The following is a 48,710-nucleotide window of genomic DNA, read 5'->3' on the forward strand; positions in this document are numbered from 1 at the left end:
GTGCGGCTCGTGCGGTAACTGACCGACGACGCCCCGGGCGAGGTCCGTGAGGGGAACCCTGAGGGACTCTGATTCCCTCAGGGTTCCCCTCACGGACGGCAAATCCGCCCGCGGCAAGAGCTGCGGCGGCCAAGGCCACGCGACTCCGCCACGCATGGCGCTGCCGCCCCAGGTGCCCGGCTTTGGAAGCCAAGTTCGAGAGAGGGCCCCTCGCAGCACGGCCTCGTGAGTGGCAGTGCCGGTTCTAACCGGCATAAACACCCACGAGAACGCTAGTCCAGCGGACGCGCGCCGAGGTGGTCCGAGAGCAGCTTGCGCGCGATCTGCTCCGGGTCCTCCTCCGCGGGCGGCGGCGGAGGCGGCGGGACCGGGCTGGAGTCCTCGGAGTAGATGTCGTCGTCCTCGTCCGAGGGTTCGGGCGGGAGCGGGATGTCCGGCTCGCTCGTCGTGACGCGAGGGCGGCTCGGCGCTTCCGCTGCGGGCTTCGGCGGTGCCGGAGGCGCGGCAGCGGGCGCCGGAGCCTGCGCCGATGCGGACGGACGTGTGAACGACCGTTCCGGAGCCGGTGCCGCCGCTTGCTGCCGGGGAGCCTGCCGCGCCGGAGCGGCGGCCGGGGCCGCGCCGTGCACGCAGCGGACCTGCCAGTCGCCGCCGAGCACCTCGCTCAGCCCGGCCGCGATCTTGCTCGCGTTGCCCTGGTCGCTCAGCCGCCGGGCGAGCGGTTCGGACTTGTGCGTCAGCGTGACCGCGGAACCGTCGACCTCGGCGACCGCGGCCTGCGTGAGCATGGCTTCGAGCGCGCGACCGCCGGTGAACTTCCGCAGCGACGCCAGCAGTTGCGGCCACTTCTCGCGCACCTTGGCCGCGTCGATCCCGCCCGCCGCCGGGGCTTCCTCAGAGGCAGCCGGAGCGGGAGCTTCGGGAGCAGGCGCGGCAGCCGCCGGAGCAGGCGTTTCAACGGGAGCGGCCGGACGGCTGACCTCCGGCCGAGCCGGACGCGCGGGTTCCTCCGCGGCCGGACGAGCCGGAGCCTCCACAGCCGGAGGCGCGGCGGGAGCTTCCTGAGCCGGACGCTGCGAAGGCCGCTGGAACCGCGCCGGAGCCTCCGCCGGAGCAGCGGAAGCGGCCGGGGCGGACGCGGGACCGGCATTAGGCGCGGGAGCAGGAGCAGGACCAGGGGCGACAGCGGGACCAGCCGGAGCGGGCGCACCAGCCGGACGTCGCTCGAGCCGTTCGATCCGCGCCAGCAAGGCTTTCTCCGCCTCGGTGACCGACGGCAGCAGCATCCGCGCGCAAAGCAGCTCGAGCACGAGCCGCGGCGAGGTCGCGCCGCGCATCTCGAGAAGTCCACTGTGGACAATGTCGGCGTAGCGGGACAACGTGGCCGGGCCGAGCTTCTCGGCCTGCTCGGTCATCCGCTTCAGCTCGTCGTCCGGCGCGGCGACCAGGCCGCGTTCGGCCGCTTCCGGGACCGCGCGCATCAGCAGCAGGTCGCGCAGCCGGTCGAGGAGGTCGGTGGCGAAGCGGCGCGGGTCGTGTCCGGCGTCGGCGAGTTTCTCGACGGTGCCGAACACTTCGGACGGGTTGTCGTTCGCGAGCCCGTCGACCACCGCGTCGATCAGCGCGGTGTCCGTGACGCCCAGCAGCGACACCGCTCGCGGGTACGTGACGCCTTCCGGACCGGCTCCGGCAAGCAGCTGGTCCAGCACCGACTGGGTGTCGCGAGCAGAACCGCCGCCAGCGCGGATCACCAGCGGGTACACCGCCGGTTCGACCGTCGCGCCCTCGGCCGCGACGTTGCGCTCCAGCAGTTCCCGCATCGAGCTCGGCGGAATCAGCCGGAACGGATAGTGGTGCGTCCGCGAGCGGATGGTGGTGAGCACCTTGTCCGGCTCGGTGGTCGCGAAGATGAAGATGAGGTGCTCTGGCGGTTCCTCGACGATCTTCAGCAGGGCGTTGAAGCCCTGCGTCGTGACCATGTGCGCCTCGTCGATGATGAACACGCGGTAGCGCGATTCGGCGGGCGCGTAGAACGCCTTGTCCCGCAGTTCGCGGGCGTCGTCCACCCCGCCGTGGCTGGCCGCGTCGAGTTCGGTGACGTCGACGCTGCCGGGGCCTTCCGGCGCGAGCGCGCGGCACGAGTTGCACTCGCCGCACGGATCCGGGGTCGGGCCTTGGACGCAGTTGAGCGAGCGGGCCATGATCCGCGCGCTCGACGTCTTGCCGCAGCCGCGCGGCCCGGAGAACAGGTACGCGTGGTTGATGCGCCCGGCGGCCAGCGCCGTGCGCAGCGGTTCGGTCACATGCTCCTGGCCGACGACCTCGGCGAAGGTCGCCGGACGGTACTTCCGGTACAGCGCGAGAGCCACGTGCCCGAGACTACAGTGAGCACGGTGAGCCCCTCCCGTTCCGGTCGCGGCCGTGCGCCGAGCGGCCCGCGACCGGGCACTTACCCGGTGCGGTTCGGGACCGCCGAGCTGCTGCGCGACGCCGATCGGCCCAACGCGTGGATGCTTTCGGTGGACGGGGTGGCGCAGTCCTACGTCGATCTGGACGACCCGACGAATCTGGAGTTCGACTACGTGCGCCGGCTCGGCGATCTGGTCGACTTTCTTCCTCCTGGTCCGCTCGACGCGCTGCACGTCGGCGGCGCGGGCTGTTCCCTGCCGCGCTACGTCGCCGCGACGCGACCGGGCTCGCGGCAACTGGTGTTCGACGCCGACGAGCCGCTGATCGACTTGGTCCGCGAACAACTCGAGCTGCGCAGCGTCCCGAAGCTGCGGGTGCGGATCGAGGACGGCCGCGCGGGCGTGCGCAGCAGGCACGACTCGACGGCGGACTTGATCGTGATTGATGCCTTCGAACGCGCGACGCTGGCTGGCGGTTTAGCGACCGTCGAATTCGTGACGGACGTCGCCCGCGTGCTGCGGCCGGGCGCCACGATGCTGGCGAACATTTCCGACGGGCCTGGGTTGCGGTTCGCGCGCCGGTTCATCGCGACGCTGGCGGAGGTGTTTCCGCACGTCGTCCTGCTCGCCGAACCGAGCGTGCTGCGCGGGCGGCGTTTCGGCAATCTCGTGCTGGCGGCTTCGCGGCTTGAACTGCCGACGGCGGAGCTCACCCGGCGCGCGGCGTCCTCGCCGTATCCGGCGCGAGTGGTGCACGGCGATGAGCTGCGTCAGCTTCGGGGGAAGGCCGCATCGGTGTCCGACGCGGAAGAGTTGCCCTCGCCGACGCCACCAGACGATGTCCTCGGCCTGTTCTGAACCCGAGTTCAGGGCATAAAAAAAGCGGGTTCCCCCCGTACCCGCCAGAGCCCGCTTATCCTTGCTGCCTTCCGGCCCTGGGGAAGTTCACAGGGTGGACGCCACGGGGGGTCCCCGCAGACGACTATAGCGGACTCGGTTGCGGCGCCTCCGACCCCCGCGCCACCCCGGCCCCGACGAGGTCGAGCACCTCGCGCACCGACGCCGGGTCGCGGGCGTCGAACGGATGCACCGGGACGCCGTCGCGCACGGTCAGCGCCCAGCGCACGTCGTGCAGCGGCCGGGTGAGCAGGCCGTCGAAGCAGTTCACCCCGACCACGAACGGCAGCCGCAGCCCTTCGACCGCGTCGAGCACCGGGTAGGCGTCGGCGATCCGGCGCGGATCGACCACCACGAGCACGGCGTCCGCGCCCCGCACGAGGTCCGGCCAGCGGAACCAGAACCGGGCCTGCCCTGGCGCGCCGAACAGGTACCGCCGCCGCTCGCCCTCGCCGAGCCTGCCGAAGTCGAGCGCCGCGGTGGTCTCGCCGGCGTCGGTGCGCACCGGCGCGATCTCCGAAACGGCGTGCACCGCCGTCGTTTTCCCGGCTCCGGCCGGGCCAAGCACGAGGATCTTCACGGGTCAGGCGAACGCGGTGTTCTTCAACTCCTCGACCAGCGCGGGGGTAAGGACTTCGGACGCGCGGTTGGCGAACATCGCCATCTCGTAGGCGATCGTGCCGAGGCTGGCCTGCTTGTTGGCCAGCACGCCGAGCGAGCAGCCGATGCTGATGGTGCAGACCACCAGGTAGCCGCGTTCCAGTTCGACCACGACCTTGTCCGGATCGCCGAGGGGATGGCTTTCGGACACGCTCTGGGCCAGCGCGAGCATCGCCGAGCAGGTCGCCGCGAGCCGGTCGGCGTCCGCGCGGTCGAGGTCCTGCGACGCGGCGATCAGCAGCCCGTCCGCGGACACGGCGAGCGCTGCGATCGCGCCCGCGGTGTGCAGCGCGAAGCGGTTGACCAGCCAGTTGAAGTTCTGCGCGGCGGCGGGAACGGTCATGATCCTCCTTGATCGGCCTGCTGAGCGGTGACTTGCTGTGCTTTGGCGACGCCGTCGGAAAACGAGTCGAAGGTGGCCCGCTCGGCGGCGGGATCGCGCAATTCGCGGCGCGGCAACGGGGTGCGGACGATCTGCGGCAGTTTGAGACCGGGGGCCAGCTGGGCACCGGGGACGCGGCGGTAGACGCCGTCGCGGGATTCCGGTGCCACCACGGTGAACTGGTGCGTCGGGGACGGGTCCGTGACGTCCTTCGCTTCCGAAGTATCCTTTTCGGACTCTTCAGTTTCTTCGGGCTCTTCGGGCTCTTCGGGGAGTTCCAGCGTTCCGGCGCGCGAGGCGAATTCCGGCTCCGCCTCCGGCCATTCCGGTGTCCCGGCCTGCTCCGGCTCTTCAGGTTCGGGTTCCGGCGGGTCGATGAACCACCGGAACCCGGCCGGAGTCGGCGCGGACAGCGCGGCGATCGCGGGCGCGGGCAGCAGCACCGGCCGCGGGTCGGGGACCTGCCCCGGCTCGAAAAGCCCTGGCCCGCGACGGAAATCGACGTCGCGGGTGAACAGCGCCTGCGGCACCGAGACCCGGGCCGTCACGCCACCGTCCGGAGTGGACTCCAGTTCGACGCGCAGCGAATGCCGCTGGGCGAGCCGCCCGACCACGGCCAGGCCGAGCTGCTGTCCGGACGCCGCGTCGACCGGTTCGGCGAGCCGCCGGTTCTCCTGCGCCAGCCGTTCCGCGGACAGCCCGACGCCGTGATCGGCGATGCGCACCAGCAGATCGCCGGACGGCTGGAACTCGGTCGAGATCTCGACCGCGGATTCCGGCGGCGAGAACGCGGCGGCGTTTTCCAGCAACTCGGCGAACAGCAGCACCAGGTCGATCCCCAGCGACGGCGCGAGCAGCGCCTCCGCCAGTTCGTCGAGCCGGATCCGGGACTCGTCGTCGATTTCCGCGGCGGCCGAACGCAGCGCGGTGGCCAGTTCGATCGGACCGCCGACCCGGGTTTCGTCGCGATTGCCGGTCACCACAAGCAGATCGTCGGCAGTGCGGCGCAGCCGGAGCGCGGCGTGTTCCACGCGATGCAGCCCGGCGAGCAACACCGGATCGTCGGCGCTGCGCGTCAATTCCTCGACCACCGTGCGCTGGCCCGCGACCAGGTTCTGCGTGCGCTTGGCCGCTCCGACGAGCAGCTGGACCCCGGCGCGGCGCGCGTTCGCCTGCTCGGTGACCGCGTCCGCCGCGGAACCGCGGAGCCGGTTGAACGCGGCGGCCAGCTCGGCCAATTCGCCGCCGGTGCCGGCTTCGAGAGCGGGCAGCAACGGTTGCGGCGGACCCGATCCCGGCTCGGCGACCTGAACCAATTCAGCGGCGGCGAGATCGGCAGTCGAGCGGGCTTGGCCGCTCAGCCGGCGCAGCGGCCTGGCGACGGATCGCGCGGCCAGCACGGACAATGCGGCAACGAGTCCGAAAAGGACAATCGCGGCGCCGCCGACGAGGAACGCCGTCCGGGTCGCGCTGGACGACTCCGCGGCGGCCGCGTCGGCGATCGCCCCGGAAAGCCGGGCCTCCACCGCGCCGCGCTGATCGGCGAGTTGAGTACCGGCAGTGACCACATCGGACACAAACTGCCGGTCTTGCCTCGGCGCGGCGGCCAGCCGGTCGAACTGTTGAGCCGTCGCCCCGGTCTCGACCGCGGCGAGCCGCGCCGCGTCCTGGCTCCCGGCCAGCCGGGCGAACTGTTCTCCGTAGACGGCAGCGCGCTGACCTGCGCGATCAGCTCCAGCGGACGCGATCAGCGCGGTCGCCCGGGCCGCTCGCTGCTCGTCCGCGCGCAGGAGTGCGTCGAGGACGTTGAGCCGCCGGGCACCGGCGCCGTCCGAAGTGGCCAGTCCCAGCGCGTCGATCACGCCGACGGACATGGAATCGTAGCCAGACGCCGCATCAGCTACGGAAACCTGACGGTTGAGCACGTTCTGCCGCAGTTTCGACAGTGCTCCGCCCGGGCTGACCAGGCTTTCCGCGACGCCGTGCGCAGCGCTGTCCACCGCCTGCCGCTGCCGGACGAGCGCCGTATCGGTGGCCGACGGGTCAGCGACAAAAGCGGCCGTGAGCAGGCTTTCCCGCTGCAACTGTCCGATCAGGCCGCCCGCCCGCTGCGCCCGGGCCGCGGTGTCCGAAGTGGTCGCGGCCGTCGACGCGGCGGTGACCTGGGCAAAGACGAGCGGAACCGCCGCCGCTACGACCAGGACCAGCGGCGCTACGACCACCACGGTCACTCGCGCTTGCACAGTGCGGAGTCCGAGGCGGTCGAGGAGCCGCGCAGCGGATTCGTGCGACCGGGCCGAGCCGTCGCGCATCCACGTCACCTTCCGTTCCCGAGGAGTCCCGACGAGACCGAGGCGTGGAGTGCACCGAACGGGGACACCCGCAGGAAGCTACTACTCTCAGTAGTACTCGTCGCGGTACGCACATGGTCGGACACCCCACGTCTGCGCAGAGCTTAGCGAGATCCGCAAGATCTAGACAATGCCCTCTTGTACCGTGTCGCGCCCTGACACGCTGGGGTTTTCCCGGCGAGCGGCACGCACGGGAGCATGCGCGAGAGGAGAATGGCCAAGATGCGCACCGCACCTGTCGCCGCCGACGTCGCCGCAGCCCACCTCCGCCTCCGACCACACGTCCGGTGGACGCCGCTGTTACGCACCGAAATCGACGGTCGTCCGCTCGTCCTCAAGCTCGAGCACCTGCAGCGGTCCGGTTCGTTCAAGCTGCGCGGCGCGGTGAACGCCCTGCTCAGCGGTCCTAAGCCGAAGCGAGTGGTCACGGCGTCGGGCGGCAACCACGGCCTCGGAGTCGCCACCGCCGCGCAGGCGCTGGGCATTCCCGCCGTCGTCTACGTGCCGGAGTCCGTGCCCGACGCGAAGGCCGCCGGCATCGAAGCGGCGGGCGCGAAGCTCATCCGGCATGGCACGGCCTACGCCGAAGCCGCGGCAGCCGCGCTGGCGGTCGCCGAGGAACCCGGCACCCGCTACCTGCACGCGTACGACGACGCCGACGTGATCGCTGGCCAAGGAACCGCGACCGCGGAGATCGTGGCCGACGCTCCGGACGTCGACGCCATCGCCGTCGCAGTGGGCGGCGGCGGGTTGGCGTCCGGCGCGACGCTGGCGTCCGGCGGCCGTCAGGTGTTCGCGGTGGAGCCGGAGCGCTGCCAGGCACTGCACGCCGCCCTCGCCGCGGGCGAGCCGGTGGACGTCACCATCGACTCAGTCGCCGCCTCCGCGCTCGGCGCGACTCGCGTCGGCGAGTTGGCGTTCGGCATCCTCGACTCGCCGTCCGTCACGTCCGTACTGGTGTCCGACGCCGAGATCCTCGCCGCGCGCGACCTGCTGTGGCGCGACTTCCGGCTCGTCGTCGAACCCGCCGCCGCGGCTCCGCTGGCCGCCTGGCTCGCCGGGCGCATCCCGGCCGAGCTGCCGTGTTTTGTCTTGTGCGGAGCCAATATCTCGGTCAGCTTTGAGTGAGGTCGTACACCTTCGCGCCGCCGACCGAGGTGGCGTGGAAATGCTGCTCGACCCAGGTCGTGATCTTCCCCGAGGTGCCGCGGCTGCCGCCAGGGCCGCCGCGGCCGCCCCGCGCGGAGACGACGAAGTAGTGGATGTCGCCGCTCGCCACGTACTGCTGGAATTGCGCGAGCGTCGGCGCGGGGTCGCTGCCGCTGAAGCCGCCGACCGCGAGCACCGGTTTGCCGCTGTTCAACGCCAGCCCGGCGGCCTGCATCGCACCGGTTTCCGCGGCGGCCCACTTCGTCGTCGTGGTCTCCAGCAGCCGATTCAGCTCCACATTGGACTGTTGCGGTCCGCCGAAACCGGTGCGGCCCTTGTGCTGGCTTTGCGGCCCGGACGCCGGACTTCCGCCGGTGTGCGCCGTCGACGCGGTGGCCACGGTGAAAGACGCCATCCCCAGCAACGCAGCCACGATCGCCAGCCCTGCGACGACTCGCCGAGCAGTCCCGATCAGCAACGCGACCATGCCTAGGACGCCGAGCACCAGCACGGTGTACCGCACCCACGGCTGCCAGTTCGGCGTCCGGTGCAGCAGCACAAAACTCCACGCGACTGTCGCTGCCAGCATCACCGCAAGCACCACCCGCGGTGCCAGGTAAGCGCGACCGCGCCACAGTTCAGTCGTGGAAATCGCTACGGTGGCGGCGATTCCCGGCGCGAGCGCAACCGTGTAATACGGGTGGATGATCCCGCTCATGTAGCTGAACACGAGCGTGCTGATCACCGTCCAGGCACCCCACAGCAGCAACGCCGCCCGCGTGCGATCAGTGCGTGGCGCTCGCCGGGTGAACCACAACCCGGCCACCAGACCGATCAACGCCGCGGGCAACAGCCAGGACGCCTCGCCGCCGAATTGCTGAGTGAACAAGCGAGTCAAGCCCGCTTGGCCGACAAAGCCATGCTCAGCGCCGGGAAACTCCGGCAATTTCGGTTTCGCGTCCCCGCCGTGCGACTGCCCGAAAATCCGGCCGAGTCCGTTGTACCCGAAGGCCAGTTCCAGCACGCTGTTGTTCGTCGAGCCGCTGATGTACGGCCGATCGGCCACCGGCCACAACGCCACCGCGAGCACCCACCAGCCCGCGGAAACCACCACCGCACCGGCAGCGGCGAGCAGTTGCCACACTCGCCGTCCCATCGACGTCGGCGCAGCCACCGCGTACGCGAGCACGAAGGCGGGCAACACCAGGAACGCCTGAAGCATCTTGTCGAGGAATCCGAAACCGATCGCAACGCCCGCCAGCAGCAACCACTTCGTGCTCGCCTTTTCCAGCGCCCGCACCAGGAAATAGCCACCAGCGACGAGGAGCAGCACGAGGAACGCGTCCGGATTGTTGAACCGGAACATCAAGGCGGCCACCGGAGTGAGCGCGAGCAACGACCCCGCCAGCAGCCCCGCCACGGGACCGGAAAGCCGCCGCACCGCCAGATACAGCAGGCCCACCGAGCCCACGCCCGCCAGCGCGTCCGGCACCAGCATGCTCCAGCTGGAGAATCCGAAGATCCGCCCGGACAATCCCATCATCCACAGGGAGAGCGGCGGTTTGTCGACGGTGACCACGTTGCCCGGATCAAGCGAGCCGAAGAACCACGCTTTCCAGTCCCACGTGCCCGCTTGCACCGCCATCGCGTAGAAGTCGTTGCCCCAGCCGGAAATCGCGACATTGGTGAGATACAGCGCGGCAGTGCCGAGCAGCAACACCGCGACCGCGGGGCGAACCTAGCGTGGCGTGCCCACCATGGCGGGCGCGTCGACAGTCGTCATGCCCGCGATTCTCACGGTCCGGGCTGTGCGCGGGCTGTGAATCGCTCACGAGGCAGTGTTGCCACCGTCACGCAATTGCGGGAAAGAAGCGACGAATTCGGTCCGTCCCGGTCCGCTGGTGACCATCACCCGCCCGGAATGCGCGGCCACGACCGCGGCGACAATCGCCAGGCCCAGCCCAGTACTCCCGGCAGCGCGCGAACGGGAATTGTCGCCGCGGGCGAACCGCTCGAATACCTCGGGCAGGATGTCCGGCGGAATTCCCGGCCCATCGTCCACAACGGACAAAGTGGCCCATCCGTCTCGTGTGGACAGTGCGGTCGTCACCGTGGTGCCCGCGGGCGTGTGCGTACGGGCATTGCCGAGGAGGTTCAGCACCACCTGGTGCAGTTGCCCGGAATCGCCCAGCACCGCGATGGGTTCGCCGGGGAGTTCCAGCAGCCACTTGTGTTCCGGTCCGGCGACGTGCGAATCGGCGACCGCGTCCGCGACCAGGCGGGACAAATCGACCGGCTGGTGCACCACCGGACGTCCGGAGTCGAGCCGGGCGAGCAGCAGCAGATCTTCCACGAGCGTCGTCATCCGCGCCGATTCGGATTCCACCCGGCTCATCGCGAACGCGATGTCCGGCGGCACCTGTTCGCCGCTGCGCCGGGTCAATTCCGCGTACCCGCGAATCGCGGCGAGCGGCGTGCGCAATTCGTGGCTCGCGTCCGCGACGAACTGCCGCACCCGGCTTTCGCTGGCTTGGCGGGCGGCGAGCGCCTCGGCGATATGGCCCAGCATCCGGTTGATCGCCGAACCGACCTTGCCGACCTCGGTTCGCGGGTCAGTGTCCACTTCGGGCACTCGCTCGGACAGCGCGACCTCGCCGCGGTCCAGCGGCAGTTCGGAAACCCGGGAAGCGGTGGCGGCGAGCCGGTCCAGCGGAGCCATCGTGCGCCGGATCGTGACCGCGCCGGCGAACCCGGCGACGAGAATGCCGCCGAGCGCGACGCCGCCGAAGATGAACCCCAACCGCCACAACGTTTCCGTGACCCGAGTCATCGGCAACCCGATCACGGTGAACTCGCCGCGCGGCGAATACGTCGAGACCACGCGGTATTTCCCGAGATTCCCGGGAAGCTCGACTGTACGGCGCTGGCCGTTCGGCGCGAGCACGAGCAAAACCCGTTCCTGCTCCGTCGTCAGCTGAACGAGGCCGAGCGGGCCGATCACCTGCCCGTTCACGTTTCCGTCGTGCACGGTCAGGCTGAGCGTCCCCTCGGGCTGGCCGAGCACGCGCAGCGGATCCGGCGGCACCTTGCCGGTGCCGTTGATGGGCGGCCGCGGCACGCCGTGCCGGAACCCGCGATCGCTCGCCGCCGCCAGCTGTACGTCGAGCTGCCCGACGAGAAAACTGTTCAACGCGAGTTCGGTGACCACGCCGACCACGACGCAGACCAGCGCGAGCAGCGCCGCCAGCTGCATGATCAGCCGGCGGCGCAACGACCACGGACGGCGGCGCTCAGCCCGCGGCGGGTTTGAGGACATACCCGGCGCCGCGCATGGTGTGGATCATCGGTTCCCGATCGGCGTCGATTTTCTTGCGGAGGTAGGAAATGTACAGCTCGACGATATTGGCCTGGCCGCCGAAATCGTAGCTCCACACGCGGTCGAGGATCTGCGCCTTCGACAGCACCCGGCGCGGGTTGCGCATCAGGTAGCGCAGCAATTCGAACTCGGTCGCGGTGAGCGGCACCAGGTCGCCGCCGCGGTGCACCTCGCGGCTGTCCTCGTCCAGCGTCAAATCGCCGACCACGAGCTGCGACCCGGTCGACCCGGAAACGCCGCCCGCCCGGCGCAGCAGCGCGCGCAGCCGCAACGCCACCTCTTCGAGGCTGAACGGCTTGGTCACGTAGTCGTCGCCGCCCGCGGTGAGCCCGGCGATCCGATCCTCCACCGCGTCTTTCGCGGTAAGGAAAAGAACGGGCAGATAAGGCGTTTCGGCGCGCATCCGGCGCAGCACCTCGAGCCCGTCGAAATCGGGCAGCATCACGTCGAGCACCACGGCGTCCGGCCGGAAATCGCGGCCGACGCGCACCGCCTCGGCTCCGGTGCCCGCGCTGCGCACCTCCCAGCCCTCCATCCGCAGGGCCATCGACACGAGTTCGGCCAGCGTCGATTCGTCGTCGACGACCAGCACACGGACCGGGCTGCCGTCCGCGCGGCGCAGTTCGGCCTTGCCCCGGCCGGCAGATGCGGCGTTCACACTGCTCATGGTGCCATCTTCGGGGCCAGCCTTCAGGTCGAGCTGTGCCCCGGCTGTGCGTTTCCTGTGCGGTGTTCCCCCGCATGGGCGCACAGGTGTCCCCCACGTCCGGCACAGCTTCCGCACAGCGGCCGCCCCGACGCTCGGGAAGAACCAGCTCGAACGTTCCGGAGGAGACCATGACGACCGATCCAGCACAGGGCGCGACCTGGGGAGAGCAGCCTGCTCCCGCATCCGGCGGCAGCGGCCCGGGGAAAGCGTGGTCGGGCCGGAAGACCGCGATCGCCGCGGGCGTCGCGGTCGTGATCGCGGTGGGCGGCGGACTGGCGATCTGGGCGGGCACCAGCGGCACCAACGCGACCGCGCAGCAAGGTCAGGGTCCCGGCGGCTTCGGCGGCCCGGGAGGACCCGGCGGACAGGGCGGTTTCGCCGGTCGCGGAGGCATGGGCGGAATGGCCGCGCTGCGGGACGCGCTGCACGGCGACTTCGTGGTGGCCGATCCCGCTGGCGGGTACGTGACCGAACGCCTGCAGACCGGGACGATCACCGAACTCAGCGCCACCTCGGTGACCCTGACGAGCAAGGACGGCTACAAGCAGAGCTACACGCTCGATTCGTCGACCAGCAAAACCGGTTCGCCCAAGTCCGGCGACAACGTCACGGTGGTCGCGAAGGTCCAAGGCGCCACGGCCACCGCGACCTCGCTCGGCGAAGCCCAGCAGTTCGGCAACGGGCAGCCTCGCCGCCGCGGTTAGTCGCTCGAAGGGAACCTTGAGAGACTTCCTCGAGGTTCCCTTCCGAGCGAGGAGGCTGTCGTGAAGCGGTGGATCACGCTGGCGTGCGGTGTGGTGCTGGTGCTCGTCGGCGCGGTGTGGGTGCTGCAGGGCGTCGGCGTGCTGACCGGCAGCTTCATGACCGGCCAGAAGCTGTGGTTCCTGATCGGGCTGGTCGCGTTCCTGGTCGGCGTGGTCCTCGTCGCGGCCACCACGTTCCGGAAACGCACGCACTGACTCACCGGGTGAAGACCTCGAACACCGGGTAGCCCGGCGCGATCTCCCGCAGCTTCTCTTCCGGAGCCTTCGCGTTCACGCCGTCGAAGAACGCGCCGACCTCGAACGCCCAGCGCTTGAGGTACGAGCGCAGGATGACGGGCTTCTCCTCGTTCGCCAGCTCGCGGTAGGTGAAGGTCTCGGTGCGGCGCCCGACGGTCAGCTGGCCCTCGCCCGCGGCGCGGAGGTTCCGCACCCACTGCGTTTCGCCGCGCGCGGCCACCAGGTACTGCTTGCCCTCGAACGGCAGCAGGTTCACCGGCACCTCGCGCAGTTCGCCGGACTTGCGGCCGCGGACGCCCAGCACCCGGCTGCCCCACACGCTGAGGCCGAGTTTGGTGAGCCCGCGGACCATGCCGTTGAACGTCGCCATCGTCTTGCTCGGTTCGAGGTAGCGGGTGCTGGTCATGGGGTCCTCCTCGGTTTGCGAGAGCGGTGCTCTCTGTTGTGAACAGTGAACACCGTCGAACTGTCGCCTGTCAAGAGCAGTGCTCTCGATTTTGCACAGCGCTCTCAACCGAGGCACACTGATCGCATGACTGCCGCACCCCGGACCGCCCGCGAACGGGTCCGCGCCGAGCTGACCCGCGAGATCAAGGACGAGGCCCGCCGCCAGCTGGCCGAGGTCGGCGCGCTCGGGCTTTCCCTGCGCGCGGTCGCCCGTGAGCTCGGGATGGTCTCCTCAGCGCTGTACCGGTACTTCCCGAGCCGAGATCACCTGCTCACCGCACTGATCGTCGACGCGTACAACGCCGTCGGCGAGGCCGCCGAACAGGCCGATCCGCACACCGGCGACCCGCGCACGCGCTGGCGGGCCATCTGGCGCGCGACCCGCGATTGGGCCCGCGCGAACCCGCACGAGTACGCGCTCATCTACGGCTCGCCGATCCCCGGCTACCAAGCTCCGCAGGACACCGTCGGACCCGCCGGACGAGTGGCGTTCGCACTGGTCGCCGTGCTGCGCGACGCACATCCGCACGAGCCGGCGGTCACCGCGCCGATGTCGGAAGAGCTGCGCGCGCAGGCCGATCAGCTCACCCAAATCCTGGAGATCGACGCCCCCGCCGAGGTCGTCATGCGTGCCATCGGCGCCTGGACGCAGCTGTTCGGCGCGCTCAACTTCGAGCTGTTCGGCCAGTACGTCGGCAGTGTCGACCCCGCCGACGCGTACTTCGAGCACCTCATCGGGCAGATGGCGGACTTCGTCGGTCTGTAGTCCGGGGTAAGTTCGCCGTGGCGCTAGAGCGAAAGGCGGGTTCGACGTGACGGGATGGGCCGGACGGGTCGGCAGGATCCGGGTGATCGGCACCGGCGTGATGGGACGAGGCATCGTCCAGCTCGCCGCGACCGGCGGAGCCACCGTGGAACTCGCGGACGCGGCACCGGACGCGGTGAACGCGGCGATCGAGCACGTCAGCGCGATGGTCGACCGGCTGGTAGCCAAGGGCAAACTGGCCGAGGACGCCGGCCGCGCGGCGAAGGACCGCCTGGTCCCGGTCGACGGCCCGCTCGCGCCCGCCGAGGGTGTGGATTTGGTGATCGAAGCCGTCCGCGAAGACCTGGAAACGAAGCAAACCCTCTTCGCCGGTCTTGAGAAGGTCTGTGGCCCGGACACCATCTTCGCGACCAACACCAGCTCGCTGTCCGTCACCGAAATCGCCGCCGGGATCACTGACCCCGCGCGCATGATCGGTCTGCACTTCTTCAACCCGGTCCCGCTGATGCGCCTGGTCGAGGTCATCCCCGGTGCCCGCACCGCCGACTGGCTGCCCGGCGAAGCGCTCGAACTGGTCCGCGGCTGGGGCCACGAACCCGTACTGGCGAAGGACGCCCCCGGCTTCCTCGTCAACCACGCGGGCCGCGGCCTGAACACCGAAGCCCTGCAGATTCTTTCGGAATCCCTCGCTTCTCCCGCCGAGATCGACCGCATCGCGCGCGACGTCCTCGGCCTCAAGCTGGGCCCATTCGAACTGCTGGACCTGACTGGCCTGGACGTCTCGCACGCGGTACTGGAAAGCATCTGGAGCGGCTTCCACGCAGAACCCCGCCTGCGCCCGTCGTGGCTCACCCGCCCGCGCGTCGCCGCCGGGCTCTTCGGCCGCAAAACCGGCGAAGGCTTCTACCGCTATACCGACGGAAAACAAGAACTCCCCGCGGAAGCCACCGCCCCGCCCGCGCCGACCATGCCGGTCTACGCCGCCGACGAACGCCTGGGCCGCCTCCTGTCCGCAGCAGGCGTCGACGTCGTCCCAGACGCCTACCCCGACACGGTTCTCCTGGTGACCCTGCGCGGAGAGTCCACTGTGGAGGCTGCCCGGCAGTTGGAACTGCCCGCCGCACGCGTCTGCGGAATCGACGCCCTTGGCTACGAATCGCGCTTCACCATGTCTGTCCATCCTGGACTGGACCCCCACTACGGTCGCGCCGCCTGGGGAGCGCTGGCCGCGACCGGCACCCCGGTAACGGTGGTCCGCGACGCCGCCGCTCCCATCGCCCAACGCCTTCTGGCTTCGATCATCAACACGGCCTGCTACATCGCCGACCAGGGTCTGGCGGCCCCCGCGGATATCGACGCCGCCGTACGCCTAGGCCTGGGCTATCCCCGAGGCCCGCTGGAATGGGGCGATCTCGTCGGCCCGGAGAAGGTCCTCCGAATCCTGAATGGCTTGCTGCGCGCCACCGGCGATCCTCGTTACCGCCCGAGCGGTTGGCTGACCGAACGAGTGGCGCTGGGCCTGCCGCTCGCCTCCACCGGCACCCGTCCGGCTGATCTGGCCTGATTTTTGTCGGTGGTGCGCTGTAGCTTTTTTGGCATGAATGTTCTGGTGGAGGACGAGAGACATCAGGTAGTGCTGGCGGATTCGGAGGGGAGCGAGTTTTGCGTCGGGGCTGCTTCGGCTTAGCTCGCTCGCCTGCCGCGGATTAGCTTGCGATGCAGCGAGTTCCGCCGCGAAAGGGTTTTCACGCGCCAAAGTTCCCGCACAGAATCCCTTCACCGCCACGAAAACCGCGCCAGCCCTTCCGTCAGCCCGGCGAAAGCTGTCAATGCTTGTCGGATGCCCGTTTCGAGCTTGACGCTCACCGTGCCGCCGAGGTCGCTCTCCAACGCCTCGCAGCGATACAACGGAGTGTCAAGGAAAACAGGGGCGAGCGGGCCGGATCGCAGCAGTGTCGAGGCGCGTCATCGGCTGGCTCCCGCGTACTGGTCCAAGGCAGCGAGGACCGTGAGTGCGTCCCGAAGCGCCGCGACGTCGTGAGTCCGGATGAAATCGACGCGGTGGCTGGCGGCGTACAGCTCAGCGGCCAGGCTGGCCGGACCGATCTCCGCCAGCTCGCGTCCGGTGATCGCGCGCAGGAACGACTTCCGGGACGGCGAGACCATGATCGGGACACCGAACCGGGTCCTGATCGCGCGGAGCGCGCCCAGCACTGCCAGCGACGGTTCCGGCGTGGCGCCGAGAAAGTATCCGAGCCCGGGATCGATGATCAGCCGTTCGCGGTCGATGCCCGCCGCTTGGAGCGCGGCAAGCCGCTGGTCGAAGAACTGCTCCAGCGCCGTCAGCACCGTCTGCGGGTCGGTGCGCACTTTGGTCGCGGGTCCCCGCCGCTGCACCGAGTGCATCACGACGAGGCGGCATCCGGTATCAGCCAGCTCCGCATACCGCGCGGGGTCCGGAAATCCCTGGATGTCGTTGAGAAACGTGGCTCCACGAGCAGCGGCGAACCGGTGGGTCTGGGACTGGAACGAGTCGACCGACACGGGGATGCCGTCGGCGACCAAATGGTCCAGGACCAGGTCGAGGCGCCGCACTTCCTCGTCGGCGGTCACCGGCGCGGCACCCGGATGACTGGCCGCGGGGCCGAGTTCGACGACGTCCGCGCCCGCCGCCAGCAATCGGCGCGCATGCGCGAGCGCGTTCGCCGGCGTCAGGAATCTGCCGCCGTCAGAGAACGAGTCCGCGCTGACGTTGACAATTCCCACCAGCTGAGGCCGGTGCCAGGATTCTCTCGAAAAGGCCAGAGGTCGAACCATCGCCGCGTCTCCCGGATCTCGATCCCACAAGAGCCCAGGCGCACGGCACGACGTCACGTCGACGAGGCCGCTCCCCGATGGTGATCCATCTTCACACGCCAGTCACAGCCTAGCGACACAGTAACAAGAAATCCCGGTGCAGAGCTACCGTCGGCCGAGCGATGGCGCACCGACGGCAGCACCGAGAACGACTCACCACCGGTAGTCCGTGGTCACCCCATTCCGGAAAATCACATACCCGCCACGGAAATCGCTTCGGGCACCCCCGCTGATCGGATATTCATCCGAGGTAGGCAACCCCAGATACCCGTTCTCCCACCCAAGCGCGGCCCACCGCTTGCGGATCTCCCCCTGCACCATGTGCGCCCCGGTCCCAGCACTCCAGTAAATCGAGCCACCGCCGGTGAAGTGGTTGTACCGCGCGATCCCGTTAGGAGTACCGGTTTCATCGGTAGTCGGATACCCCATCCCTCGCTCCCAGCCGAGCGAGGCCCACTTGTCCCGAATAGGCCCACCGACCTGATGCGCCCCAGTAGACGACGTCCAGTAGATAGACCCACCAGTGAAGTGGTTATACCGCCCCGCCCCATCCGGCGTCCCAGACTCATCCGTAGTCGGGTAACCAAGCCCCCGCTCCCAACCCAGCGAAGCCCACTTGTCCCGGATCGCCCCGCCGATCTGATGCGCCCCACCGGAAGGCGTCCAATAGACCGACCCACCGGTGAAGTGGTTATACCGCCCAATCCCGTCGGGAGTCCCAGACTCATCGGTGGTCGGATACCCAACCCCGCGCTCCCACCCAAGCGCAGCCCACTTGGCCCGAATCTGCCCCTGGATTGAATGCGCACCGGTAGAAGCCGTCCAGTAAATAGAAGCAGCCTGACTACCAGGCGTGCCAATCAAATGGTTATACCGCCCAACCCCATCCGGAGTACGAGTCTCATCAGTAACCGGCGGCCCGTAAACCTGATGCCCGCCGATCGCTAGATACCGGGCCAGAATCTGCCCGCCGATCTCATGCACCCCGGTAGCCGCGGACCAGTACAACCGGCCATTCGCGTAAACCCGATACCGCACCGGACCGTCCACAACCTCAGGACCCGTTGGCGCGCCAAGCAAACTCCGCAACCCAGGCTCAGCCGCATACCGCTGATCAATCGCCGTCACATAGTTGGCGGTAAGCGTCATGTCACCAGGCCCAACGGTGATCGACCACGAAGAGGTAGCCGGACCGCCCTGCCAACCGGTGAACTTGGAGACCCCGTCAGTGCCGACCAACGCCGCGGTCACATCAAACGTCGCACCCTCTGTGACCATCGCACTGCTGACGCCGCCCTCGCTCGGAATACTCAACGCGGCAGGCTGCGTCCCCACCAACGTCAACCGATGCTGGCGCGGGTAAGCGACATACGTCTTACTGGCCTGCACGCCCGCGCTATCGGTAACAGTCGCGGTGAACTCCATCCGAGAGTCAGTGTGATCAGTAAACGGCACCGTCAACGTAGGCCCAGTCGCCCCATCACCGGGATGTACGTGGCAGGCACCAAGGTCCGGACAGTGCCGAATCAACGACGTCCACGTAACCGGAAGCGCCCCATCCTCAACGTCAGTAGCCGCGGCAGACAACGAAACCGGCTCACCCACCGCAAAAGTCTTGTCCGGACCGGTCAAAGTCAACACCGGCGAGTGATTACCAGGCGCGACAGCAATCTTCGCCGTCCCAACCCCGCCGAGCGGATCCGACACCGTCAAGGTCGCGGTGAACGAAGCACCATCACCGTACTGATGACTGACCTGAACCCCAGCACCAGTACTGCCGTCGCCGAAGTCCCAGGCATAAGTGAGCGGATCGCCGTCAGCATCAGTAGAACCGCTGGCATCAAAGGAAACCGTACGAGTATTCGGATCCGTCGAAGAAGTGGCCTTAGCCACCGGCGGAGCGTTGTTCGTCGAGTAGCTCAACCGCCGAAGCACCCCGGAGTTCAGGTCGCTGAAGACGATATCCCCGTTAGGCGCGGCGGAAATCCGAGTAACCCCACCGACATTCTGGAACGGAGCCGGACTCGCGGGAGCTTGCGTGAGCTTGCCCTGAGCGTCGTACCGCAGCGTCCAGATCTTCTGCCCCGCGTAGTCCCCGAAGAAGTACGCACCCTGGTAAGCAGCCGGATAAGTAGTGCCCCCATACACAATCCCGCCAGTGACACTGTTGCCCTGCGCGGGACCGGTGCCATGCTGGTAGTCCCACAACGGCGGAGTGTTCACGACCGAAGCACAACGCGCGTCAGTCGAATAACCCGGCGTGGGATGGTTCCCCTCGTAGCAAGGCCAAGCGAGATTCGCGCCAGGCTGCACGACGTCCAGCTCTTCCCAGGTGTACCAGCCGACGTCGCCGACCACCGGCAGCCCGCTCTTCGGGTCGAGGCTGAACCGGAACGGATTGCGGAAACCGCTCGCGAACACCTTGCTGCGAGCGGAATCCGGCGCGGCAGCGTTGTAGTACGGGTTGCTCGGCACGCCCTTGCCGTCCGCGGTGAGGTGCAGGATCTTGCCGAACGGCGAATCGAGGTCCTGCGCGGCGAACGCGACCGGGTTGGTCTTGCCCGCGTCGCCGTTGTCGCCGACGGAATACCAGAGCGTGCCGTCCGGCGCGGGGTAAACGGTGTCGAGGCCGTGGATGTAATACGGGCTGCCGGGCAGGTCGAAAATCACCTGCTCGCCGGTCAGTCCGGAGGGATGGCCGTCGCCGTCGACCTGCACAGTGAACTTGGCGGCGCGCAACGTGTACTGGCCGTTGCCCAGCGACACCGAGCGGTTCAGGTAGATCTGGTGCGAGGTGGCGTAGTCCGGCGCGAGCGCGATGCTCGTGAGGCCCATGTCGCCCTGTGTCTCGACCGGGAAGGTCGCGATGCGCTGTGGCGCGCCGGCACCCGCAGCCGGGACCCAGTTGACGACGCCGGACTTGCCGAGCGCCAGCACGCTGTCGTCGGGCAGCCAGGCGAAGTCGGTGAACTCGTACTGTCCGAGCCCGGTGGGCAGGTCCCGCAGGACGAACCCCGGCGGCAGCGCCGGAGTGTCGGCAACTGCCGCCGGGGCGACCGCGATCGGAACCGCTACCGCCGCGAGTGCGGCCACGAGCAGGGAACGGAGCTTGCGCCAGGCCATCCATGGCCCCCTTTCTGAGCGTTTCGGTAATCGCTCAGAAGGGGGATGAAGTTGCCTCTATCGGGTGATATTTATCCGACCGTGACGCTCTGGGTCAGGGCACGACCTGGACCACGTCGCCGACGTGCAGGGTGTTGAAGAACCGCAGCGACGAGGTCGCCGACAGGTGGATGCAGCCGTGCGAGTACACCTTCAGGCTGCCGGTGTGGAACGCGTCGCCCGGGTAGAAGAAGACCGAGTTCGGCATCGGCGCGTTGTCGAACTGCTTGCTCAGGTGCAGCTTTTCCTTGGACAGCACGTGGAACGTGCCGGTCGGGGTCGCGTGGCCCTTGCGCCCGGGCAGCATCGAGACGGGGCCGTAGATGACCTTGCCGTCCTGCAGCAGCCAGGCGCGGTGCCCGGAAATGTCGACACAGGCGCTGGTGCCGGAAGCGGCGGCGGCCGCCGCACACGGAACGTCGGCGCTCGGCTCCGGGTCGGCCTTCGGCTGCGGCTTGGGCGCGGGCTTCGGAGTCGGTTTCGGCGTCGGAGTCGCGCTGGTGCTCGCCGGGCTGCTGCTGGTCGCCGGGGCGGAACTGCTGGCCGGCGCGCTAGCCGACGAGGTGGGCACGCTCGCCGCCGCGGGAACCGCCCCGCCGCCGGAAGCCGACCCGGCCGTGCCGCCGGAGCACGCCACGAGCCCGAAAGCCGCGGCCAGCGCCGCCATCCCCACCAGAACCCTTTTCACGATCCGGTACCCCCGCGTTCGGTCGGGTCACATTCGGTAGGACCCGTATCACCCGAATAGACGACCATCACCCCCACGTGGTTGCTCGGCAATGGTCACGATCCGGCGTCTCCACCCCCGGGTTGAGCCGCGGATCCACCCGGCACCAGCCCGTACGCCGACGAAAACCGCACCTATCCCGGCGAGGCTGGAAGCACGCCGGGCAGCCTCCCGGCACCCGCCGCCGGCCGGGCGAAGCCGACCGCCCCCGAAGGAGCACCGTGAACCTCGGCCCGCTCACCATCGTTCTCTACGTCGCGATCGCGGCACTCGTCCTCTACCGGGTCGTCTACCGGCAGTGGCGCGGCACGCTGCTCAGCCGCAAGCGGTTGCTGACCCTGCCGTTCATCCTGACCGCGATCGGCGTGTTCTCCGCCGCCACCGCGTTGCAAAGCGCGACCGCGACGGAATACGCGCTGCTGGCCGGCGACGTCGTAGTCCTTGGCCTGCTGGGCGTCCTGCGCAGCTCCACTTCGGTCCTCAGCGCCCGCGAAGGCACGACGTTCGTGAAGGGCACTCCGCTCACGCTGGTGCTGTGGTTCGCCACCATCGGCGTACGCGTCGGCTTCTCCTTCATCGGAGCCGCGCTCGGCGTCAGCAGCGCCGTGACGTCTTCGACGATCATGCTCACCATCGGCATCAGCATCGGCGTACAGAACGCCTTCACCTACTACCGCATTCAGAAGCGCGGCCTGCCGCTGTCGGAGCAGACGCCGACGAGCATCAACGCTCGCCGCTAAGCCCCACCATGCGCGCGTACATCCGCGAAGGGCTCAGCACCGTTGCCGGGTGCAGAAACCCCGGCAACGGTGGCAAGTCCCGCGCGAAAGGCACGAGATGCGCGTACAGCACTTCCGCCCCAGACGGTCGCACCGAAGGATCCTTCGCGAGCGTCGCGGCGAGAAGCGCGTTCAACTCCCGCGGTACGCCAGGAACGACCGGCGCTGTTTCCTTCACCTGCTTGTCGAACACCGCGTACGCCGTGGGCCCGGTGAAGACCGGACGGCCAGTCAGCATCTCGTGCAGTACGCAACCGAGCGCGTACAGGTCGCTTCGCGGCTCCGCGTGCCCACGTTGGATCTGCTCCGGAGCCATGTACGACGGCGTACCCAGCAGCTGTCCCGCGCGCGTAAAGCGAGCAGTGTCGGCTTCGCGCAACACAGCGAGCCCGAAGTCCATCACCTTCACACTGCCGTCCGGACAGAGCATCAGGTTGGCTGGCTTGAGGTCACGGTGACAGACCGCGCGAGCGTGCGCTGCCGACAGCACCGCGGCCGCTTGCGCCGCGATCGCCGCCGCCCACGACACCGGCAGCGGACCGTGTTCGGCGAGCAGATCGTCCAGCGTCACGCCTTCGACGAACTGCATGACCTGGAACAGCCGGTCGTCATGCGCGCCGAAGTCGTACAGCGTGGGCGCGCCGGGATGGTCGAGCGTCGCGAGGATCCGCGCTTCGCGGGCGAAGCGTTCCTCCAGCTCTTCGTCCCCGCCGGGCAGCCGCAGCAGCTTGATCGCGACGTGCCGGCCCAGCCGCCGGTCGAGCCCGCGGTGCACCGAACCCATGCCGCCCCGCCCGAGCGGCAGATCGTCGACCTCGTAGCGGTCCGCGATCAGCATGGGCCCCCTCACAGCGCTCACCCGCCACCGGGCTTCAGCCGTCCTTCGGCGAGTGCGGCAAAGCCTAGCCGCACCAGGTCGCGGCCGATTTCCGCGGTTTGCCGCAGCGCCCGGTCGAAGTCCGCGAGCGCGCGGAAAGCGACGCCGTACGCACGCTGCGTTTCGAGCGGATGCCGCGGCACCTTCAACCGGCGCGCGTCGATCCGGGTCGACGCGCTGTGCACCGGGAAGTCCGCGGCGCGCAGGCAGCCGGCGAGGAACTGCGCGTCGAGCAGCTCCGGATCCACGCGATAACGGGAAAGCGCGGGCCCGAGCCGCACCGGAGCTCCACTGTGGACGATCACCGCGCCGGTGACCGACGCGACCACATCGCCTTCGTGGGCGAGAACCGCCGCCGGATCGGGCGCGGCGTGCCCGGTCGGCGGGCCGCCGAGGAGGACGTCGTCGGTGGTCAGCACGGGTTCGTCGCCGTCGGCGGTCCGCGGCGGCGCGTGCGTGATCCGCAGCGCGCCCGCCTTCACCAGCTCGCCGACGGTCGTGTGCGCCGGTTCGCCAGACGCCGGTTCCAGCTTGGGCAGCTCGATCCCGATCTGCCCGAAAAGCCGTTGCGCGGCAAGGAAAGCCTCGCCCGAGTCACTCTCTCCCGGGCGACCCGACGGCGTGAGGTCGACGTCGTCGTCGAGCACGTCGATGATGCGTTCGCCGGTATCCGGATCAGCCAGAAAGTCCAGCCACACCTGCTCGACGCTCTCCGCGGTGGTGTCGGCGATCAGCACGGTCGCCGGCGCGCGCTGTTCCGGTTCCGGCCGCGTGAGCAGCCAAAGATCCGTGCCGGCCGCGAGCGTGCACACCGCACGCAACGCGCCGGCGCGCAGCAGATTCGCCCGGATGCGCTTCCCGCTCCGCCGCCCGGCCGCCGCCCCCGGCATCAGCACCGCGACCGCGCCGCCAGGCTTCACGTGCGCCAGGCAGTGCTGCACCCACGCCAGCTCCGACTCGCCGCGCGGCGGCAAGCCGTACTCCCAGCGCGCGTCGCCGACGAGTTCCTCATGCCCCCAGCCGCGCTCGTTGAACGGCGGATCGCACAGCACGACGTCAGCCAGCCGATCGGCGAAAGCGTCCGCGCGCAACGCGTCCGCGGCGTGCACCTCGGTGTCCGCGCCGTGCAGCCGCAACCGGATGCCAGCGATCCGCGCGGTGTCCGGGTCGACGTCCTGCCCCCGCGCCCGGGTCGCCGCGGCGGCCAGCAACAACGACCCGAACCCGCACGCCGGGTCGAGCACTGTGGCCCCCTTCGCGCCGGTCAGCCGCACCATCAGGTCGGCGTACGCGGTCGGCGTGGTGGAAAGCCGGCGGGCGTGAGCCTCGAAGAAGCGGTCGCAGAGCTGCTCGAACGTCTCCGCCGCGCCTTCGCTCGAGGCGAGCCGGGAGACCAGCGCCAGCAACTCCGCATCACCGGGTCCTTCGGCATCGTCCGCGAGGTACTCGCCGACCGCCGCCAGCCGCGCGCCGAGGTCGAGGTCGTCTCCGAGCGCGCGCAGCCGTTGCCACGCCTCGTCAATCGGCGCGAGCTCGAACGGACGGCCGCGCCCGCGCAGCCACGCCTGGACCTCCGGCAGCGAAAACAGCGGGCTGGACGCCGTGCCGCCCACGGGTTTGGGAAAATCGTCGTGGCGCCGCCGCCAGTTGCTCACCGCCGCCCGGCGCACGCCCGCCAGGCGCGCGATGTCGGCCGCACTCACCGCCGCGTCGTCTGCCATGACGAGCACGATAGCCGACGACAGCGGTTTCCATCGTTTTGCTTGTTAACTCAGTCAACCAATGGTTTCATGGGGGCATGGCCACCGAGCAGACCCGGTTCACCCTGCGCTACTCCGCGGGATCGGACCAAGGGCGACGACGCACCAACAACGAGGACTCCGTGTACGCCAGCGGGCGGATGCTCGTGGTGGCCGACGGCATCGGCGGCCAGCCGCACGGCGAGGTGGCCAGCTCGACCGCGGTCAGCGTGCTGGCCTCGCTCGACGCGGAATTGCGCACGCTGGACCTCACCGCGCACAACCTGTCGAACCTGCTCTCCGACGGCGTCCACCGGATCGCCGGACAGCTCGCCCAGGTGGCCGAGGAAACCCCCGCCACCCAAGGCATGGGCACCACCCTCACCACCCTGCTGTTCGACGGCACCCACTTCGCCGCGGCCCACGTCGGCGACTCCCGCGGCTACCTCCTGCGCGACGGCGAACTGCAGCGCATCACGCGCGACCACACCCTCGCACAGGCCCTGGTCGAAGACGGCACCATCAGCGCCGCCGACGCCGACCACCACCCGCGCGGCTCGATGCTGATGAAGGCGCTTCTGAGCACCGGCTCGGCCGAACCGGACGTCTGGGAATTCACCCCGCAAGCCGGCGACCGCTACCTGCTCTGCTCCGACGGCCTCACCGCGGGCGCCAGCGAACCGGCCATCCTGGACGTCCTCGCCGACGGCACCCCCGAGGAAATCGTCCCTCGCCTCATCGCACTCGCCAACGAGGGCGGCGGCCCGGACAACATCACCATCGTGGTCGCCGACGTCGTCCCGGCCTGAACCGGTTCGCGCAGGTCGGACCACCTGCGGAAGGCGAGAGGGCCATCCGGTATTCTTCCCCACGGAGGATTGGCCGAGCGGCCTAAGGCGCACGCTTGGAAAGCGTGTTGGGTTCACGCCCTCGCAGGTTCGAATCCTGTATCCTCCGCTGCAACACCACGAAGGTCCCGGCTTCTCAGAGGCTGGGACCTTCGTCGTTTCCGCGTAAATCCCTTGCCTGGCAACGACAATCCGCTGGCAGAATTCGTTCATGAACCACAGCGCAGCTCAAGAGTTCGCCGACCGCTGGGCACAGGCTTGGAACGCCCACGATCTCGACGCACTGATGGCCCACTTCGCCGACGACGTGACGTTCCGGTCCCCGGTCGCGGTCCAGGTGGTCGGCGGCGACGGCGTGATCCGCGGCAAGGCGGCGCTGCGCGCGTACTGGGCCGAAGGGCTGCGCCGGATTCCCGATCTCCGCTTCGAGGTCGTCGGCGTCTATGTCGGGCTCGGCGCGCTCGTCATCAACTACCGCAACCAGAAGGGCGGACTGGTCAACGAGGTCCTGGTCTTCGACGGTCCGCTCGCCGTCGACGGTTACGGCACTTACCTCGGCGACGACCCGAATCCGGCCGGGGCTCGCTGAACCGGGGAACGGGCCGTCGCTGTCCGCAATCGGGGCAGGGGCTGGGATCGGCCGAACGGTCCTACCCGCTAGGCTTCGCCGCAGACTTCATCGCAGCCGTCCGGAGAGGTTTCCCGGTGTCACGAATACCGTTTTGACCTGGGCGTTGGCCGTCGCACACACACCGAGAACCCGCAGGTCAGAAGGCTGAAACGCGGGTTTCGGGCCCCGCGTGCGCACCTGAGAAGCCGACGCCCGACTGGCCCCGGACTGCCGACCGCGTCCGGGGCTTTGTCGATTCTCCCGTTCCCACTTACTTACCGAAGACACCTGATCACGCTAAGTTTGTATGTGGTCGTTTCAGCCCACGACGCACCGAGGAGCCCGCCCCCATGGCCGGAGTGGAAGAGATCCGCGCTGGTATCGCGCTCGCGAACGAGAAGGCGTCCGCGAGCATCGCCGCGCTGCAGCAGGCAGCGCAGGCACTCGAAGAAGCACAGCTGTCGCTGTCCCAAGCCACCCAGGGCAGCAGCCAGCACGAGGTGAACCAGGCGCACGGCCTGCTCGCCGAAGCGCTGCAAGGAATCACCGGCATGCAGAGCACCATCCAGGCCGGCATCTCGTCGGCCGATTCCTACTCGGCGCGGCTTTAACGCCGATGTCGGGGCTCGCCGAAATCCACCAGTTGCTCACCGCCGCGCGAGCGGGGGTCGGCGACGGACGGGCGCATGCCGAGCGGGCGAAGGCTCTGCTCGGCGACGCCCGGCGCGCACTCGTCGACGCGCAGGCCAAGGCAGATCCGTGGCTGCCGGGCCAATTGGCGCAGGCCGACGAGGCGCTCGAACACCTCCTCACCCGTTTAGCCGCCGCCGACGATCTAGTGGGCGGATACCAGTCACGCCTGTAGGGATGAGATGGCCAGCAAGTCAGCCGAGCAACGCAACCGTGTGCAAACCGCTCTCGACCGGGTCCGGCACCAGATCGGGCTCGTGCTCGGGGCCGCGGTCGGCGCGCGCGAAATGGCCGAGGCCGAGGTGGCGCGGCTGACGCTGGAACAGGAGATCGTCCGGGTCGGCATGGACCACGCCGACCCGGCCCAGCAGACGGAGTGGGCGCGACATCCGGCCGCGCACGAGGTGTTCGCCGCGCTCGGCGGCACCCGCACCGCCTTCTACACCGACTGGAGCGCCGGTCCCGGCGAACTGCGCGACCTCGTCGCCGCGCACGCGCCGGGCCCGGCCGGGCGGCCGCCCAGCGAATGGCTCGGCCGCGTCGGCACGAATTCCGGCGTCACCGCGCCGGGGTTGTGGCGGGTCGGCTCGGCCACCGCGGCCGGACGCGACATCTCGCGCACGTTCGACGTCGCCGTGCCGCTGCTGGACGAATCGCACCTGGCCATCACGTCCGCGCCGAAAACCCGGCCGGTGGTGGACGGAATCGTGCAGGGCCTGCTGATGCGCGTGCTGTCGGCGTTCGAGCCCGGCGCGGTGAAAATCCACCTGTGGGACGTCGGCCAGCTCACCGCGATCCTGCCGGACCTGTACCCGCTCAGCCGCACGAGCGCGCTGTCGCTGTACGACCCGACGCGGCTGGAGGATCTGCTCGACGAACTCGCCGGGCACATCCGCCGGATCCACGCCACCGGCATGCAGGCGGGCCACACCTCGTTGCGGGAACTGCGAAAAGCCACCAACCAGCGCTTGGAGCCGTACCGGATCGCGGTGCTGTACGGCAACGGCGAAACCCTCGACGCGGAGCGCGCGCGCGACCTCAAACGCGTGGCCAGCGGCGCGCTCGCGGCCGGGATCTGCCTGATCCTGGTGGACGTGCCCACCGCGGTGAGCGCGTCGATCGAAACGCTCAGCCTGCTGGACGAACGCCGCGCGGTCAGCAGCATGACCGGCAGCGACCTGGTCGTGGACCTGGATCCGCCGATGCCGTCCGGACAGGTCATCCGCGCGGCGAACCGCATCGCCGAAGCGCTGATCTCCCGCCAAGGCGGGCCCAGGTCGTTCGCCGACCTGATGCCGACCGAGATCGGCAAGGAAAGTTCCGCGCGGGAACTGCGCGCGCCGATCGGATTCCACGAGGGCGAAGCCGTCGAAGTGGTGATCGGCGACGCGAGTCCGCACGCGCTCATCGGCGGCCCGAGCGGTTCGGGGAAAACGAACTTCCTGTACGCGCTGCTGGGAAGCCTCGCCGCGCGCTACACGCCCGACGAGCTGGCGTTATACCTGCTCGACTTCAAGGAAGGCGTCTCGTTCGCCGGTCTCGCGCCCGGTCGCAAGGACTCCAGCTGGCTGCCGCACGCGAAACTGGTCGGCGTCAACGTCAACACCGACCGCGAATTCGGGTTGGCACTGCTGCGTTTCCTCGCCGACGAACTCCGTCGCCGCTCTGCCGCCGCCAAGGAGCATGAGGTCACCAACCTGGCTGACCTGCGCGAACAGGATCCGAGCGGACACTGGCCGCGGATCGTCGCGGTGATCGACGAATTCCAGTACCTCTTCGCCGGACGTGACCAGGTCACCGCGCAAGCCACGCAGTTACTGGAAGACATCGCCCGACGCGGACGTTCGCAGGGCATTCACCTGGTGCTGGCCAGCCAAGACGTCGCAGGCATCGAAGCCTTCTGGGGCAAACCCGCGGTGTTTGAACAGTGCACGCTGCGCATCGCCATGCCGAAGGCGCGCCGGGTGCTCGCGGAGACGAACAACGCGGCTGTTTCCGCACCCAAGTGGCACGCGGTGATCAACCACGATTCCGGTGTCGCGCACGGGAACCAGCTGGCGCACGTGCCGGATTCAAGCACTCGCAACGTTTTCGTGAACCTTCAGCAAAAGCTGTGGGAACTCTATGCTGGCCGCTTCTCCCGGCCACGCCTGTTCGACGGTGCGCATTCGCCGGTGCTGGAACAGTTCCCGGCGTTCGTGGAGCTCAAGCCGAGTCCTCAGCCGAGGGCGATCCTGGGCCAGTCGATCGATGTCACCGAGGCCGCGTGCGGTGTCGAACTGCCTCGGGTACCCGGCCGAAACATCGCGGTGCTCGGCGGCGCGACGGCGGAGGCTCTGTCCATTATGGACTCCGCCGCACGATCGCTTTCCCGGCAACTGGAACTCGGGCAGGTCGAATTCCTGCTTCACTGCCCGATCGTGGCCAGTTCGCCAGCAGTCTTGGATCTGAAGAGCCGGCTGGAGGCCGAGGGTCACCTGGCGACGCTCACCGAAGACCTCTCCACCGAGCTGGAATCGATCGTCGCATCGCTTTCCACGACGACGCCGCGCGTCCTGCTGCTGTACGGAGTGGACGCCGCGTTGCCTTCTTTGGAGGCAAAGGCCGTCGGACAGCTGAAGAGCGGCCTCGACCACCTGCGTTTGCTGCTCAAGAACGGCCCCGCGCACGGCGTCCACACCATCGGCTGGTGGCGCAGCATCGCGCGGCTCAAGGACACCCTCGGCTTCGGCGGCACGGACGACATCGGGACCTGGGCCGCGCTGGACGTCCAGGGCAACGATCTGTCGCCGTTCGCCGCGGGCCAGGTTGTGCATTGGTCGCCGCGACCGGGCCGCGCATTGTTCTTCGACCGCACCACGCACGGGGCGCCGGAAGTCATCATCCCGTTCCAGCGCCCGGAAACCGAGCCGACCGCGGGAGGCACGCTGTGACTGAGGGAACCACCAGCCCCGCCATGCGGTACAAGGAAATCGTCGGCCTGGCCCGCGGTTCGGCGGACAGCCTGCGCGCGTGGGAACTGGCGCGGGCGGACGAAATCGAACGTCAGCTGTCCGACGCCCAAGCCGCGGTGGTCGCCGCGCAGGATCGGGAAGAGAAGACCCGCGAGCGCGCGAGCCGGTGGTGGAAGATGGCGCTGCACAATGTTTCGCGGCTGAATTTCGTTGAGGCACTGGACGATCCGCAGCCGGTTACTACGGCTCGGCCGCAGTATTTGGACCGGTACTTGGAAGAGGTCAAGCCGAGCTACCAGGAGCTGGTCCAGGCGGTGCTGGGGCTCGGCTGGCGCGCGAAGCGTTAAGCCGTGAGGGGAACCCTGAGGGAATCAGAGTCCTTTGGGGTTCCCCTCACGGACAACTAGTTACGCCGTACGGTGCAGCAACCGATCCAGCCCATCGAGCACATCATTCGCGAAGTCCGCGAACGGATTCCCCGCCGAAGGCCGGAACCGGACCACCTGCGGATCATGGTCACTGGCCTGATCCGCGAACTCGGCATTCACATGCACCACGTCGTAATCGACACCACGCGGAGCAGCAGAAGCCAGGATGTGGTCCAACACCTGCGACTGCCCCTCAAACACATAGCTGTACCGCTCCGCCGGAGGCAGCGTCGCGATCAGGTCCTTCAACAACCCGCCCGACGTCAGCTTCGCCAGCGCAGGCGAGAACTGATAGTCGTTCAAGTCACCAGCCACCACGACGTTCGCCCGCGGGTCCGCGCCGAGCAGCTGCGCCACGAAACCCTGCAGAACCGTCGCCTGCTTCTGCCGCTGCACCTCGGAACCGCGCGTCGGCGGCTGGTAGCGGCCATGCGTCGGCTGGTCGCCGCCCTTGGAGTTGAAGTGGTTGGCCAGCACGAAAACCGTCCGGCCGCGGAACACGAACTCGCCTGCCAGCGGCTTGCGGCTGTCCTCCCACGCCTCGTTGCCCGGGTCGACCCGGCCCGGCGACTGCGTCAGGTGTGCCTTGCCGTGGTCGGAAACGACGCCCACCGAAGAGGTCGGGCCGCCACCGGGGCGATCCACAAAGGACACTCGCGACGGGTTGAACAGGAAGCCGACCCGGATGTTGCCGCCCGGTTGTCCGCCGTCCTGGTCGTTCACCGGGTTGATCTGCCGCCACTGGTACTGCGGGCCGCCGGCGGCGACGATCGCGTCGGTGAACTTCTTCAGCGTCTCGGTCGCATCGACCGTGCCGTCGTCGGTCGCACCGCTGTTGTCCTGGATTTCCTCCAGGGTAACGATGTCCGGCGTCGCGAGGTTGTCGACGATGCCGTGTGCGAGCTGCGCGTACTTGGTGTCCGAATCGGACGGTGCGAGGTTCTCGACGTTGTACGTCGCCACCGAAAGCTCGCCCGGACGTTGCTTGCGCGTGGTTTCCCGCTGCAGCTTGTTGTCCTTCGCCGCACCCAGCTTCGACGCGAACAGCGTGTAGCCGCCGAAGTTGCTGTACTCCACCGGACCGGAGGTGACGCCGGTGAGCACGTCGCCAGTGTTGACCTTCGGAGCCGCCTGCTGCGAGGACGGGATGATCGACTGGACCTTCAGCACGCCAGTGTTGATCTTGTCGTACCCAAGGTACACCGTCCCGCCGCGCGGCGTCGGGTTCTGCTGCGGCTTCGTGGTCACGTACAGCTCGCCGTACTTGTTGCTCGGACCCACCACCCGTGCGTCAGAAACCTGGACGATCTCGCTTTCGTGCGATTCCCAGAAGTCCAGCGCGTACTTCGACGGCTCGAGCGGCAGCGGTTCGATGTTGCCGCCCGCGTTGGGGGCCAGCACATCCGGCACCTGGTCCGGAGTCAGCACGGTCGGGGCGGGCAGGGGGTTGCCCGAAGAGTCGACCGTCCACTGTGCACTGGTCAGCTCGGTCAGCGACTGGTAGTTCGAGGTCGCGGGCGCGTCCGGGTAGTACTCCTTGACCTTGCCCTGCGCGGTGATCGCGTCGCCGACCGCCACGTCCGGCGTCGTCGATCCGGTGAACACGAACAGGCCCTCGCTGGTGCGCGGATCGCTGTCCGGGTGCGGGTCGGTCATCCAGAACCCGCGCGCCGAGCCGAAGCTGCGCACCGCGGTGACGACTCCGGTGACGTCCTCGACCTGCTTGTCCTTGAACGGCGAAATCCGCGTGGTGCCCTGGATGTCGTGGATCTTCGCCGGAACACCCGGCTCGCCCGGCTGCGTGCCGGTGGTCTCGCCCTTGGTGTTGGTGGGCGTCGGGTCGCCGACAGTGAAGTCCGCGCTGTTGTTGTCGGTGTCAGCGAGCGTCGCCGCGCGCGCGACCGAGGTCGTGTTGGACGGCGCGGCAGCCGGATCCCCTTCGCGGACAACGGCATCGCCGAAGCCGACGAGGTCCTTGACCCGGCTGTCCGCCGCACAATCGGCGGCGGTCTTGCAGGTCAGCGGCGCGCTGTCGGACACGAGCGCAACGGTCCCGGCGGTCGCGGACATCGCGATGGCCCCGGTCGCGTCGGGCGTCGGCAGCGCGACCGTGCCACCGTTGCCCTTCCCCTCCGCGACGAGGTAGCGGCCCTTCGGCGCGACGGACCCGGCGAGCGGCGTGACCTGCCACTTGCTCGACGCGCTCGCCGAACCGGGCAGGTACTGGACGCTGTAGCCGTCGAGCGCGACGGGCGCGCCGCCGTGGTTGGCCAGCTCGATGAAGTCGTTGGTCAGCGTGGCGCCGGAATTGCCGCCGCCGCCGTAGACCTCGGCGATCAGGGCGTCCGCGCTGGGGGCCGCCGAAGCGGGCGCGGCCAGCCCGCCGAGCACGAGAGCAGCGGCGGAGACGGCAACCGCGCCTCTGGTCAGTCTTGCCCCACCGGCGCTGCGGCCCCCGGCGGGACGACGGGATATGGTCACCCTGAGTCCCCTCTGCATGTCAACGGTCGAGGCATCGTCCCCCGAACAAGCGAAGCAGAGGAAGACGAAAGGGCAACGATTCGTAACGAGCTGGAGGGAATTCCTCCTTTGGACGGGTTGACGCAATGATCACGCTCGTACTCGGCGGAGACGTCAACCTGCAGGGCCGCGCGAACCCGGAAACGGCGTTCCACCCGTTGACCTCGCTGCTCACCGGTGCCGATGTGCGGTTCGTGAATCTCGAGGGACCGCTGTCCGGCTCGACCGGCATGGACATCCCGCACAAGCCGAACTGGCGGCACTCGCCGCCGGAGATGGTCGCCGCGCTGACCGCCGCCGAGATCGACGTCGTGTCGGTGGCCAACAACGTCACCTACCCGCCGGCCGCGGCGATGGCGAGCCTCACCGTGCTGGACCGCGCCGGAATCGCGCATTGCGGCGCGGGCGCGAACCTCGCCGAAGCGCACGCGCCGGCGATCCTCGAACGGCCCGGCGGCCGGATCGCGTTCCTCGCCTACACCTCGCTGTGCTGGCCGGTCGGACAGGAAGCGACGGAAGACTCCCCGGGCGTCGCCGCGGCGGGCGCTTACACGTCGTACCAACCGGATCCGCGCGTCCTGGACGTTCCCGGCCGCCCGCCGATCGTGCACACCACACCGGTCCGCCGCGACCTGGAGCTGCTGCTCGCCGACATCCGCCGCGCCCGCGCCGAGGCCGACCACGTCGTGGTGTCGATGCATTGGGGCATCCCCGGCGAAGAACTGACCGAGTACCAGGTGACCTACGCGCACGCGATCATCGACGCCGGCGCCGACCTGGTCGTCGGCCACGGACCGCACACCGTGCAACCGGTCGAGGTCTACCGCGGCTGCCCGATCCTCTACAGCCTGGGCAACCTCGTCTTCGACTGGCCCGCCATGCGCGACCGGCACCGCGACGGCCTGCTCGCCGGTTGCGTCGTCGGCGAGCAGATGCGGGTCGAATTGGTGCCGATCCGCCGCGACGAAGACAACGAATGCGTACCGTTGACGGGAACGGACGCCGACGACGCGCTGCGGCGGCTGGTAGACCTGTCCGCGCGGCGCGGAACGAACGTGACGGTCAGTGATGGCTTCGCGACCGTCGAAGGACTTCGCGGCTAGACCGCCCATCCCGTCGTCACCCGGACGGCGCATCTGCCTTAAATGCAGCTCAAGCCCGGGGTCGACCGGTACCGGGCGGGAGTACCTTACCGATGAGCACGGAAACTGTGGCCTGGACCACTTTCGAGCTCACGGGTAGCACCTCGCAGGGGGAGGCGACACGGTCACGTGGGGGTTGACCGTCGTCGAGTGCGCGGGTGCCACCACCCGGGAAAACAGCCGCGGGCGCGGGACTTTCCGCTTCGCCCGCGACCGCGGCTCCACGGATTTGCCCCGGGGAAGCCTCGCGAGTGGCGAGGCGCCGCCTTGACCGCGCGGGGGAGCGCGGGAGGGGGAGGAAGGCGGCCTGCCTCGCCACTCGTGAGCACTATCCGCTGACGAGAGCCGACGCGACGCCGTCCACCACGCGCGCACACGTTTCTCCGTGGGTGAGCGGCAGGTAGTGACCGGCCCCCGGCACGATCTGCAGCGCTCCGTCCTGGCAGGTAGCCAAGAATCGGCGTTCGCCAAGGCGGAAGTGGTCGTGACGGCCGTTGAGCAGAAGTACCCGCCCCGGGTACCGCGCGAGGTCGGCTAGGGGGTCCATCCCGGCGGCCGCTTCCATCGCGTCGGGAATGACCTCGGACGCGATTCCCGCAGCGATGACCGGCTCGGCGACTTCCTCGGGGAGAACGCGGCGGAGCAGCCACGCGCTGAAGGACGCACCGTCGTCAGCGGTCGTCGCCAAGCCACGCCGGGCGAACCGGAAACCGCCGCGCAGCACCGAACTCGGCGCGAGCGAACATCCAGCTCCCACCAGGGAAACGACCCGCTCCGGATGCCGGGCCGCGGTCGCGATCGAGACGTAGCCGCCGAGCGAATGCCCGACCAGGACCGCCCGTCCGCCCACCTCATCGATGGCGTCGACGACCGCGTCGACCGCGCCGTCGAGCGTGAACTTTTCCCCGCGCCGCGTCCCGTGCCCCGGCAGGTCCGGCGCGGCCACTCGACCGCGCGCCAGGCGTTTTTGCTGCTGCCAGCACGCCCCGGACAGCCGGATGCCGTGCACGAAAACCACCGGCAGTACTTCGCTCATGTCTCCACCCTTCGCCCAGTTTGCAACGGAGCGTTGCATATCACTGGTCTACCGAATGCAACGCACCGTTGCAAATCGAGCTAGGATCGGGCCATGGACCGGACTGCCTCCCGCCCGCGCAAGGCGGACGCCATCTTCTCCGCGACCCTCTCGCTGCTGGCCGAACGCGGTTACGACGCACTGACGATCGAAGCGGTCGCAGCGCAGGCCGGAGTGCACAAAACGACGATCTACCGCACGTGGGCGACCAAGGACGAGGTCCTCGCCGATGCGCTGGTCCAGGCCCCGGAACTGGCCTTCGCCATCCCCGACACCGGCTCCCTGCGCGGCGACCTCCTCGCACTGGCGAAGCAGATCCACCGCCTGCTGGCCGATCCCGCGAACCGGCGCGTCATCACCGCCGTCGTCTCCGCGCTGCCCGACCGTCCCGCCACCGCCGAGGCAGCCGGACGCTTTTTCGCCGACCGCCTCGGCCGTGAGCAGGCCGTCTTCGACCGCGCCCGAGACCGAGGCGAACTAGCCGACGCCGCGGATGCGGAGATGCTCATGGATCTGCTCGGCGGAAACCTGTGGTTCCACACTCTGATCCGAGCGAAATCCGCCGACGACGCCTACTTCGAACGACTTGTCGACACCGTCCTCACCGGAGTCATCCGCTGATCAGTACGGCCGATCCCCGACGATCGCGACGCGCTCCGCGATCCGGACGTGCGGGTGGTAGTCGTTGACCGCGTAGTGCTGGGTCGCGCGGTTGTCCCAGAACGCCACCGAATCCGGCTCCCAGCGGAACCGCACCTGGAACTCCGGCGTGTGCGCCTGCAGGAACAAATACCGCAGCAGCCGGTCGCTTTCGGCGCGGTCGAGGCCGACGATGTGCGTGGTGAACGCCTGGTTCACGAACAACGTCCGCCGTCCGGTCTCCGGATGGGTCCGCACCACCGGGTGTTCGACCGGCGGGTACGCGTCCTGCCACTGGGCCAGCAGATCCGGGTCGGTGAACCGGTCGAAACCGGGGATGAAGTCGTGTACCGCGGTCAGGCCGTCGATCCGCTCGCGGACGTCGGCGGGCAGGTTGTCGTAGGCGGCGGCCATGTCGGCCCACATCGTGTCTCCGCCGATCGGCGGGACCTCGACCAGCCGAAGCACCGAACCGAGCGCCGGATTCGGCCGCCAGGTGACGTCGGTGTGCCAGATGTTTTCGTACCCGGGCATCCCGGCGGTGCGGGTGAACCGCACGACCTGGTCGGAATCTCCCCGCGGGATGAACGGGTTCGTTTCCAGCTCGCCCCAGTTCGCGGCGAACGCGCGCTGCTGCTCAGAGGTGATGTGCTGGTCGCGGAAGAACAGCACCTTCCACTCCAGCAGCGCGCGGTTCAGCTCGGCGCGCAACGGCGGCGGCACCGGCGCACCGAGGTCCACTCCGGATATTTCAGCGCCGATCACCCGTCCGAGCGGGCGCAGGGTGAACAGCTCGTACGGAGCTTCGGCGCCGGAAAGCCGGCGCAGCACGCGCGGGCCTTCGAGGATTCCGTCGTCCGGCGTCACGGACGAACGCAGGCGGGCAGGCAGGTCTACAGACATGGCGGTACTCCCGGAAGAATAGGTGAATTCGGCTGTAGCAGCGGAAAATCGCCTACGCGGGAGGAGAGCCGAGACGACCGCGACGCCTCAGGAGGGCGGCGACGCCCTATCCGTCCGACCGCGCCGGGGCACGGCCGGCTAGCGGCACTTCCCGGTTCTCTGGCATGACTCCAATTCTGGCGGTGTAGGGAACTCCCGGTCAAGGATCCCCACGATGTGGAATCGTCGCACGCCCGGCCGAGTGACCCGGGCCGCCTCGATGGGGTTAGATCTCTCCAGAGGGTGGCGGACCGCGGTTCGCGCTCTCCCGGAAGCGGAGGTCCCGATGGCAGGTTCGACGAGCGAGCGGCTCAACGCCGCCGCGGACGCGCTCGATCGAGCGGCTGCCGACGCGGACCGCGCGGCGGGCCGGTTCTCCGAAGCCCGTCTCGAATCGACTCCGTGGGGGATTTCCGAGCCCGCACGGGAAATCGCCGCCCGGTGGGAGGCCGCGCTCGCCGCGCGGGACGTCGACGCGCGCATCCTCGGCGACGCGACGTCCGATCTCGCCGGCCAATTGCGGATGGCCGCCCGCGGCCACCACCACCGTCCGACGATCGCGACGGCGCTGCTGAGTTGATGCCGTTCCTCCACCCGGCGCTGGACAACGCGGCCGCCGGGCTTGCGTCATTGGGCGCCGCGGCCGCCGCGATCGGCGCACCGGACCCGGTCACCGCGCTCAGGCAGATCGACTGTTCCCCGCAGACGATCCGCGAATCGGCGCGCACCCTGTCGGGCGGCCGCGACGTTTTGGTCATGGCCCGCCTGGAATTCGAACGCGGGGCGCACAGCGCGGAACGCAAATGGGGCGGCGAACCGGCCGCGCAATTCCGGGGCAGCGCCGACGAACTGGACGCGCACTACCGCCAGGCCGCCGAAGCCGCGGCCCGCACCGCGTCGGTCGGCTTGGATCTGGCGGATCTCCTTGACCGGCTGGCAGATCAGACCGCGGCGCGAGTCATGCTGATCGCGGAAGGCGTGTCCCCGGCAGCTGTCGCGCTCTTGGCGGGAGACCGGTCCGCGGAACCGGCGGTCCGAGAGGCGTGCGGGACTATCGCCGAAGCGGTCGCTCGCGGCGTCGCGACCATAGGAGAGGCAACGACTTTCCTCGACGCCTTCGGAACACCGGTGCTGCAGGAAGAAAATTAGCGGGTCGCGGTCACGAATCCGCCGCGCGTGCTGTCCAACGGCTCGCGTCCGTATTGGACGGCGAGTTCCGCGACAGTAACGGTTTCCGGCCGCCAGCCGTGCTCGGCGAGCCACTCCGGAGCGTCTCCGGCCAGACCGCCGAGCCAGAGTGACGTGACCTCGCCGCCGACGTTGCGAGCATGGTCCAGCAGCCCGTCCCGCTCGCCGTCCGGCCGGTGCTCGAACGAAATCCGGCTGCCTGGTGCGGACAACTCGGTGACGGTCGTCAGCAGCCGCTCCGCCTCGTCCCGGCTGAGGTAGATGAGCAGGCCTTCGGCGAGCCAAACCGTCGGCTGTCCCGGATCGAATCCCGCGTTTTTCAAGGCAGCGGCCCAGTTATCCCGCAGATCCACCGGAACGGCCGTGCGCTCGCACTTGGGTCGCGCGCCTTGTTCGGCCAGCACGGCTTCCTTGAACGCGAGCACATCCGGCAGGTCGACCTCGAACACCCGCGCGCCGTCCGGCCAGTCGAGCCGGAACGCACGGGCGTCGAGACCGGCCGCGAGAAGCACCGTCTGCGTCCCGCCGGAAACGAAGTCGTCGAAGAACCGGGTGCGGATCGCGACCTGCTGCGCGAACACCATCCCGAGCCGGGAATCCCGCTCCTTGCCTTCGAAGATCGCGCGCCCGGCATGGAAGAACGCGCCCGCGTACGGGTCCTCGAACAGCCGGTCCGGCCGCCCGCTCTCCAACGCACGAAGCCCAGCCACCCCAACCGCGGTCTTCCCGACCGGCGGAAGCTCTTCGCTCATGAGCCCAGCGTACGGACGAAGCTACTTCGGCATCAGGGCTTTGATCTCCTCGACCAGCCGGCGCACCTTCTTCTTGTCGGACGAACTGTAGTAAAAGGTGCACAGATCAGCCTTGTCGCCGCCAGACGCCGGGTTCTCGATCACCGCCGTCGACGCCCCGGTCACCTTGAACTTGAGACACCCCGGGCCGAACGCCCCCGGTTCGGTGTTGCTGACGTCGCTGATCTTGCTGACCGCGAAGCTGTGTCTCTTGTCCGCTCCGAACAGCCCGTCCTTGATCGCGGCCTTGATCGTCACCTGCTTGCCGCTGAACGTGAGCGACCGACGCCGGGCATAGATGTACAACGCGCCACCTCCGGTACGGGGACCAGCTACCGGAAGGTCAAACGAACGAACCCCGGCCGGAGTGCCCGGTCGGGGTTCGTTCGTGAAGAGCGGTGGCGGTGGGATTTGAACCCACGGACGGGATTAACCGTCACACGATTTCGAGTCGTGCTCCTTCGGCCGCTCGGACACGCCACCGCCGAGAACAATACCGGACCCCTGCCGCGGGGTGCGGCGGGGGTTACTCGGCCCCGGCGCGACGGTCCGCGAAGTACGCCTCGAGCAGGGCGGCGCAGTCGTTTTCGAGCACTCCGCCGAGGACTTCCGGCCGGTGGTTGAGGCGGCGGTCGCGCACGACGTCCCACAGCGACGACACCGCGCCCGTCTTGGGCTCCCAGGCCCCGAACACCAGCCGCGAGACACGGGCGAGCACGAGCGCGCCGGCGCACATCGTGCAGGGCTCCAGCGTGACCGCGAGCGTGCAGCCTTCGAGCCGCCAGCCGTCGCCGAATTTGCGAGCCGCCGCGCGCAGTGCGAGGACCTCCGCGTGTGCGGTGGGGTCAGCCAGCTCTACGCGCGCGTTGCGGGCGGCGGCCAGCGGGCGCCCGTCGGGGTCGAAGACGACCGCGCCGATGGGCACGTCGGCACCAGGAGCGCGGGCCGCGTCCAGCGCGGCCCGCACGGCCTCGATGTCGTCCGGCCGTCTCAGAGCTGGTCCAGCAGTTTCGAGAACTCGGCCTCGAACCCGCACCGCTGGGCGATCATCTGGAGCTGCTCGTCGGGGTAGAGGTCGACCTCGCCGACGATCACCTCCAGCTCGCCGCCGGGAAGGCCGAGGTCGGCCAGGATCTCGAGGTCGCCCTCGGGCCACACGGCGTCGTCGTCCTCGTCGGGCGGGTCGACGCGCAGCACGTCGAGGACGTCCGCCGCGATGTCGTAGTCGAGCGCCGCGGCGGCGTCCGACAGCAGCAGCGACGGTCCCCTCGGGCTCGGCCGGACGATCACGAAGAACTCGTCGTCGACGGCCAGCAGGCCGAACGCCGCCCCGGTCGACCGGAGCTTGCTCAGCTCGGTGATCGCCGCATCCAGTTCTGTGAGCGCCGAGGAATCGAGCGCACTGCACCGCCACCGACCGTCTTCACGGACCACAGCTATCGCGAAGCCCGTGACCGGCTCTTGCACCGCCATGCGCACACCGTATTCCGCCTCGCTGGCGAACGCACGCACGGTGCGCCCGAAGCGTGCGAGGTGCCACTATCGAGCCATGACCGGACCCACCGACCTCCCCACCCTGCCCGGCAATCGGCACGCCGGGCTGCTCGACGCCGCACGGCAGCTGCAGGACCGCACTGTCGAGCTCCGCCGCGCTGTGCACCGGCACCCCGAACAGGGCTTGCAGCTGCCGCGCACCCAGGCGGCGATCCGCGCCGCGCTGGCCGACCTGCCGATCGAACTCACCGACGGCCGCTCCACGACGTCGCTCACCGGCGTGCTGCGCGGGGCCCGTCCCGGACCGGCCATCCTGCTGCGGGCCGACATGGACGCGTTGCCGCTGACCGAGGACACCGGCCTGGAGTTCTCGTCCGAGATCGACGGCTCGATGCACGCCTGCGGACACGACACGCACGTCGCGATGCTCGCTTCGGCGGCGCGGCTGCTGTCCGAGCGCGTCGACGACCTGGCCGGTTCGGTGGTGTTCATGTTCCAGCCGGGCGAGGAAGGCCTCCACGGCGCGCGGCACATGATCCACGAGGGCGTGCTGGACGCGGCCGGCACGCGCGTCACGCGAGCTTTCGGCCTGCACACGATCGCCAACAGCCCGAGCGGCGTCCTGCAGGTGCGCGGCGGGCCGATGATGGCCTCAGCCGACACGTTCAGTGTCGAGGTCACCGGCCGCGGCGGCCACGGTTCGGCTCCGCACGACGCCATCGACCCGGTCCCGGCCGCGGCCGCGATGGTCAGCGCGCTGCAGACGATGGTCACGCGGCGGATCAGCGTCTTCGACCCGGCGGTGGTTTCAGTGACCCGCATCGTGGCCGGAACGACGACGAACATCATCCCCGAGACGGCGGTGCTCGAGGGGACCATTCGCACCCTGTCGGAGACGACGCGTTCCTTCGTTCGCGAGGAACTGCCGAAGGTGTGCGAGGCGGTCGGCGCGGCCCACGGATGCCGCGTGTCGGCCGGAGTGGACCCGGGTTACCCGACGACCGTCAACGACCCGCGGGTCGCGGCTGAGGTGTTGTCGCTGGGCGCCGAGGTGCTGGGCGCGGAGAACGTCGAGGAGCTGACCACGCCGATCATGGGCGCGGAGGACTTCTCGTATGTGCTGCAACGGGTTCCGGGCGCGTTCGCGTTCATCGGGGCGCGGGAGCCGGGAGCGGACCCGGCGACCACGGAGGACAACCACTCGAACCGGGTGAAGTTCCACGAACCAGCGATGGCCGCCGGGGTCGCGATGTACACCGCGTTCGCACTGGACGCCCTGCGCTGAGCTCCGGCCCGCCCTTGACTGGGGCGGGCCGGTTCACTCGGCTTGTGCGAGAAAGACGAATTCGCGGTCCGGCCGGTCGGGTGCCTGCCGGAGGTCGGCGACGCGGTAGCCCTGCTCTCGCAGGCTCGTCCCGGCTGCGGAACCTCAGGGTCGACTCCGAGGTGAGGACGAGGCCGTCGGCCAGGAACGTGTAGGTCATGCGGAACGAGACAAGCGGCAGCCGGATTTCGGTGACCTCGACTCGCTGCTGCACCGCTCCGATCCCCGGCACTTCGCGGGTGTGCGGCGGCACGTCCCAGGTCTCCCAAGCGCGGTACTCCGGCCGCCGGGTCTCGAACACCAGATGCCCGCCGGGTCGTAGCGCCGTCCGGATCCCGCGGAGGTTCGCGGCCCAGTCGTCGTCGGTCAGGAAGACCTGCGCGACGTTCCCGGTCATCACCGCGAGATCCGCGTCGAGCGCGGGCAGGGTCGTCGCGTCTCCGTGCCGCCAATCGACCCGGCTGTCCTTCGCCCGCGCGATGTCGAGCGACGCCTCGGCCGGATCGACGCCGACGACCGCGCGCCCGGTTTCGGCGAGCAAGACCGCCAGGCAGCCCGTCCCGCAGCCGACGTCCAGCACCCGGCGAGCGTTCAACTCGTCGGCGATGCGGACGTACGCGGGGCAGGTCGACCCGGTCGCCGTCGAAGGTGTCATAGATCGGCGCGAGGCGGGGATCGGCGAATATCGCATCGGGCACCCGCGTCACGGTACCCAAAGCCGCCCCTTCGGCCACCCGGCTTTCCCCAGGTCCGGCCATGGTTTGCCCTTCTTCTGGGACAGCTATCCCAAAGATCAGGACGATTGTCCCGGACGTCCTCGTGTTACCCTCCGTTCTGACGAGACATCATATATCAGATCGGATCTGCTCGTGGCGTTCGAGAAACAGCGACAGCGACTCGCCGGTGTGGTGGCGATCCCGGTGACCCCGTTCACCGCGGCCGGAGACGTGGACGCCGAAACGTACGAGCGGTTAGTCGAACGGCTCGTGCTGAGCGGCGTCGAGGTCGTCACGCCGAACGGCAACACCGGCGAGTTCTACGCGCTCGACGAGCAAGAAACGCGACAGTGCCTCGAAGTCACCACGAAGGCCGCGCGCGAGGCGAGCGTGCTTGCTGGCGTCGGCCATGACGTGCGTACAGCCGCGAGGGCCGCGAAGCACGCGCGCGCTTCTGGAGCGGACATGGTGATGATCCATCAGCCCGTGCACCCGTACGTCTCGCGCGCGGGCTGGATCGACTACCACCGCGCCATCGCGAACGAAGTGCCCGAGCTCGGGGTTGTCCTGTACGTGCGCAACCCCGCCATCGAAGGTTCAGACCTAGCGCAGCTCGCCGACGCCGCGCCGAACGTGCTCGGCGTGAAGTACGCCGTGCCGGACCCAGTGCGCTTCCGCACTGTCGCGCGCGACGCGGGGTACGAGCGCTTCGTATGGATCGCGGGCCTCGCCGAACTGTCCGCCCCTGGGTACTTCGCGGTCGGCGCGACGGGCTTCACCTCCGGCCTGGTGAACGTCGCGCCGCAGATCTCGCTCGACCTGTTCCGCCACCTGCGCAACCACGATTTCGCCGGAGCGATGGAGATCTGGGACCGCATCCGCCCGTTCGAGCAGATGCGCGCCGCGGAGGGCAACGCCAACAACGTCAGCGTGGTCAAGGACGCGCTCTCCCAACTCGGCCTGTGCCGCCCCGACGTGCGGCCGCCGAGCAGGCTGCTGACGGCCGCCGAACGGGACCAGCTGTTCGAAATCCTGTCCTCGTGGGGGCTTTCGTAACTCGTCAGGCGCGTGCCTGCGACGCACGTCTTCGCGCAGCAGTTCAGCGAAGGCCGCTTCGTCGTGCTGAGCGCTGAAGCACGCTGTCGGGCGCAGGCTGCAACCACGGCGCCGCGACATCGGGACGCGGCCCGCGTACGTCGAACGGCCGTGCCACGCGCGCAGCAGAGTCTCGGTCTCGCTCGCGCAGTCTGTCATCTGTTCAACCATGTCCGGCAGGACGGCCGATCACCGGGAAACTCAGCAAACCCCAGCTCAACCGGGGTGTGGCGGAGGTTACTCGCGCGTTAAAAACACGTCAGCACGACCGCCGGGACCGTCAGGGGCCCGTTTCCGGGACGTTCCGGGCCGGGGTCGGCGCAGTGTGCTGGCGATGTTCGCCGCGATCGACATCGACCGGAGGTAACCGTGACGCTCAGCGAGCTGCTCCCGAGTCTCGGCTGCGAGGCCGCCGACCATCTAGAACCGGGACTCTGGCCGCAAGGCACGAGGCTCGGCGAAGGCGGTGAGCTGCTCTTCGCCGGCGCGCCGGTCAGTCACCTGGCCGCGCGCTTCGGTACGCCCGCCTACCTCCTCGACGAGGAACAGGTGCGCAACACGGCCCGCGCGTACCGGCGTGCACTGCCGGAGGCCGACGTCGCCTTCGCGAGCAAGGCGCTCTGTACGCGTGCAGTGTTGCGTTGGGTCGCCGAAGAAGGACTGTCGCTCGACACGTGCTCCGCCGGTGAGATCGCCGTCGCGCGCGCTGTCGGATTTCCCGCGGAGCGCATTCTGTTGCACGGCAACGCGAAGACGCCCGAAGACCTGAAAGCCGCGCTGCAGTATGGCGTCGGCCGCATCGTCCTCGACTCTCTCGACGAAGTCGAGCAGCTCGGCGCCCTCGCGCATGGCGCGCAACGCGTCCTCATCCGCGTTACGCCCGGCGTCAGTGGCGACACGCACGCTGCGATCACGACAGGCACCGAAGGACAGAAGTTCGGCTTCTCGCTACGCCCCGACGTACGCGACAACGTCGACCGCGCTGTCGCAGCAGTACTTTCGCAGCCGAGCCTGCAACTGACCGGACTGCACTGCCACATCGGTTCACAAGTGTCCCGTGTGGACCGTTACGAAGAAGCCGCGCGAAAGATGGTCGAAGTGCTCGTCCGCATCCGCGACCAATACGGAATCACGTTGCGAGACTTGGATCTCGGCGGCGGCCATGCAGTGCCGTACGCCGACCGTGAAGCGTCCTTCGACCTCGACGGGTACGCGCGCCGCCTCCGCGTCGCCCTGGGCTACGAGTGCTCGTCACGCGACTTCCCGTTGCCACGTCTGACAATCGAGCCCGGCCGCGCGATCGTCGGACCGGCCGGGATCACCGTTTACCGCGTGTGCGCCGTGAAACGCGGCGCGCGCACCTTCGTCGCTGTCGACGGCGGCATGAGCGACAACCCGCGCCCCGCGCTGTACGGCGCGCGCTATACCGCGCGTCTTGTCGGCCGTCGCACGAAGGCCGCGCGTACGCCGATGACGGTTGTCGGACGACACTGCGAGTCCGGCGACGTACTGGCGGACGTCTGCCTGCCCGACGACATCCACGTCGGCGATCTGCTGGCCGTACCGTGCACCGGCGCGTACCACCACTCGCTCGCGTCGAACTACAACCTCGTCGGCCGCCCACCGCTGGTCGGCGTCCGCGACGGACACGCGACGCTCCTCGTACGCCGCGAAACCGAAGAAGACCTGCTTCGCCGCTGCTAGCTCTCGATGGTCTGACCGCCGCGGGCAACGGTGCCGCGCGTCAGACGTCGCCCAGCGAAGAAGTCACGGCAGGCGCGTTGCACGGCAAACATCAACGGGAAGCCCACGAGGATCGCTACGACGCCAATCACCGCGACACCGCCGACGCCGAACACAGTGGTCTCTCCGGCGTCAGGCTTCGCGTACGCGATCGCCGCGAGCACCAGTACCGCCAGGAAGAATACGCCGCCTACGAAGGGCAGTAAGCCGCGAAGCAAGAAATTGCGCACGCTCGACAACAGCGTCCGACGAAACACCCACACACAAGCGAGCGCCGTCACCGTGAACTCGATCGCGATCGTGAGCCCGACCGCGTCGACCGAATCCGCGAGCACGTTCCGGCTCCACAACGCCAGCAGCACGTACAAAGCGAGCGACACCAACCCGAACGTCCAGGTGGTCACCGAAGGCGTCTGATACTTCGGATGCACCCGGCCGAACACCTTCGGCAGCGCGCCGTGGCTGGCCATCGACAACGTCGTGCGCGCGGCGGGCATGATCGTCGCCTGGCTCGTGGCCGCGCCGCTGGTCAGCACCGACACGATCAGCAGCACCCCCATGACCTTCCCGAAACCGGACGTTCCGAACACCGCGCCGCCCAACCCGGCGAGCACGTCCTCGGCGTTCGCCTCGTTGGCCAGCCCGATCCCGTGCTCGCCAACGCCCGCGAAGGCCAGCGCCGCGACGGTCACCAGCAGGTAGTTGAGCACCAGCAGCACAGTCGACAGAATCGCCGCCCGGCCCGGCGCGTGCCGCGGATCAGCCGATTCCTCGTTCACCGAAAGCGAACTCTCCCAGCCCCAGTAGATGAAAACCGCGAGCAGCACCGCCGACACCGCCGTCCCGACGCTGACCCCGTTCGGCCACAGCCAGTCCCATCGCGGCGTCGTCGCCTGCGGGCCCGCAGTGCCGCCGTAGACGCGCGAAAGCGCTACGACAGAGAAGATCGCCAGGACGGCCAGTTCGATGCCGAGGAGGACCCACTGCGCCCGCGCGGACACCTCGATGCCGCGGTAGCACAGCCAGCACAACGCGAGCAGCCACGCGCAGCCGATCGCCGTCGTCACCGCGCGGTTGTTCGCGAGGTCGTCTAGACCAAAGAGCAGCAGCGTGTACCGGCCGGTCAGCGCCGACTGACTGCTCATCACCAGCAGCTGTTCCACGAGGACGACCCAGCCGGTCATCCAGCCGACGCGACTGCCGAACGCGCGGGTGGCCCACGTGAAGTTGGTGCCGCAATCGGGTTCGGCCGCATTGAGTTCCCTGAAGGCAAAAGCGACGAACAACACCGGAACGAACGACAGCAACACGAACGCGGCGGCCTTGAACCCCGTTCCGGCGAGCACGATGAACCCGAGCGTCGCCGCGATCGAATAAGCCGGGGCGGTCGACGACATTCCGATCACCGTCGAAGACACCATGCCCAGCGCGTTCGAGCGGAGCCCCTTGGCCGGCACCACAGGCGCGGCGACGGCTTCGGTCATTGGAATATTCCTCCTCGAGATCGGCGGTCCGCGACCGTACCCGGCGTTTGCCCGAGCCAGAACGGCGGCCGCATGTCCGCCATCTGGAGAAGAAAACGGGAAAGGGTCTCCTGCTCTCCGGCTCCTGCCGATACGCTGCGCGTCTGACGAATCACATGCCGAAACACAGGGAGGGACGGCATGGGTGACGAAAACCGTACGAAAATCGAGGAACCGCGTGCTCCGAGAGCGCTAGACGGGACCGACCGGACGCTCATCACGCTGTTACAGGAAGACGGCAGGGCGTCGTTCACCGCGCTGGCCAAGGCGGTGGGTCTTTCGGAAGGCGCGGTGCGGCAGCGAGTACAGCGGCTGCTGCGAGAGGAAATGGTGCAGATAGTCGCCGTGACCTCGCCGGAACACGTCGACCTGACCCGAAGGGCCATGGTCGGCATCACGGTGGACGGAGACGCCCGCGAAGTGGCTCAGCAACTGGCCAAGGTCGCCGACGTACACCAGGTGGCACTCTGCTCGGGCCGCTTCGACCTGCTGGCGGAACTGCTGTGCCGCGACGACGACCACCTGCTGTCCGTACTCGGCGACGAGGTACGGCCAATCGCGGGAGTCGTCGCGACGGAGCTGTTCGTGTACCTGAAGCTCGCGAAACAGGACTACTCGTGGGGACGGCTGACTGCCTGACCCGCGGGTCGGTTTCGCGGCTGGGTCCATGGCCTGGGTCTATGGCTGGTTTTGCGGCTGAGTGCATGAGCTGGCGTGCTCAGACTGGGTTCTCGGTGGGGTTCTCGGTCTGAGGTGCGCGGCTAGCCGGGTTCTCCACCTGGCGCGGACGGACCGGTTGTTCGGCTGGGTTTCTTCGGCCGGGCGGATACCTGGCTGGGTTCCTGAGCTGGGCTTTTGGTCTTGGTCCTTGGGTTGGAGCACTCGGTTTGGATGGGCTTTCGGTCCCTAGTCCTCGGACCGGAGCACGCGGTTCAGGTTTCGGTCCCTAGTCCCCGGACTGAAGCACTCGGCTCACGCCGGGCTTTCGGCCTTGATTCCCGGGCTGAACACTCGGCTCGGGCTGGGCTTCCGGCCTTAGTTCCCGGACTGGAGTACTCGGCTTGGGACATCGGGCGATGCCCTCGGGCTGGCGCGCTCGAGCTGTCGGTCCTGATCGGGCCGGTACCCCCGGCTGCGTCGGTTTGGCTTCGCGGACTGGATCGGGCCGGTCCCCGGAGCTGGCTCGGCTGGCTCCTGAACTGGACTGGACCACCGAGCTCCGCAGGCACGGCCCTTGGACGACCGCCGCGGCTGGCACTCCTGGCCTGCCTTGACTGGCCTACGAGCCGGGACAAGGCACGGTTCCTCGGACCGCCGATCCCAGTCGGTCTCCACTGGCTGGATCGGCCGAGTTCAGGCAGGCGATCGGTTTCAGGCGCAGGTCCGGACTTCGGGAGTCCGGCACTGGCTACGGAGTTCCAGTTCCAGCATCAGCGCTGGTCGCGGCTTCGGGAGCCGGGCACGAGCGCTGGTCCCGGCAACGGGCTCCGGCTCAAACGCGAGTTCCAGCCCGGAGCCCAGCCCCACTGCTGGCCCAGCAACGACGCTGGCCAGCACGGGATTCCCACCCGGCGACCGTTTCCAGCAACGACGCTGGCGCGACGCACGCTCCGCGTGCAAGAACCCAGCTCCAGCCTGGCCACTGGCCCCAGCAACGAAGCATGCTTAGCCGCCGGTTCCAGCAACGAGGCCGAACTGGCGACGTAGCAGGCTTGGCCGCTAGTTCCAGCAACGAGGCCGAACCGGCGACGTAGCAGGTTTAGCCCCATTTCCGGCAACGACGCCGGTCCCGGCACCACCCACCACCCGACGTCGCCCGTCGAAGACGGAGACGTCGGCCCCGGCAACGGGCGTCAGCCCGAGCCACCGGCATCCGTGCCGACCAGGCACGGGACTCCGGCCCCAGCACCGGTTCCACCAACGGCCCCGGAATCCCGCCCCAGCATCGACGCTGGCCCGCCTTCGGTCGCACACCGACGTTCCCTGCCCCAGCCCCCGGCACGGGAACGCTCGCCGATTTCCGCGCGCCTTCCGCACGGCAAGCCTTGTCCCACTCACCGGGACGTCACTGGCCCCGAAAAAACGGCTCCGAGACCAGCGCTCACCCCCGACCGAATTCGCGACCAGCCACTCCGAAGCTCCAATCCGGTGCCTATTACGCTCCCTTCCCGATTAGACCGACTGGCCGAAGCCATCAGTTTCGCTAATGCCTCCGAACGGCCGCACGACTCGAATTTGCCTACTGCGCAGTCGGAATAGCGCGCCCCGGATTCCGTATCGACCTTCGGCCAACAAGTCGGTTCCACAGTCCCCAGCCGCTATGCCCGTCTTCCGCAATCCCCGAGTCGCCGCGGCCGCCTCCCGCAAACCCCAGCCAGACGTCCGCCTCCGGCAATCCTCAGCCACCGCGACCGCCTCCCACAGGCCCCGACCACCGTGGCCGCCTCCCGCAATCCCTCAGCGACCGCGCTCGCCGTCCACAGTCCCCAACCACCGCAGCCGCTTCCCTCAATCCCTGAGTCGCCGCAGCTACCTTCCGCGAACCTCAGCCACCGCAGCCGCCTTCCCCCAGTCCCCAGCCGCTGCGGCCGCCTCCCGCAATCCCTGAGAGGGCGTCTGAGAACTGATGTCACTGGTCTGTGTTGCGGGTGAGTCGTCGGGACATGGTCATGATCATGGCGATGTAGATCATGGCTTCGTGG

Annotated in this window: 42 protein-coding genes, 2 tRNA genes, 1 other RNA gene, 1 pseudogene and 1 riboswitch; of the genes and pseudogenes, 22 read left to right on the plus strand and 24 right to left on the minus strand. The window is 68.9% G+C overall.

The window, feature by feature from the left end; genetic code table 11:
* Positions 1-272: 272 nt before the first annotated feature.
* Entirely contained in the window at positions 273-2,369 is a 2,097-nt protein-coding gene (locus tag ABZX37_RS39975) for a DNA polymerase III subunit gamma and tau (protein ID WP_354748694.1), read from the minus strand.
* A gap of 87 nt (positions 2,370-2,456) precedes the next feature.
* On the opposite strand from ABZX37_RS39975, the gene ABZX37_RS39980 reads away from it, so the two are divergent.
* Complete coding sequence (locus tag ABZX37_RS39980; RefSeq protein WP_354748761.1) at positions 2,457-3,266, plus strand: fused MFS/spermidine synthase; 810 nt, start codon at positions 2,457-2,459, stop codon at positions 3,264-3,266.
* Positions 3,267-3,285: 19 nt separating this feature from the next.
* On the opposite strand, the gene ffs is transcribed toward ABZX37_RS39980, so the two are convergent.
* The 4 genes from ffs to ABZX37_RS40000 all read right to left on the minus strand — a co-directional run bounded on the left by ffs (position 3,286) and on the right by ABZX37_RS40000 (position 6,659).
* Positions 3,286-3,385, minus strand: an RNA gene (gene ffs, locus ABZX37_RS39985) — signal recognition particle sRNA small type.
* A gap of 5 nt (positions 3,386-3,390) precedes the next feature.
* Positions 3,391-3,885: an ATP/GTP-binding protein gene (locus tag ABZX37_RS39990; protein ID WP_354748696.1), complete on the minus strand. Its 495-nt coding sequence runs from the start codon at positions 3,883-3,885 to the stop codon at positions 3,391-3,393.
* 3 nt (positions 3,886-3,888) lie between these two features.
* Entirely contained in the window at positions 3,889-4,308 is a 420-nt protein-coding gene (locus tag ABZX37_RS39995; protein WP_009084595.1) for a roadblock/LC7 domain-containing protein, read from the minus strand.
* Entirely contained in the window at positions 4,305-6,659 is a 2,355-nt protein-coding gene (locus ABZX37_RS40000) for a sensor histidine kinase (RefSeq protein WP_354748698.1), read from the minus strand. The genes ABZX37_RS39995 and ABZX37_RS40000 overlap by 4 nt, the downstream gene beginning before the upstream one ends.
* A 261-nt stretch (positions 6,660-6,920) precedes the next feature.
* Between ABZX37_RS40000 and ABZX37_RS40005 the strand changes: the two genes are divergently transcribed.
* Positions 6,921-7,826: a serine/threonine dehydratase gene (locus tag ABZX37_RS40005; protein WP_354748700.1), complete on the plus strand. Its 906-nt coding sequence runs from the start codon at positions 6,921-6,923 to the stop codon at positions 7,824-7,826.
* Here the strand turns inward: ABZX37_RS40005 and ABZX37_RS40010 are convergent.
* The 3 genes from ABZX37_RS40010 to ABZX37_RS40020 all read right to left on the minus strand — a co-directional run bounded on the left by ABZX37_RS40010 (position 7,813) and on the right by ABZX37_RS40020 (position 11,890).
* Positions 7,813-9,567 (minus strand): glycosyltransferase family 39 protein, encoded by a 1,755-nt coding sequence (locus ABZX37_RS40010; RefSeq protein WP_354748702.1) that lies wholly within the window; start codon positions 9,565-9,567, stop codon positions 7,813-7,815. The two genes, ABZX37_RS40005 and ABZX37_RS40010, sit on opposite strands and share 14 nt — an antisense overlap.
* 108 nt (positions 9,568-9,675) lie before the next feature.
* Entirely contained in the window at positions 9,676-11,163 is a 1,488-nt protein-coding gene (locus ABZX37_RS40015; protein ID WP_354748704.1) for an ATP-binding protein, read from the minus strand.
* The gene (locus ABZX37_RS40020) at positions 11,138-11,890 is read right to left on the minus strand and encodes a response regulator transcription factor (protein WP_043834561.1); all 753 of its coding nucleotides are present in this window, start codon (positions 11,888-11,890) and stop codon (positions 11,138-11,140) included. Before ABZX37_RS40020 ends, ABZX37_RS40015 begins: the two co-directional genes overlap by 26 nt.
* A gap of 170 nt (positions 11,891-12,060) precedes the next feature.
* On the opposite strand from ABZX37_RS40020, the gene ABZX37_RS40025 reads away from it, so the two are divergent.
* Together ABZX37_RS40025 and ABZX37_RS40030 are read left to right on the plus strand one after the other, a co-directional pair.
* Entirely contained in the window at positions 12,061-12,636 is a 576-nt protein-coding gene (locus ABZX37_RS40025) for a hypothetical protein (protein ID WP_354748706.1), read from the plus strand.
* Positions 12,637-12,696: 60 nt separating this feature from the next.
* Entirely contained in the window at positions 12,697-12,891 is a 195-nt protein-coding gene (locus ABZX37_RS40030; protein WP_354748708.1) for a hypothetical protein, read from the plus strand.
* A 1-nt stretch (position 12,892) separates the two neighbouring features.
* Here ABZX37_RS40030 and ABZX37_RS40035 read toward each other — a convergent pair whose 3' ends face one another.
* Complete coding sequence (locus ABZX37_RS40035; protein ID WP_354748710.1) at positions 12,893-13,339, minus strand: nitroreductase family deazaflavin-dependent oxidoreductase; 447 nt, start codon at positions 13,337-13,339, stop codon at positions 12,893-12,895.
* A 126-nt stretch (positions 13,340-13,465) separates the two neighbouring features.
* Between ABZX37_RS40035 and ABZX37_RS40040 the strand changes: the two genes are divergently transcribed.
* The gene (locus ABZX37_RS40040; protein WP_354748712.1) at positions 13,466-14,146 is read left to right on the plus strand and encodes a TetR/AcrR family transcriptional regulator; all 681 of its coding nucleotides are present in this window, start codon (positions 13,466-13,468) and stop codon (positions 14,144-14,146) included.
* Between the two features lie 46 nt (positions 14,147-14,192).
* The gene (locus ABZX37_RS40045) at positions 14,193-15,710 is read left to right on the plus strand and encodes a 3-hydroxyacyl-CoA dehydrogenase (protein WP_354748714.1); all 1,518 of its coding nucleotides are present in this window, start codon (positions 14,193-14,195) and stop codon (positions 15,708-15,710) included.
* A 401-nt stretch (positions 15,711-16,111) separates the two neighbouring features.
* Here the strand turns inward: ABZX37_RS40045 and folP are convergent, their stop codons facing one another.
* From folP to ABZX37_RS40060, 3 genes are all read right to left on the minus strand, one after another.
* Complete coding sequence (folP, locus tag ABZX37_RS40050) at positions 16,112-16,963, minus strand: dihydropteroate synthase (protein ID WP_354748715.1); 852 nt, start codon at positions 16,961-16,963, stop codon at positions 16,112-16,114.
* A gap of 25 nt (positions 16,964-16,988) precedes the next feature.
* A riboswitch (ZMP/ZTP riboswitch) is annotated at positions 16,989-17,079 on the minus strand.
* A gap of 76 nt (positions 17,080-17,155) precedes the next feature.
* Positions 17,156-20,125, minus strand: coding sequence for a PQQ-dependent sugar dehydrogenase (locus ABZX37_RS40055; RefSeq protein ID WP_354748717.1), 2,970 nt, complete (start codon positions 20,123-20,125; stop codon positions 17,156-17,158).
* 94 nt (positions 20,126-20,219) lie between these two features.
* The gene (locus ABZX37_RS40060) at positions 20,220-20,852 is read right to left on the minus strand and encodes a L,D-transpeptidase (RefSeq protein ID WP_354748719.1); all 633 of its coding nucleotides are present in this window, start codon (positions 20,850-20,852) and stop codon (positions 20,220-20,222) included.
* A 260-nt stretch (positions 20,853-21,112) separates the two neighbouring features.
* Here ABZX37_RS40060 and ABZX37_RS40065 point away from each other — a divergent pair, with 260 nt between their 5' ends.
* Complete coding sequence (locus ABZX37_RS40065) at positions 21,113-21,631, plus strand: hypothetical protein (protein ID WP_354748721.1); 519 nt, start codon at positions 21,113-21,115, stop codon at positions 21,629-21,631.
* On the opposite strand, the gene ABZX37_RS40070 is transcribed toward ABZX37_RS40065, so the two are convergent.
* Together ABZX37_RS40070 and ABZX37_RS40075 are read right to left on the minus strand one after the other, a co-directional pair.
* The gene (locus ABZX37_RS40070; RefSeq protein ID WP_354748723.1) at positions 21,615-22,508 is read right to left on the minus strand and encodes a serine/threonine-protein kinase; all 894 of its coding nucleotides are present in this window, start codon (positions 22,506-22,508) and stop codon (positions 21,615-21,617) included. The two genes, ABZX37_RS40065 and ABZX37_RS40070, sit on opposite strands and share 17 nt — an antisense overlap.
* Before the next feature lie 17 nt (positions 22,509-22,525).
* Complete coding sequence (locus ABZX37_RS40075) at positions 22,526-24,268, minus strand: N-6 DNA methylase (RefSeq protein WP_354748724.1); 1,743 nt, start codon at positions 24,266-24,268, stop codon at positions 22,526-22,528.
* 77 nt (positions 24,269-24,345) lie between these two features.
* Between ABZX37_RS40075 and ABZX37_RS40080 the strand changes: the two genes are divergently transcribed.
* From ABZX37_RS40080 to ABZX37_RS40110, 7 genes are all read left to right on the plus strand, one after another.
* The gene (locus tag ABZX37_RS40080) at positions 24,346-25,095 is read left to right on the plus strand and encodes a protein phosphatase 2C domain-containing protein (protein ID WP_354748726.1); all 750 of its coding nucleotides are present in this window, start codon (positions 24,346-24,348) and stop codon (positions 25,093-25,095) included.
* A 63-nt stretch (positions 25,096-25,158) separates the two neighbouring features.
* A tRNA-Ser gene (locus tag ABZX37_RS40085) sits at positions 25,159-25,243 on the plus strand.
* A gap of 102 nt (positions 25,244-25,345) precedes the next feature.
* A complete protein-coding gene (locus tag ABZX37_RS40090) occupies positions 25,346-25,723 on the plus strand; it encodes a nuclear transport factor 2 family protein (RefSeq protein WP_354748728.1) in 378 nt (125 codons plus the stop codon).
* A gap of 371 nt (positions 25,724-26,094) precedes the next feature.
* On the plus strand, positions 26,095-26,355 hold the full coding sequence (locus ABZX37_RS40095) for a hypothetical protein (protein WP_009084635.1): 261 nt from the start codon (positions 26,095-26,097) through the stop codon (positions 26,353-26,355).
* A gap of 5 nt (positions 26,356-26,360) precedes the next feature.
* On the plus strand, positions 26,361-26,609 hold the full coding sequence (locus tag ABZX37_RS40100; protein WP_354748730.1) for a hypothetical protein: 249 nt from the start codon (positions 26,361-26,363) through the stop codon (positions 26,607-26,609).
* Between the two features lie 7 nt (positions 26,610-26,616).
* On the plus strand, positions 26,617-29,367 hold the full coding sequence (locus ABZX37_RS40105) for an FtsK/SpoIIIE domain-containing protein (protein ID WP_354748732.1): 2,751 nt from the start codon (positions 26,617-26,619) through the stop codon (positions 29,365-29,367).
* The gene (locus ABZX37_RS40110) at positions 29,364-29,735 is read left to right on the plus strand and encodes a hypothetical protein (protein ID WP_344266039.1); all 372 of its coding nucleotides are present in this window, start codon (positions 29,364-29,366) and stop codon (positions 29,733-29,735) included. Before ABZX37_RS40105 ends, ABZX37_RS40110 begins: the two co-directional genes overlap by 4 nt.
* A 60-nt stretch (positions 29,736-29,795) precedes the next feature.
* Here the strand turns inward: ABZX37_RS40110 and ABZX37_RS40115 are convergent, their stop codons facing one another.
* Positions 29,796-32,297: an endonuclease/exonuclease/phosphatase family protein gene (locus ABZX37_RS40115; protein ID WP_354748734.1), complete on the minus strand. Its 2,502-nt coding sequence runs from the start codon at positions 32,295-32,297 to the stop codon at positions 29,796-29,798.
* Positions 32,298-32,422: 125 nt separating this feature from the next.
* Between ABZX37_RS40115 and ABZX37_RS40120 the strand changes: the two genes are divergently transcribed.
* A complete protein-coding gene (locus ABZX37_RS40120; RefSeq protein WP_354748736.1) occupies positions 32,423-33,439 on the plus strand; it encodes a CapA family protein in 1,017 nt (338 codons plus the stop codon).
* Positions 33,440-33,806: 367 nt separating this feature from the next.
* Here ABZX37_RS40120 and ABZX37_RS40125 read toward each other — a convergent pair whose 3' ends face one another.
* Entirely contained in the window at positions 33,807-34,514 is a 708-nt protein-coding gene (locus ABZX37_RS40125; RefSeq protein WP_354748738.1) for an alpha/beta hydrolase, read from the minus strand.
* A gap of 93 nt (positions 34,515-34,607) precedes the next feature.
* On the opposite strand from ABZX37_RS40125, the gene ABZX37_RS40130 reads away from it, so the two are divergent.
* The gene (locus ABZX37_RS40130) at positions 34,608-35,174 is read left to right on the plus strand and encodes a TetR/AcrR family transcriptional regulator (RefSeq protein WP_354748740.1); all 567 of its coding nucleotides are present in this window, start codon (positions 34,608-34,610) and stop codon (positions 35,172-35,174) included.
* Here ABZX37_RS40130 and ABZX37_RS40135 read toward each other — a convergent pair whose 3' ends face one another.
* Positions 35,175-36,095 (minus strand): TauD/TfdA family dioxygenase, encoded by a 921-nt coding sequence (locus ABZX37_RS40135; RefSeq protein ID WP_354748741.1) that lies wholly within the window; start codon positions 36,093-36,095, stop codon positions 35,175-35,177. It lies immediately after the preceding gene.
* Between the two features lie 325 nt (positions 36,096-36,420).
* On the opposite strand from ABZX37_RS40135, the gene ABZX37_RS40140 reads away from it, so the two are divergent.
* Together ABZX37_RS40140 and ABZX37_RS40145 are read left to right on the plus strand one after the other, a co-directional pair.
* A complete protein-coding gene (locus tag ABZX37_RS40140) occupies positions 36,421-36,714 on the plus strand; it encodes a hypothetical protein (RefSeq protein ID WP_354748743.1) in 294 nt (97 codons plus the stop codon).
* Complete coding sequence (locus ABZX37_RS40145; RefSeq protein WP_354748745.1) at positions 36,714-37,283, plus strand: hypothetical protein; 570 nt, start codon at positions 36,714-36,716, stop codon at positions 37,281-37,283. Before ABZX37_RS40140 ends, ABZX37_RS40145 begins: the two co-directional genes overlap by 1 nt.
* On the opposite strand, the gene ABZX37_RS40150 is transcribed toward ABZX37_RS40145, so the two are convergent.
* The 5 genes from ABZX37_RS40150 to ABZX37_RS40170 form a co-directional block, all read right to left on the minus strand.
* The gene (locus ABZX37_RS40150; RefSeq protein ID WP_354748747.1) at positions 37,280-38,074 is read right to left on the minus strand and encodes an SAM-dependent methyltransferase; all 795 of its coding nucleotides are present in this window, start codon (positions 38,072-38,074) and stop codon (positions 37,280-37,282) included. The genes ABZX37_RS40145 and ABZX37_RS40150 overlap by 4 nt on opposite strands.
* A 21-nt stretch (positions 38,075-38,095) precedes the next feature.
* Positions 38,096-38,419, minus strand: coding sequence for a hypothetical protein (locus tag ABZX37_RS40155; RefSeq protein ID WP_354748749.1), 324 nt, complete (start codon positions 38,417-38,419; stop codon positions 38,096-38,098).
* A gap of 90 nt (positions 38,420-38,509) precedes the next feature.
* Positions 38,510-38,596 (minus strand) — tRNA-Ser (locus ABZX37_RS40160).
* A 43-nt stretch (positions 38,597-38,639) separates the two neighbouring features.
* The gene (locus tag ABZX37_RS40165; protein ID WP_354748751.1) at positions 38,640-39,080 is read right to left on the minus strand and encodes a nucleoside deaminase; all 441 of its coding nucleotides are present in this window, start codon (positions 39,078-39,080) and stop codon (positions 38,640-38,642) included.
* A 23-nt stretch (positions 39,081-39,103) separates the two neighbouring features.
* Positions 39,104-39,586 carry a tRNA adenosine deaminase-associated protein gene (locus ABZX37_RS40170; RefSeq protein WP_116202841.1) on the minus strand — a complete coding sequence of 161 codons (483 nt, stop codon included), beginning with the start codon at positions 39,584-39,586 and terminating at the stop codon, positions 39,104-39,106.
* Between the two features lie 76 nt (positions 39,587-39,662).
* Here ABZX37_RS40170 and ABZX37_RS40175 point away from each other — a divergent pair, with 76 nt between their 5' ends.
* Positions 39,663-40,892 (plus strand): M20 family metallopeptidase, encoded by a 1,230-nt coding sequence (locus ABZX37_RS40175; RefSeq protein ID WP_354748753.1) that lies wholly within the window; start codon positions 39,663-39,665, stop codon positions 40,890-40,892.
* A gap of 33 nt (positions 40,893-40,925) precedes the next feature.
* Here ABZX37_RS40175 and ABZX37_RS40180 read toward each other — a convergent pair.
* Positions 40,926-41,629, minus strand: a pseudogene (locus ABZX37_RS40180) (class I SAM-dependent methyltransferase).
* Positions 41,630-41,800: 171 nt separating this feature from the next.
* On the opposite strand from ABZX37_RS40180, the gene ABZX37_RS40185 reads away from it, so the two are divergent.
* Both ABZX37_RS40185 and lysA read left to right on the plus strand, forming a co-directional pair.
* Entirely contained in the window at positions 41,801-42,703 is a 903-nt protein-coding gene (locus ABZX37_RS40185; RefSeq protein WP_354748755.1) for a dihydrodipicolinate synthase family protein, read from the plus strand.
* A gap of 408 nt (positions 42,704-43,111) precedes the next feature.
* The gene (gene lysA, locus ABZX37_RS40190) at positions 43,112-44,446 is read left to right on the plus strand and encodes a diaminopimelate decarboxylase (protein WP_354748757.1); all 1,335 of its coding nucleotides are present in this window, start codon (positions 43,112-43,114) and stop codon (positions 44,444-44,446) included.
* Here lysA and ABZX37_RS40195 read toward each other — a convergent pair.
* Complete coding sequence (locus ABZX37_RS40195) at positions 44,443-45,969, minus strand: APC family permease (protein WP_354748759.1); 1,527 nt, start codon at positions 45,967-45,969, stop codon at positions 44,443-44,445. The genes lysA and ABZX37_RS40195 overlap by 4 nt on opposite strands.
* Before the next feature lie 180 nt (positions 45,970-46,149).
* On the opposite strand from ABZX37_RS40195, the gene ABZX37_RS40200 reads away from it, so the two are divergent.
* Entirely contained in the window at positions 46,150-46,647 is a 498-nt protein-coding gene (locus tag ABZX37_RS40200; protein WP_116202834.1) for an Lrp/AsnC family transcriptional regulator, read from the plus strand.
* The last annotated feature ends 2,063 nt before the right edge of the window (positions 46,648-48,710 follow it).

The sequence above is a fragment of the Amycolatopsis sp. NPDC004079 genome (assembly GCF_040610415.1).
Lineage (GTDB): Bacteria > Actinomycetota > Actinomycetes > Mycobacteriales > Pseudonocardiaceae > Amycolatopsis > Amycolatopsis halotolerans.

Excerpts from the sequence above, each read along its gene's own strand:
- ABZX37_RS40055 (WP_354748717.1), bottom strand. The coding sequence starts at position 20,125 with ATGGCCTGGCGCAAGCTCCGTTCCCTGCTCGTGGCCGCACTCGCGGCG.
- ABZX37_RS40105 (WP_354748732.1), top strand. The coding sequence starts at position 26,617 with ATGGCCAGCAAGTCAGCCGAGCAACGCAACCGTGTGCAAACCGCTCTC.
- ABZX37_RS40080 (WP_354748726.1), top strand. The coding sequence starts at position 24,346 with ATGGCCACCGAGCAGACCCGGTTCACCCTGCGCTACTCCGCGGGATCG.
- ABZX37_RS40035 (WP_354748710.1), bottom strand. The coding sequence starts at position 13,339 with ATGACCAGCACCCGCTACCTCGAACCGAGCAAGACGATGGCGACGTTC.
- ABZX37_RS39995 (WP_009084595.1), bottom strand. The coding sequence starts at position 4,308 with ATGACCGTTCCCGCCGCCGCGCAGAACTTCAACTGGCTGGTCAACCGC.
- ABZX37_RS40005 (WP_354748700.1), top strand. The coding sequence starts at position 6,921 with ATGCGCACCGCACCTGTCGCCGCCGACGTCGCCGCAGCCCACCTCCGC.
- ABZX37_RS40120 (WP_354748736.1), top strand. The coding sequence starts at position 32,423 with ATGATCACGCTCGTACTCGGCGGAGACGTCAACCTGCAGGGCCGCGCG.
- ABZX37_RS40145 (WP_354748745.1), top strand. The coding sequence starts at position 36,714 with ATGCCGTTCCTCCACCCGGCGCTGGACAACGCGGCCGCCGGGCTTGCG.
- ABZX37_RS40150 (WP_354748747.1), bottom strand. The coding sequence starts at position 38,074 with ATGAGCGAAGAGCTTCCGCCGGTCGGGAAGACCGCGGTTGGGGTGGCT.
- ABZX37_RS40070 (WP_354748723.1), bottom strand. The coding sequence starts at position 22,508 with ATGCTGATCGCGGACCGCTACGAGGTCGACGATCTGCCGCTCGGGCGG.
- folP (WP_354748715.1), bottom strand. The coding sequence starts at position 16,963 with ATGGTTCGACCTCTGGCCTTTTCGAGAGAATCCTGGCACCGGCCTCAG.
- ABZX37_RS40040 (WP_354748712.1), top strand. The coding sequence starts at position 13,466 with ATGACTGCCGCACCCCGGACCGCCCGCGAACGGGTCCGCGCCGAGCTG.
- ABZX37_RS40125 (WP_354748738.1), bottom strand. The coding sequence starts at position 34,514 with ATGAGCGAAGTACTGCCGGTGGTTTTCGTGCACGGCATCCGGCTGTCC.
- ABZX37_RS40100 (WP_354748730.1), top strand. The coding sequence starts at position 26,361 with ATGTCGGGGCTCGCCGAAATCCACCAGTTGCTCACCGCCGCGCGAGCG.
- ABZX37_RS40130 (WP_354748740.1), top strand. The coding sequence starts at position 34,608 with ATGGACCGGACTGCCTCCCGCCCGCGCAAGGCGGACGCCATCTTCTCC.
- ABZX37_RS40075 (WP_354748724.1), bottom strand. The coding sequence starts at position 24,268 with ATGGCAGACGACGCGGCGGTGAGTGCGGCCGACATCGCGCGCCTGGCG.
- ABZX37_RS40020 (WP_043834561.1), bottom strand. The coding sequence starts at position 11,890 with ATGAGCAGTGTGAACGCCGCATCTGCCGGCCGGGGCAAGGCCGAACTG.
- ABZX37_RS40090 (WP_354748728.1), top strand. The coding sequence starts at position 25,346 with ATGAACCACAGCGCAGCTCAAGAGTTCGCCGACCGCTGGGCACAGGCT.
- ABZX37_RS40195 (WP_354748759.1), bottom strand. The coding sequence starts at position 45,969 with ATGACCGAAGCCGTCGCCGCGCCTGTGGTGCCGGCCAAGGGGCTCCGC.
- ABZX37_RS40175 (WP_354748753.1), top strand. The coding sequence starts at position 39,663 with ATGACCGGACCCACCGACCTCCCCACCCTGCCCGGCAATCGGCACGCC.
- ABZX37_RS40140 (WP_354748743.1), top strand. The coding sequence starts at position 36,421 with ATGGCAGGTTCGACGAGCGAGCGGCTCAACGCCGCCGCGGACGCGCTC.
- ABZX37_RS40135 (WP_354748741.1), bottom strand. The coding sequence starts at position 36,095 with ATGTCTGTAGACCTGCCTGCCCGCCTGCGTTCGTCCGTGACGCCGGAC.
- ABZX37_RS40025 (WP_354748706.1), top strand. The coding sequence starts at position 12,061 with ATGACGACCGATCCAGCACAGGGCGCGACCTGGGGAGAGCAGCCTGCT.
- ABZX37_RS40200 (WP_116202834.1), top strand. The coding sequence starts at position 46,150 with ATGGGTGACGAAAACCGTACGAAAATCGAGGAACCGCGTGCTCCGAGA.
- ABZX37_RS40095 (WP_009084635.1), top strand. The coding sequence starts at position 26,095 with ATGGCCGGAGTGGAAGAGATCCGCGCTGGTATCGCGCTCGCGAACGAG.
- ABZX37_RS40000 (WP_354748698.1), bottom strand. The coding sequence starts at position 6,659 with ATGCGCGACGGCTCGGCCCGGTCGCACGAATCCGCTGCGCGGCTCCTC.
- ABZX37_RS40015 (WP_354748704.1), bottom strand. The coding sequence starts at position 11,163 with ATGTCCTCAAACCCGCCGCGGGCTGAGCGCCGCCGTCCGTGGTCGTTG.
- ABZX37_RS40170 (WP_116202841.1), bottom strand. The coding sequence starts at position 39,586 with ATGGCGGTGCAAGAGCCGGTCACGGGCTTCGCGATAGCTGTGGTCCGT.